The sequence below is a fragment of the Pseudonocardia hydrocarbonoxydans genome (assembly GCF_006539565.1).
Lineage (GTDB): Bacteria > Actinomycetota > Actinomycetes > Mycobacteriales > Pseudonocardiaceae > Pseudonocardia > Pseudonocardia hydrocarbonoxydans.
On sequence record NZ_BJNG01000039.1, the window covers coordinates 1 to 55,291 of the forward strand.

Sequence of the window (55,291 nt, forward strand, 5' to 3'; positions counted from 1 at the left end):
CCTGCGCAACACCGGCAAGTTCACGATGGGCGACGTCCTGGCGTTCCGGATGCGGCAGCGGCCCGTCCGCGCCGCGGCCGCCACGTCGACGCTGGTGGTGTCGTTCTTCTACCTGCTCGCGCAGATGGCCGGGGCGGGCGGGCTGATCGCGCTGCTGCTGCAGATCCCCAACACCGACCGCGTCGGGCAGAGCGTCGTGATCGCTGTCGTCGGCCTGCTGATGATCGTCTACGTCCTGGTGGGCGGCATGAAGGGCACCACCTACGTGCAGATCATCAAGGCGGGGCTGCTGATCGTCGGCGCCGCGGTGATGACGGCGTGGGTGCTCGGCATCGTCGGGTTCAACCTGTCTGACCTGCTCGGCCGGGCCGTCGCCAACAGCCCCGGGCGCGGCGAGGCCCTGCTGACGCCCGGCCTGCAGTACACGAACCCGGTCGACTTCATCTCCCTGGGCCTCGCGCTCGTGCTCGGCACCGCGGGCCTGCCGCACATCCTCATGCGCTTCTACACCGTGCCGACGGCCGTGGAGGCCCGCCGTTCGGTGGTCTGGGCGATCTGGCTGATCGGCGTGTTCTACCTGTTCACGCTCGTGCTGGGCTACGGTGCCGCGGCGCTGGTGGGGCCGGAGGCCATCGCGGCCGCCCCCGGCGGGGGGAACTCCGCGGCGCCGCTGCTGGCCTACCAGCTCGGCGGGGAGATCCTGCTCGGCATCATCTCCGCGGTCGCGTTCGCCACGATCCTCGCGGTCGTCGCCGGCCTGACGATCACGGCGTCGGCGTCGTTCGCGCACGACGTCTACGCGAACGTGATCGAGCGGGGCGAGGCGTCGCCCGACTCCGAGGTGCGCGTCGCCCGGATCACGGCGCTGGTCGTCGGGGTCGTCGCGATCGCGGGCGGGATCCTGGTCAACGGCATCAACATCGCGTTCCTGGTGGCCCTGGCGTTCGCCGTCGCCGCGTCGGCCAACCTGCCCACGATCCTGTACTCGCTGTTCTGGAAGCGGTTCAACACGATGGGCGCGCTGTTCAGCATCTACGGCGGCCTGGTCAGCTGCGTGCTGCTGATCGTCTTCTCGCCGGTGGTGTCGGGGCCGCGCAGCGTGATCCTGCCGAACGGCGGGTTCGCGTTCTTCCCGCTGGAGAACCCGGGCATCGTGTCGATCCCGCTGTCGTTCCTGCTCGGGATCGTCGGCACCTACGTCGGCGGGTCGCGCGACTTCGACCACGCCCGGTACGCCGAGATGGAGGTCCGGTCCCTCACCGGCGCCGGCTCGGAGAAGGCCCTGCTGCGCTGATCCTCACCGGGTCCTGACCGCCGGGCGTGGGAGGATCCGCGCCATGACCGTTCCTTCCGTGCCGGTGGCCCAGGTGCCCGCCGACGCCGCGATGCTCGACGTCCGCGAGCCCGACGAGTGGAACGCGGGCCACGCACCCGGCGCGCGGCACCTCCCGATGTCCCAGCTCACCGCCCGCCTGTCCGAGGTGCCCGCCGACGACCCGCTCTACGTCGTCTGCCGCTCCGGTGGCCGGTCGGCGCAGGTCGTGCAGTACCTCGCCGCGCAGGGTCACCCGGCCGTCAACGTCGAGGGCGGGATGCAGGTCTGGGCCGCGCAGGGCCGCCCGGTCGTCGCCGAGGGCGGCGCCACCCCGGCGATCGTCTGACCCCTCCCGTGCCCCCCGGAACGCAGACCTGCCCCCGGTGCCGTCGCACGTCGTCGCCGGAGGCCGGTCCGTTCTGCCCCTACTGCGGCCGGTACCTGGCCGCGCTGGAGTGGGTGGCGCACCCGCCCGCGCCGGACGAGCCGCCCGCCGTGCCCGCCCCGCGCCGGCCCTACACCGGGCCCCCGCGCTACCGGCTGCGCCCGACCGGCGGCTACCCGGCCCTGCCCTGGGTGCGTACGTCCGGGCCGGACGCGCCCGGCCCCCTGCACGCCGCCCGCTCCGTCGCGGGCACCGTCGTGCCGCTGCTGTGGGCGACGGCGGCGGTCGCGCTGGTCGCGGCCGGGTCGGAGGCCTGGCGCTACGGCCTGCTCCTCGCCAGCCGCTCCGACGCGCTGAGCGCCCAGGTCGTCGCGGCCTCCGACGCGCTGGTGATCTCCGCGGGCACGATCGCGCCGATCCTGACGGTGTTCGCCGGGGCGCTCGTCGTGCTGTGGTCGGTGCGGGCGGCGGCGGCCGCCGCCCACGGCGCGGGCGTCGTGGCGTCCCGGCGCCCCCGTGACGTCGTGCTCGGCTGGGTGGTGCCCGGGGTGAACCTCGCCGTCCCCGGCTCGGTGCTGGCCGAGATCGAGCACACCGCGCTCGGCCGGCCCGCGGGTGAGCGGCCGCGGCCGTCGCGCCTGCTGCTGGTGTGGTGGGCCCTGTGGGCGGCCGGGATCGTCCTGTCGGCCGTGGTGCTGCTGTGGGGCCTGCGCACCGGCGTCCAGGCCCGGGCCGACGGCGTCGTCCTGCACGGGGTGCTCGACCTGCTCGCCGCGGTCGTCGCGGGCGTCACCGCGGTGCTGGTCACCCACCTCACCCGCCTGCTCGCCCCCGCGCGGGCCGACCGTCGCGAGCTGCTGGTCGCCGTCAGGTCGTGACGGGCAGGGTCCGCAGGCCGCGCATCACGAAGCTCGGGCGCCGCTGCGGTTCCGCGGCCAGGGTCAGGCCCCGCATCCGGGTGCGCAGGGCGTCGAGCGCGGCGGCCACCTCGAGGCGGGCCAGCGGGGCGCCCAGGCAGTAGTGCACGCCGAGCCCGAACCCCAGGTGCGGGTTGTGGATGCGGGTGACGTCGAGCTCGTCGGGCCGCTCGAACACCTGGGGGTCGCGGGCGGCCGCGCCGAGCAGGGCCGCGATGCGGGTGCCGGCGGGCACCGGGTGCCCCGCCACCACCGTGTCGACCACGGCCGTGCGCTCGAACAGCTGCAGCGGCGGGTCGTAGCGGATCAGCTCCTCGACGGCGGGCGCGAGCGGTGCCGTGGCCAGCACCGACCACTGGACGGGGTGACGCAGCAGGGCCAGCACCCCGTTGCCGATGACGTTGACGGTGGCCTCGTGCCCGGCCATCAGCAGCAGCGCCGCGGTGCCGACGAGCTCGTCGGAGTCGACCCCGGCGGCGACGAGGTCGCTCACCAGGTCCTCGCCCGGGTGCCGCCTGCGGTGCTCGGCGAGGCCGCGCAGCGCGTCGACGAACTCCGCCGACGCCCGCTCGGCGGCGGCGCGGCGCCCGTCGTCGACGCCCGGCTCGTACATCGCGACGATCGTGTTCGACCAGCCGCGCAGGGCCTCCCGCTCCGGCCCCGCGACGCCGAGCAGCTCGGCGATGACCTCCACCGGCAGCGTGGCGGCGAGCCCGGCGATCAGGTCGGCGCGGCCGTCGGCGGCGACGCCGGCCGCCAGGTCGTCGACGAGACGGCCCGCGAGGCCGCGGACCCACGGCTCCAGCCGGGCGGTGTGCCCGCGGTTGAACGCCCCCGCGACGAGGCCGCGCAGCCGGTGGTGCGGCTCGCCCTCGCGTTCGAGCAGCGAGTTGCGGTGCAGCAGGTTGAACGCGCCGAACTCGGCGGCGGGCTCGGCGTCGGCCCAGATGCGGCCCAGGTCACGGCCCCGCAGCAGCGCCGAGCAGGCCGCGTGCGACACCGCGACGGGCGTGCCCAGCAGGGGGTGGTCGTGCACCGGGGCGAGCGCGCGCAGCAGCGCGAACGCGGGGTAGGGATCGGCGAGGAACGCGCCGTCCGCGGGATCGAACAGGGACAACCGACACCTCTCAACGTGACCGACCGGTTACCTGACGCATCCGGCGTCGTTGGACCTGTCACGGGCCGTGCCCGCATTCTGCCCCGGAAGGACGACGACGTGCTCCTCGCGCAACAGGCCACGGTGGGAAACCCCGTCGTGAACGTGACGATCTTCGGCGCATTCGTGCTGCTGACCCTGGTGGTGGTGTTCCGTGCCGGCCGCGGCAACCGGACCGCGGCCCACTACTACACCGGCGGCAGCAACTTCACGGGTGCGCAGAACGGCGTCGCGCTGGCCGGGGACTACCTCTCCGCCGCGGCGTTCCTCGGCATCGCGGGCGCCGTCGCCGTCTTCGGCTACGACGGCCTGCTGTTCGCCATCGGCTCGTTCGTCGGCTGGCTGGTGGCGCTGCTGCTGGTCGCGGAGTGGCTGCGCAACACCGGCCGCTACACGATGGGCGACGTCCTGAGCTTCCGGCTGCGGCAGCGCCCGGTGCGCAGCGCGGCGGCCACCTCGACGCTGCTGGTGTCGGTGCTCTACCTCGTCGCGCAGGTGGCGGGCGCGGGCGGTCTGATCGCCCTGCTGCTGGGCATCCCCAACTCGAACCGGTTCGCGCAGAGCGTCGTGATCGCCGTCGTCGGGGCCCTGATGATCGTCTACGTGTTGGTGGGCGGCATGAAGGGGACCACGTGGGTGCAGATCGTCAAGGCGAACCTGCTCATCGTCACCGGGCTGGTGCTGGCCGCCTGGCTGCTCGGGCGCTACGGCTTCAACTTCTCGAACCTGCTGGGCTCCGCCGTGGACAACAGCCCCGAGGCGGGTGAGGCGCTGCTCGCGCCCGGCCTGCAGTACGGGCGCACGGAGCTGTCGAAGATCGACTTCATCTCGCTGTCGCTGGCCGCGGTGCTCGGCCCGGCGAGCCTGCCGCACATCCTCATGCGCTTCTACACCGTGCCGAACGCCAAGGAGGCCCGCCGCTCGGTGGTCTGGGCGATCTGGCTGATCGGCGGCTTCTTCCTCTGCATCCTGGTCATCGGCTACGGCGCGACCGCGCTGGTCGGGGCCGACACCATCGCCGCGTCGCCGGGGGCGTCGAACTCCGCGGCCCCGCTGCTCGCCTTCCGCCTCGGCGGGGAGCTGCTGCTCGGCATCGTCGCCGCGGTGGCGTTCGCGACGATCCTGGCCGTCGTCGCCGGGCTGACGATCGCGGCCTCGGCCTCGTTCGCCCACGACGTCTACGCCAACGTCATCCGCAAGGGCAAGGTCGACTCCGCCGAGGAGATCCGCGTCGCGCGGCGCACGGCGCTCGTCGTCGGGCTGCTGGCGATCGGCGGCGGGATCCTGGCCAACGGGCAGAACGTGGCCGTGCTCGTCGCCCTCGCGTTCGCGGTGGCCGCGTCGGCGAACATGGCCTCGCTGGTGTACTCGCTGTTCTGGAAGCGGTTCAACACCACCGGCGCGCTCTACAGCATGTACGGCGGCATGGGCGCGGCCGTGTTCCTGGTGATCGTCTCGCCCGCGGTGTCGGGGCAGCCCACCTCGATGATCCCCGGCGTCGACTTCGCGCTGTTCCCGCTGGCCAACCCGGGCATCGTGTCGATCCCGCTGTCGTTCCTGCTCGGCATCGTCGGCACGTTCATCGGGCCGCGCGACGACGACGCGGACCGACGCTTCGCCGAGATGGAGGTCCGGTCGCTGACCGGGGCCGGTGCGGCCGGCCGGCCGGCCGTCGCGGCGCGGCCGAAGCAGGACTCGTTCGCACCCCGCCCGAATCCGGCGCCGCGGCCCCGCTAGCGTTTCCCGAACCATGGCGAAGAAGACACGTGTTGCGGCCCCGGCGGGCGAGAACCCGCGCCGCCCCTGCCCCTGCGGCTCCGGCAAGCGCTACAAGGCCTGTCACGGCGCGGGTGACGACGTCATCGTCACCCGGCCGTTCGCGGGCCTGGCGGTGGAGTGCGATCTCGTCGCGCTCCGCGAGTTCCTGCCCTCGGCCACCGCGCCGCTGCCCCTGCGGACCCCGGCCGAGCGCTCGGTGACGATCGCGTCGGTGCTGCCGGGGGCGTCGGCCGCGCTGGTCCGCCCGGGCGGCGAGGTCCTGCTGGGCATGCAGGTCCAGACCCGCTCCGGCGACCTGTCGGCCGACCTGGCCCGCGCCCTGGAGTGGGGCCTCGCGGCCGAGCCCGGCACGGCGCTGCCCGTCGTCGGCCCCGGCCTCACCGGCACCGACCGGCTGCAGGACCTCATCGACGTCGACGCCCCCCTCGAGCTCACCGTGCACTCCGACTTCGCCTGGTGGGTGGCCCCCGAGGACGGGACCGAGCCGAGCGCCGAGGTGCTCGCCACCGTCGAGCGGGCCAACGCCGTCATCATGCCGACGGAGGCGGTCGAGGGCGACGGCGTGCGCGCCGCCTACTGGGTCGACACCGGCACGAAGGCGCACCTGCGCTGGGTGCGTCCCGAGCCGGAGGAGCAGATCGTCGCCGCGCTCGCCCGCCTGCAGGCGCGCGGTGAGCTGGGCCTGGGTGAGGGCACCCGGTACGCGGGCTCGTTCCGGGCCCACGGCCTGCTGGTGCCGGTGTGGGACCTCGACCGGGAGCTGCACCCCTCGGAGTGGTCCAAGCCCGTCACCGACTTCGCCGCGGGCCTGGCGGCGGCGCTGGCCGACACCACGCCGCTCACCTCCGAGGAGCGTCGCGCCCGTGACGCCCTCGCGGGCAAGCAGGTCACGCTGCGTTAGCAGCTGGGGCGGCGGACGTCACGCCGGTCCGCGGCGGCAGGTGTTACCGGCGGGTCATATGCTCCGCGCATGGGACTTCTGGATGGCAAGGTCGTCATCGTCACCGGTGCCGGCCGCGGGATCGGTCGCGCCGAGGCGCTGGAGTGCGCAGCGCAGGGTGCCGCGGTCGTCGTCGCCGAGTTCGACCCGAGCACGGGTGAGTCGGTGGCGAAGGAGATCGTCGCCGCCGGCGGGCGGGCGGTGGCCGCGAGCGGTGACGTCGCCGACGCCGCGGTCGCGGACTCGCTCGTCGCCACCGCGGTCGCGGAGTTCGGCCGCCTCGACGGCCTGGTCAACAACGCCGGGATCCTGCGGGACAAGACGCTGGCCAAGCTGTCGGAGGACGACTGGGACGCGGTGATCCGCGTGCACCTGCGCGGCCACTTCCTGCCGACGCGCGCCGCGGTGCGGCACTGGAAGGAGGCGGGGCAGCCCGGCCACGTCGTCCACACGGCGTCGACGTCGGGGATCCTCGGCAACTTCGGCCAGAGCAACTACGGCGCGGCCAAGGCCGGCATCGCCGCGTTCTCCACGATCGTCGCCATGGAGGGCGCGCGCGGCGGCATCACGTCGAACGCGATCGCCCCCACCGCGCTCACGGCCATGACGCTCGACCTCATGCCCCAGGAGTTCCGCGACGACCGCGACGCCGCCATCGCCCGCGGCGAGTTCGACTTCTTCGCCCCGGAGAACGTCGCCCCGCTCGTCGCGTTCCTCTGCTCCGACGCCTCCGCGCACATCAGCGGCAAGGTGTTCGGGGTGCAGGGCGACAGCATCGAGATCTTCCAGCCGTTCACCAGCGTCGCGGAGGTCAAGAACGACGGGAAGCGCTGGGACCCCGAGGACATCGGCGGCCGCATCGACGACCTGTGGACCGCCAGCGGCATCCAGCCGGGCCCGGAGAACATGATGGCCCGCATGCGCTACCAGATCCTGGCGCTCTGACCCCCCGCTCGAATTGCAGGAAGGCCACCTTCACGCAGCTAGATTGCGTGAAGGTGGCCTTCCTGCAATTCAGGGGGCGGGGTCAGGGGAGCCAGCCCACCCGGCCGGCCAGCAGGGCGTAGCCGGCGAAGGCGACCACGTCGATCAGGGCGTGGGCGCCGACCAGCATCCACAGCCGGTTGGTCCGCTGCCACACCCGCCCGAACACCAGCCCCATCACCACGTTGCCGACGAACCCGCCGAGCCCCTGGTAGAGGTGGTAGGCCCCGCGCAGCAGTGCCTGGACCAGCAGTGCGCCGTTCTCCGACCAGCCGAGCTGGCGCAGCCGGGTGATCAGGTAGGCCACCATGACGATCTCCTCGGCCCAGCTGTTCGCCAGGGCGGAGAGGATCAGGACGGGGAGCTGCCACCAGCTCTGGTCGAGCGTCGACGGCGCGATCGTCAGGCTGACGCCGAGCGCGCGCGCCGTGAGGTAGAGCCCGAGCCCGGGGACGCCGATCAGCGCGGCGAGACCGGCGGCGCCCAGGGCGTCGCGGCCGGGGCGGCGGGCGTCCAGGCCGACGGCGCGCAGCGCGATCCCGCCCCGGACCAGCAGGTACGCCCCCAACGCCCCCCAGCCGACGAGCTGCAGCACGCGCACCAGCTGCAGCGCGAGGTCGACGAGGTCGGCCTGCGCGGCGGGGGCGTTGAGGGCCACCTGCTGCTCGCTGAGCGGGACGGTCTGCAGCAGCGAGTCGACCAGGCTCAGCGCGCTGCGCAGCGCCGAGAGCCCGAGCGTGACGGTGAGCACCACCAGCACCTCGGTGCCCAGCGTGCGGCGGGTACGCGGGTCGGTCACCAGGGGTGTGCGCACGTCGCGACGCTACCAACGGCGTAGTCTGGCGGGCGTGTTGCGGCTGGCCCTGTCCCCTCGCTGGATGATGTGGCACCTGCTCACGCTCGGCGCGATGGCCACCTGCGGCTGGCTCGCGGTGTGGCAGTGGCAGCGGGCCGGGTCGGCGTTGGGCAGCGCCCTCAACGTCGGCTACGGCGTGCAGTGGCCGGTGTTCGCGGTGTTCTTCGGGGTCATGTGGTGGCGGCTGCTGCGCATGGAGGCGCAGTCGGCCGTCGAGGAGCCGGCCCCCGCCGAGCCCGCCCCGGTCCCGGTCGAGGCCCCGCCTGCCGACAGCCCGTTCACCGCCCGCCCCCGCGTCGCGGTCCCCGAGCTCGACGACGCCGAGAACCCCCGGCTCGTCGCCTACAACCAGATGCTCCGGCAGCTCGCCGAGCGCGACCCCCGATAGGACGGCCCGTGTCGATCCCGACCGCTCTGCGCAACTACCGCGTCGCCGCGTGGGTCACCGGCATCGGTCTGCTCGTGCTGGTGTTCGTCGCGATGCCGCTGAAGTACTTCTTCGACACGCCGGGCCCGGTCGCGGTCGTCGGTGTGACGCACGGCTTCCTCTACATGCTCTACATCGTCTGCACACTGATTCTGGCCGAGCGGGTGCGGGCGAAGCCGCTGGAGGCGCTGGTGGTGCTGCTCGCCGGCACGGTCCCGATCGCGTCGTTCGTGGCCGAGCGCGCGGTGACCCGCCGGATCCGGGCGCTGCACCCGGCCTGATCCCCGGGCTGCCGGCGGCTCAGCCCGGCCGGTGGAGGCACCCGACCATCCGCTGGAACTGCGTCCGCAGCTCCTCGACGGTCTTGATCGGCGCCTCCCAGGCGAGCCGGACGTCGTGGTCGCGGTCGGGGGTCTCGACGCGCAGGCGCAGGCCGCAGCGGTCGACGCCGAGCGGGCGCACCCGCACGTCCCGGGCGTCGCGCAGCGCGGGGGGCAGGTGCCGCGCCAGCGCGGTGAACACCTCGGGGTGCGCGGCCTCCAGGTGCCCGAGCCAGTGGTGCTCGTAGCGGCAGAACGGGTCGGGCCGGGCCGCCGCGAGGTCGACGGGGGCGAGCGCGGCGGTGCCCTCGGCGTCGGACAGCACGGCCGAGCCCGGCGTCAGGCGCACCAGCACCGCGCCGTGCCCGAGCTCCAGCCAGGCGGGGCTCGGGTGGTGCTCGCTGAGCCCGACCGCGATGCGCCGCGCGCGTCCGGCGTCGACGGCGGTGAGGTGCCCGGTGATCCACAGCAGGCCGCGGACGGGCTCGCGCAGGGCCACCGGCGCGGTGTCGGCGAGCTCCAGCATCACGGCCAGCTCGCCGTCGCGGGCCAGCCGGGCCAGCACCGGCTCGTCGTCGGACAGGAGCAGGACCGCCGAGCCGTCGGCGTAGACGTGCTGGGCCAGGGGGTGCGCGACGGGCGAGCCGGTGCCGACGAGTGCCGCCGCCCCGGCCCCGCGCGCGGTGAGGCTGCGGGCGCGCTCGCCGTCGGTCGGGGCGGGTGGCCGCCGCAGTCGCGTGGTTCCCAAGAGGCACCTCCGAATTAGGTGAGCCTAAGCTAGCTTCTCCGGTGATCGTCGCGCAAGCATCAGGCGCTGCACGACGGCCGTGACCGACCCGTTAGCGTCTGTGGCCGTGACGACGCAGCCGACGGCCGGAACCGGGCCCTGGTCCGTGCCCCCGCTGTTCGCCGGGCTCGTCGACGACACCGGCCTGCTGGGGCCGCGCGAGGGGAGCCCGGTCGAGCAGGTCGTCGCCCGCTACCTCGCCGCCCGCGACGGCGCGTTCAGCGGCCTCGTCGGCCAGCTCGTCTGCCCGGTGTCGCGGCTGCCCGCCCTGGTCAAGGAGCTGGCGCGCGCCGCCCCGGCCCGCCCCGTCGACCTCTCGATCGTCGTCGACACGGGTCTGGGTGCCGTGCCCAAGGCGCTGTCGACGGTGCTGTCGCGCCCGGCCCTGCTCGCCCCCCGCACGGTCGAGACCGCCGCGCCCCCGGACGTCGACGCGGTGTGGCTCGACCGCGTCGCGGAGTTCGTCCCCGAGGACGTCGTCGCCGTCGTCGAGCCGCGCCGCCCGGCCCCCGACGACCCCGCGGGCACCGACGCCTGGCTCGACGCCGTGCGCCGCGTCGCCGACCAGGGCTGCGCGCCGAGGCTGCGCTGCGGCGGGCCGCGGCCGACCGACGCGCCCTCCACCGCCGACGTCGAGCGGTTCGTGCGCGTCGTCGCCGGGACCGGTCGCGGGTTCACGACGCTCGGGCTGCACGAGGCGGTGCGCGTCGAGGGCGGCGGGGGCCGCCGGCACGGCATCGTCAACCTGCTGGTGGCGGTGGCCCGTGCGCTCGGCGGGGGCGACGTCGCCGGCGCGCTGCGCAGCACCGACGGCGCGGCACTCGCCGCGGAGATCGGCGACTGGTCGGAGCGGGCCGTCTCCGGCGTGCGCGGCCTGCTCTCGCGCTGCGGCGCCGACCCGGCCCCCGGCACCGCGCTGGCCGGGCTGGGTCTGTTGTCCCGCTGACGGGCGGGCGTCGAGCGGGCATTAGGGTCCGGGTCGTGGGTCGACTGGCGTTCCTCGGGCCGCACGCCACCTTCACCGAGCAGGCGCTGCGGTCGCTCCCCGAATCCCGTGACGCCGAGCTGGTGCCGTGCGCGGGCAGCCCGGCGGTGCTCGCCGCGGTCCGCTCCGGCGAGGTCGACGCGGGCTGCGTGCCGATCGAGAACAGCGTCGAGGGGGCGGTCGGGGCGGTGCTCGACGGGCTCGTCGACTCGCCGCCGCTGGTGATCGTCCGCGAGGCGCTGGTCGCGGTGCGGTTCGCGGTGATGGTCCGGCCCGGCACCCGCACCGCCGACGTCCGCCGCGTCGGCTCGCACCCGCACGCCGTCGCGCAGACCCGCGGCTGGCTCGCCGCGCACCTGCCCGCCGCGGAGGTGCTGCTCACGACCTCGACGGCGGAGGCCGCGGCGCAGGTCGCGCGCGGCGAGCTCGACGCCGCCGTCGCCGCCCCGCTCGCCGCGGAGCAGCACGGCCTGGAGATCGCCGTCGACGACGTGGCCGACAACCCCGGCGCCGTCACCCGCTTCGTGCTGGTCGCCCCGCCCGGCCCGCCGCCCGCGCCCACCGGCCACGACCGCACGACGTTCGCGGCCACCACGCGCAACCGGCCGGGCTCGCTGCTCGGGCTGCTCACCGAGCTGGCGGTGCGGGGGATCGACCTCACCCGCATCGAGTCGCGCCCGATCAAGGACCGGCACGCGGAGTACTGGTTCCACATCGACTGCACCGGCCACGTCGCCGAGCCCGCGATGGGGGAGGCGCTGGCCGCCCTGCACCGCCGCTGCGACGATGTGCGCTTCCTCGGCTCGTTCCCCCGGGCCGGCAACGGGGCGGCGGCGTCCGGGGGCCCGGACCCGGCGGCCCCGCTGGGCGCGGCCACCGACTCGGCGTTCGCGCGGGCGCAGGCCTGGCTCGACGGCCTGCGCGCGGGGAGCGTCGGCCGGTGACGCGCCTGATCCTTGCGCGGCACGGCCAGACCGACTCCAACGTCGGGCGCGTCCTCGACTCCGCCCCGCCCGGCCCCCCGCTCAACGCGCTCGGCCTGGCCCAGGCGGCGGCGCTGGGGGAGCGGCTGCGCGGCGAGCGGATCGACGCCGTGCACGCCTCGACCGCGACCCGCGCCCAGCAGACGGCCGCCCCGGTCGGGGCGGTGGCTGGGCTCGCCGTCGAGGTCGTCGACGGCGTGCACGAGGTGTTCTGCGGCGACCTGGAGGGCCGCGGCGACGACGAGGCGCGCGAGCGGTTCGACGCCGTCTACGACGCCTGGCTCGCCGGTGACCTGCGTGCCCACCTGCCCGGCGGGGAGTCGGCGCTGGACCTGCGCGCGCGGTTCCTGCCCGCCGTCGAACGGCTCACCGGCGGCGTCGACGGCACGGTGCTGATCGCCAGCCACGGCGCCGCGATCCGGCTGGCGAGCGCCGCGCTGCTCGGCGACACCGCCGAGACGCTCTACGTCCCCAACACCGGCCTGGTGATCCTCACCGGCACCCCCGCCGCCGGGTGGGCGCTGGAGCACTGGGACACCGCGGTCCCGGTCGTCGGCGACGTGACGGCCGGCGGCCCGCCGGACTGACCGGCGTCAGCCCCAGCCGAGCCGGTGCAGGGTGTCCTCGTCGATGCCGAAGTGGTGGGCCACCTCGTGCACCACGGTGACCGCCACCTCGTGCACGACCTCGTCGGCGTCGGCGCAGATCTCCAGGATGGCGTCCTGGTAGACCGAGATGCGGTCGGGCAGCACCCCGCCGTAGGACGACGTGCGCTCGGTCAGGGCGACGCCCTCGTAGAGCCCGAGCAGCTCGGGGTCCTCGTCGTTGCGGTCCTCGACGAGCACCACGACGTTGTCCATCGCCCGGGTGAGCTCGGCCGGGATCGTGTCCAGCGCGTCGGCGACCAGCTCCTCGAAGCGCCGCCGGGTCATCTCCACGACCGGGCCGTCAGGTCCCGTCGAGGGGGACGGGCACCTCGACCGGCACCTCCGGCAGCTCCCCGGCGGGCGGCGCGTCGCTCGGCGGCGGGACGGCGCCGTCGGAGGGTGCGGGGGTCGGCGCCGGGGCGGTGGTCGGCGGGGCGGGCATGCCGGCGTCGGGGGTGTCGGAGGCCGGCGGGGCCGGCTGGTCGCCGATGACGACGTCGCCGGTGACGGGGCCGGTGACCGGCGCGAACCCGGTGCGGTCGGGCAGCAGCGCCGCCACGTTGCAGTTGACCCGGTAGGTGCCCGCGGCCCAGGACGCCTCGCTGACGTTGTTCCAGTAGACCGTCAGCCCCTTGTCCGCGACGACGGTCGGCCCGCCCGCGTAGGCGGCCGCGATCTCGTTGCACTTGGGCTGCAGGTAGGCGTCCTGCGCCTCGACGGCGGGGTAGCCGTCGGGGAAGTCGGCCGCCATGTCGACGATGCCGACGGTCTCCAGCGCGTGCGGCCCGGCGCACGACACGGGGTCGCCGACGCGGGGGCCGTCGATCCCCAGGCACACGCCCGGCTCCTGGACGGCGGCCTGGTCGCCGTCGGCGACGCGCCCGGTCATCGGGTAGAGCGCCCCGGAGCGCGACGCGCTCTGCAGGCCGCAGCGCAGCTCGCGGTCGCCCTGCTCCCACTTCGACGGCGACGGCTTGAGCGCGCCCACGCGGTAGCGGCCGTCGGGGTCGAAGACGTTGTTCAGGTAGGTCATGACGACCGGCCCGCACCGCTCGTCGACGAGCTGGCGCCACGTGGAGTCGTCCGGCAGCGCCACCTGGTCGGCGAGGACGACCGTGCCGGCCTGTTCGAACAGGTGGGGCTCGGCGCAGTCGACCAGCGCGGTGTCGACGGCGTCGGGCCGTGTCCAGGTCAGGCAGGTGCCGGGGATGGCGGGCGGGGCCTGCACCTCGACGACCTCGGGCACGTCGGGCGGCGCGGCCACGGCGGCGAACGTGCCCAGCACGGGCACCTCGGCGCCGGTGAAGGTGTCGAGCGTGGCGGCGCCCAGCATGACCAGGGCACCGACGACGACGCCGGTGACGACACGGCGCACGGGGTGCACGGAGGGGCTGGGTGCGCGTCCACCCGGCGCGGGTGCGGACGACGGGCGCAGCGGGGGAGCGTCGTCGTCACGCACGGGCCGGGGAGCGGTGAGGGTTCGGTCCATGACGACCGTCATCATGCCGTGACCTTCCCGGTCACTCCCCGTCGCGGCCGCCGTGGCGCGGTCATCGGTCGCCCGCGTGCTGCGAACGTCCGTGTCCGGGACGACGGCCGGTCCGGGTACGGTGCGCGCGCGTGCCGATCTGTGAGGGGGCGGTCATGGGCGACGACGAGGAGCGTCCGGAGCCGGGCAGCATGCGGTTCCAGGACGACTCGACCACACCGCGTGAGCCCACGCTCGCGGAGCGTCGCGCCCGGGAGCAGGCGCTGCGGCGGCAGGAGGCGCAGGCGCGGCAGGCGGCCGACGACGCCGAGCGCGGGCAGAAGAAGCGCAGGCGGATCCTCGTCGGGGCCGGTGTCACGGTCGGGGTGGTCGCGCTGATCGCCGTCGGCTACGCGGTGGCGCGGCCGCAGGAGGAGATCCGGGCGCAGTGCGTCGACGAGGAGACCGACGAGATCGTCGACGACTCCAACTGCGTCACGCCGGTGGCGAACAACGGGGGCTACGGCGGCGGCTTCTACCCGATCTTCATCGGCGGCGGCGGGCGGCAGTACCACTACAACTACGGCGGCACCGGCACCGTCGGCACCCGCGTGAGTGGCGGCACCACGAGCGTCCCGGCCGACGGCACGCGGGTCACGACGTCGTCGGGCCGCGACGTCTCCCCGCGCGCGTCGAGCAGCAGCGGCGTGTCCCGCGGTGGGCTGGGCGTCTCCGGCGGCGGATCGTCGAGCGGCTCGTAGGTGGAGCGGCACCGGGGTGAGCCGCGCGCGGGCTGGGAGGACACCGTCCGCAGGCAGGGCATGGTGTTCGGCGCGCCCGGCCGCGGCGCCCGTGGCGCCGCCCGGCCGTACTGGGACGAGTCGGTGCACTACACGTTCTCCATGGACGAGGTGCTGTCGCTGGAGGCCGACGTCGAGGTGCTGCACTCGATGTGCCTGGAGGCCGTCGACCACGTCGTCACGACCGAGCGGTTCCGCGACTTCGCGATCCCGGAGTACGCGTGGGAGGGCGTGGCGGCGTCGTGGCGGCGCAGCGACCCGCACGTCTACGGCCGCTTCGACCTGCGCTACGACGGCTCCGGCCCGGCGCAGCTGCTGGAGTACAACGCCGACACCCCCACCACGCTGCTCGAAGCCAGCCTGCTGCAGTGGTACTGGCTCAAGGACGCCCACCCCGACGACGACCAGTGGAACTCGCTGCACGAGAAGCTCGTCGAGCGCTGGGGCGAGCTCCGGGCGCGGCTGCCCGGCGACGACATCTACTTCACGTGGTCGGGCGCCGACGCCAGCGGCGAGGACCACGTCACCGTCGGCTACCTGCAGGAGACCGCCGCGGAGGCGGGCCTGAACACCGTCGGGCTCGCGATCGAGGACATCGGCTGGGACGCGGTGCTCGACCGCTTCGTCGACCTCGAGGAGGCGCCGATGGCCGCGGTGTTCAAGCTCTACCCGTGGGAGTGGGTCGTCACCGACGACTTCGGCAAGCACGTGCTGCGCAGCCTCCCCGAGACGCTGTGGGTCGAGCCGCTGTGGAAGTCGGTGCTGAGCAACAAGGCGCTGCTCGCGGTGCTGTGGGAGATGTACCCCGGCCACCCCAACCTGCTGCCCGCCTACCTCGACCAGCCCGGCCTGCTCACCGAGTACGTCCGCAAGCCGCGCCTGGGCCGCGAGGGCGCCAACATCTCGATCGTCTCGCCCGGCTCCGAGCACGAGACCGGCGGGATCTACGGCGAGGAGGGCTACGTCTACCAGCTCTTCTCCCCGCTGCCGGAGTTCGACGGCTTCCGGCCCGCGCTGGGCGCGTGGGTCGTCGGCGACACGGCGGCCGGCCTCGGCATCCGCGAGACCGTCGGGCTGGTCACCGACGACGGCGCGGCGTTCGTCCCCCACCGCATCCCCTCCTGAAAGGCTCCCCTCCGAAATGATCAACCCGGGCTTCTTCTCCGTGATCGGCGTCGGGATCGGCGCGATCCTGCTCTACGCCGTCCTCGGCGTCATCCTGATGCTGCTCGGCTTCTACGCCGTCGACCTGACGACGCCGGGCAAGCTCAACGTGATGGTCCGCGAGGGCCTGCCGAACGCCGTGGTGATCACCGCGGCGGGGATGGTCAGCATGGCGCTGATCGTCGTCACGGCGATCTACACCTCCTCGGGCTTCCTCACCGAGGGCCTGATCCAGACCGCGGTCTTCGGCGTCATCGGGATCCTCGCCCAGGTCGGCGCCGTGCGGCTGGTGGAGTGGGTCATGGGCATCGACATCGGGGCCGTGCTGGCCGCCGACCGCGTCGTGCCGCAGAGCTTTCTCATCTCCGCCGCGCACCTGGCGCTCGGGCTCGTGGTGGCCTTCGCGATCATCTAGTGGCCTACGCAACTGCTACGGTCGTAGCATGACCGAGGTCCCCAGTCGTGAGCTGCGCAACGACACCGCGGGCGTCCTGCGCCGGGTCCAGGACGGCGAGCGCGTGACGGTCACCGTCAACGGGCGGCCCGTCGCCGAGCTGGTGCCCGTCCAGCGGGCCCGGCGCGCCTGGATCGGGCGGGCGGAGCTCGCCGCGCGCCTGAGCCGCGCCCAGGCCGACCCCGGCCTGCGTGACGACCTCGCCCGCCTGGCCGGCGACACGACCGACGACCTGGGGCCGATCCGGTGAGGGGGCTGCTCGACACCAGCGTCTTCATCGCGGCGGAGAGCGGGCGTCCGATGCGGACCGACCTGCTCCCGGAGGAGTCGGCGGTCTCGGTCGTCACGCTGGCCGAGCTCCGGGCGGGGGTGCTGGCCGCGGTCGACGTCGAGACCCGCGCCCGGCGGATGCTGACTCTCGACGCCGTGGGTGACGTCGAGCTGCTCGGTATCGACGAGGCGGCCGCGCACACCTGGGCGCTGATGCGTGTCGAGCTCGCCGGAACCGGTCGACGGGCGAACGTGAACGACCTCTGGATCGCCGCGTGTGCCGCGTCCCGGGACCTGCCCGTCGTGACGCAGGACGGCGACTTCGAGGCGATCGAGGGGATCGCCGGGCTGCGGGTCGTCCGGGTCTGAGGGGTTGACCCTCGACCAGGTCGAGGCGGGAGGTTCGACGGCGTGGAGAGCGGGAGCTGGCGCGGCATCGGGGCGATGGCCCGGGAGTCGGGCCTGACGGTGAGCGCGCTGCGCTTCTACGACGGCTCGGGCGTGTTCGGGCCCGCGCACGTCGACCCGCACAGCGGCTACCGGCGCTACGCACCCGACCAGCTCGTCGTCGCGCGCCTGGTGGCGTCGCTGCGGCGGGTCGGGATGCCGCTGGCCGGGATCCGGGAGGTGCTGGAGCACCGGCACGACCCCGATGCCGTCGACGCCCTGCTGGCCGGGCACCTGCACCGGCTGGAACAGGGGGTGGCGGCCGCCCGTCGCGAGCTCTCCACCGTCCGCGACCTGCTCGCCCCGGAGGAGAACCCCATGACCCCCACCGTCGTACGCCTGCCCGCCGCCGACCTGGCCGACGCGCTGCGCGCCGTCCGGTTCGCCGTCGGCTCCGACCCGGAGTTCCCGGCGCTGCACGGCGTGCTGCTCGACGTCGGCGCCGACGCGGCCACGCTGGTGGCCACCGACCGCTACCGGCTCGCGGTGGCCACCGCGGCGACCCGGACGGTCGACGGGCCGCCGCGCGCGGTCGTGGTGCCGGCGGACCTGGCCATCGACGCCGGGGACGCCGACGTCGAGCTCCGGGTGGACGCCGCCACCGTCGCGGTCGACGGCCGGGTGCACGACCTGCTGCCCGGGCCGTTCCCGGACCACCGCCGCCTGCTCCCCGCACCCTCCGACGGCGGGATCCCGGTCGACGCCGCGCAGCTGCGGGCCGCGGTCGCCGCAGGGGGGACGCGCCGCGTCGCGGGCGCCGAGGTCACGGTGCTCTCCGTGGACGCCGCGGGGCGCCTCGTGGCGGGCGCCGGGTCCGACGGGGTCGGGCTGAACGTCGAGTTCCTGCTGGAGGCCGCCGACGCGGGCGGGCCCGGGCAGCTCCGGCTCGAGCTCGACGGCCCGCTGGCCCCCGTGGCCATCCGCTCCGCCGGGTCGTTCTCGCTGCTCATGCCGGTCCGTCTGGACGAGGGGGAGCCGGTCGGGAGGTGAGCGGTCGCCCGGCCCGCCGCCGCGCACTCCGTAGGCTGGGCGGGTGCAGGCTCCCCGATTGGTCGCGTCCGACGTCGACGGCACGCTGCTCGACCCCTTCGACCGCGTCACCCCCCGCACCGCCGCGGCGATCGGCCGGGCGGTGGCGGCGGGGGTGGGGTTCGTGCTGGTCACCGGCCGCCCGCCGCGGTGGGTGCCGCCGGTGGTCGAGGCCGTCGGGGTGGGCCGGTACGCGGTGTGCGCAAACGGCGGGGTGCTCTACGACGCCGTCGAGGACCGGGTGCTCTGGTCGCAGACCCTGGACCCCGACGCGCTGGCCGACCTCGCCCACGCCGTCGCGCAGGTGCTGCCGACCGGCGGGCTGGCCGTCGAGCGCGTCGGCGACGGGGCGCGCGGCGCGGCCGCGTTCGTCGCCGAGCCCGCCTACCGCCACGCCTGGCCCGACTCCGACAACCTGGTCACCGAACGCTCCGACCTGCTCTCCCTGCCCGCGGTGAAGATGCTGGTGCGCTGCTCCGAGCTGAACAGCGACGCGATGATGGCCGCGCTCGCCCCCGTCGTCGGCGACCGGGCCGACCTCACGTTCTCCCACCCCGGCGGGCTGGTGGAGATGTCGGCGCCGGGCGTCACCAAGGCCACCGGGCTGGCGGAGGTGGCCGGGCGGCTCGGCGTCGAGGTGGCCGACGTCGTCGCGTTCGGCGACATGCCCAACGACCTGGAGATGCTGCGCTGGGCGGGGCACGGGGTGGCGATGGGCAACGCGCACCCGGTGCTGCGCGAGGTGGCCGACGAGATCACCGCCAGCAACGCCGACGAGGGACTGGCGCTGGTGCTCGAACGGTGGTTCTGAGCGCGCGCGTAGGATCGCCGTCGCCCAAGCAACCCCTGATCGGCCGGCCCGCTCGACCCCGCCCGGCCCGTGGAGGCCCCCTCGTGGCCCAGTCCGAAGTCCGTGCCGCCGAGCTGCGCGCCCTCAGTGCGGTGCAGCGCACCGTCGGCCCCCCGGCGGTGGTGCGCGTGGCGCGGGGCATGTCCCTGTTCGGTGAGCACGCCGCGGGCTGGCTCGCACTTGGCACCGCAGGCGCCCTGCTCGACCGGCCGCGCCGGCGCGAGTGGCTCGTCGCCACCGCCGGGGTGGCGTTCGCGCACGGCGCCTCGATCGGCGTCAAGCGCGTGGTGCGCCGGCCCCGGCCCGACGACCCGGCCGTCGAGGTGCGGGTGGGCACCCCGTCGACGCTGAGCTTCCCGTCGGCCCACGCCACGTCGACGACCGCGGCCGCCGTGCTGTTCGGCGCGCTGCTGCACCGGCCGCTGGTCGCCGTGCTGGTCCCGCCCATGGCGCTGTCGCGGCTCGTGCTCGGCGTCCACTACCCCAGCGACGTCGTCGCGGGCTCGCTGCTCGGCGCCGCCGTCGCCGCGGGAGCCCGGCGCGTCGCCCGGAGGAGCACCCGATGAGCACCACCGACATCCCGCCCGCCGCCGTCACCCCCGCCCGCACGCCGATGGGTGTCGCGCGGGGGGTGCTCAAGACGATGCGCCCGCGGCAGTGGGTCAAGAACGTGCTCGTGCTCGCCGCCCCGTTCGCGGCGGGTGACCTGCTGCGGCCCGGGATCGGGTTCCAGCTCGCCATCGCGTTCGTGGCGTTCTCGCTGGCCGCGTCGGGGATCTACCTGGTCAACGACGCGAAGGACGTCGAGGCCGACCGCGTGCACCCCACCAAGCGCCACCGGCCGATCGCCGCGGGGATCGTCCCGCCCGGCGTCGCGGTGGCGGTGGCGGTCGTGCTGCTGGCCGCGGCCGTCGCGCTGAGCCTGCTCGCGAGCGTCCAGCTGGTGGCGGTGCTCGCGGTGTACGTCGCCGTGCAGCTGGCCTACTGCTTCTGGCTCAAGCACCAGCCGGTGCTCGACATCTGCATCGTCGCGTCCGGGTTCCTGCTCCGCGCGATCGCGGGCGGCGCGGCCACCGGGATCGCGCTGTCGCAGTGGTTCCTGCTGGTCGCCGGGTTCGGGTCGCTGTTCATGGTCGCCGGCAAGCGCTACGCCGAGATGATGCTGGCGGAGAAGACCGGCGCGAAGATCCGCAAGTCGCTGGAGAGCTACTCGGCGTCCTACCTGCGGTTCGTCTGGGGTCTGTCGGCGACGGTGCTGATCACCACCTACAGCCTGTGGGCGTTCGAGATCCGGGAGACCGAGAACAACCCGATCTGGTCGGCGGTCTCGATCGTCCCGTTCGTGGTGGCGGTCCTGCGGTACGCGGTGGACGTCGACAACGGCAACGGGGGGGAGCCGGAGGAGATCGCGCTGGGCGACCGGGTGCTGCAGGTGCTGGCGCTGGGGTGGCTCGGGGCGCTGACGGTGGCGGTCTACGCGTGAAGGGGATCATCCTCGCGGGCGGGGCCGGTACCCGGCTGCACCCGATCACGCGTGCGGTCTCCAAGCAGCTGCTGCCCGTCTACGACAAGCCGATGATCTACTACCCGCTCTCGGTGCTGATGCTGGCCGGGATCCGCGACATCCTGGTGATCACCACGCCGGAGGAGCAGCCGCTGTTCCGCCGCCTGCTCGGCGACGGCGCGGAGCTGGGCCTGCGGCTGTCCTACGCCGCGCAGCCCGAGCCGAACGGCATCGCGCAGGCGTTCCTCATCGGCGCCGACCACATCGACGGCGAGCCGGCGGCGCTGGTGCTGGGCGACAACATCTTCCACGGGCCCGGCTTCGCCGAGACGCTGCGCGCCTGCATCGCGGGCGTCGAGCGGGGCGACGACGGCGCGGTCCTGTTCGGCTACCCGGTGCGCGACCCCGAGCGCTACGGCGTGGGCGTCGCCGACGCCGACGGCCGGCTGACCGACATCGAGGAGAAGCCGGCGAGGCCGCGCTCCAACCGCGCCATCACCGGGCTCTACCTCTACGATGCCCGGGTCGTCGACGTCGCCCGCGACCTCACGCCGTCGGCGCGCGGCGAGCTGGAGATCACCGACGTCAACCGCGCCTACCTCGACAAGGACGCCGCCCGCCTGGTCGACCTGGGGCGTGGCTTCGCCTGGCTCGACACCGGCACCCACGACTCGCTGCTGGAGGCCGGCCAGTACGTGCAGGTGCTCGAGCACCGGCAGGGTGTGCGGATCGCGTGTTTGGAGGAGATCGCGCTGGAGCGTGGCTGGATCGACGCCGACGCCTGCTACGCGCTGGGCGCGGCACAGGGCAAGTCCGGATACGGGGAGTACGTCATGGCGGTCGCGGAGCGGCACCGGTGAGGGTCCTGGTCACCGGCGGGGCCGGGTTCATCGGGTCGCACTACGTGCGCTCGCTGCTGGCCGGGGAGTACCCGGCCTTCGCCGGGGCCGAGGTGGTGGTGCTCGACCTGCTCACCTACGCCGGTACCCGCACCAACCTCCCCGCCGACGGCCACACGTTCGTCCACGGCGACATCCGCGACCCCGCCGTGGTCGGCGCCGCGATGGCGGGCACCGACGTGGTGGTGCACTTCGCGGCCGAGTCGCACGTCGACCGCTCGATCACCGGCGCGGCCGACTTCGTCTCCACCAACGTCGTCGGCACCCAGGTGCTGCTGCAGGCGGCGCTGGACGCCGGGGTCGGCCGGTTCGTGCACGTCTCCACCGACGAGGTGTACGGCTCGATCGACGAGGGCTCGTGGCCCGAGACGCACCCGCTGGAGCCGAACTCGCCGTACTCGGCGTCGAAGGCGTCGTCGGACCTGCTGGCCCGCTCCTACCACCGCACCCACGGCCTGCCGGTCTGCATCACGCGCTGCTCGAACAACTACGGGCCGCACCAGTTCCCGGAGAAGGTCATCCCGCTGTTCGTCTCCAACCTGCTCGACGGGAAGAAGGTGCCGCTCTACGGCGACGGCCTCAACGTGCGCGACTGGCTGCACGTCGACGACCACTGCCGCGGCATCCAGCTCGTGGCCGAGAAGGGCCGCGACGGCGAGGTCTACAACATCGGCGGCGGCACCGAGCTGACCAACCGCGAGCTCACCCACCGGCTGGTGGCTGCGGTGGGCGCGGACGAGTCGATGATCGAGAAGGTCGCCGACCGGCTGGGGCACGACCGCCGCTACAGCGTCGACTGGAGCAAGATCGCCGACGAGCTGGGCTACGCCCCGCGGGTGCCGTTCGAGCGGGGCCTGGCAGAGACGGTGGAGTGGTACACCGCGAACCGGGACTGGTGGGAGCCGCTCAAGGCGCGGTGATGCCCGGATCAGCGGGGCCGGTAGACATCCGCCCGGTGCTCGACCCGCAACACCGTCACGAGCATGTCGGCGTCGTCGATCGCGTAGATGATCCGGAACGCTCCCCGCCGGGCGGAGTACCTGCCCCGCAGCTCGCGCGCGAGCGGCTTCCCGACGCGGCGCGGGTTGGCGACGAGGCTGCCGGTGACGAACTCGATCACGGCGGCGGCGACGGCCTCCGGAAGCGTGTTCTGGATCGTGCGGGTCGCCGCAGGCGCGAGGCGTAGGTCGTAGGGCTCACCCACGGCGCGGGCGGAGGGCGCGGACGGCGTCGACCCCGCGGATCCCCTCCCCGCGCGCCACCTCGGCCTCGGCTCGCCGTATCTCACCGAGGGCATCGGGGTCGGACAGGATGTCGAGCGTCTCCTCGAGCCCGGCGAGATCGTCGTAGCCGATGAGGACGGCGGCCGGTCGTCCGTTGCGGGTGACCACGACCCGCTCGTGTTCGCGTTCGGCGCGGTCGACGAACTCCGAGAGGTGGTCTCGCACGTTGCGCAGCGGCTCGACGGTCATGGCCACAATTGTGCCCCGGGAGGACCGCGGGTCGCCACACCCCGGACCGAACTCGTCTGGGATCGTCCTCGCGCCGTGACGGTGACGGCCGACGGCTACGCCTGCGCCACGTACTCCGCGAGCCGCTCACGCCAGTCGGGGACGACCACGCCGGCGGCCCGGACGCGGTCGAGGTCGAGCACGCTGTTCAGCGGTCGGGGGGCGGACTCCGGCTTGCCGGCGAAGTACTCCGCGGTGCTGGTGTCGGTGACGCGCAGGTCGCCGCGCCCCGCGAGGGCGTAGACGGCACGGGCGACGTCGGCCCAGGACGCCGGCTCGCCGCCCCCGGTGAGGTGGTAGGTGCCGAACGGGGCGCCGGTCGTCACCAGGTGGACGATCGCGGCGGCGATGTCGGAGGCGAACGTGGGGCGCCCGACCTGGTCGGCGACGACCGTCGGCTCGATCCCGCGGCCCGCGAGCCCGAGCATGGTGCGCACGAAGTTGGTGCCGTCGCCGACGACCCACGTCGGGCGGACGAGGTAGTGCCGATCCACCCCGGCGACGGCGACGTCCCCCGCCGCCTTGGACGCGCCGTACGCGCCCAGCGGGGCCACCGGCGCGTCCTCCGGGATCGGCCCGTCGTGGGCGCCGTCGAAGACGTACTCGCTGGACAGGTGCACCAGCGTGGTGCCGTGGGCCCGGGCCTGTGCGGCGAGGGCGGCCGGCCCGCCCGCGTTGGCCCGCCAGGCGTCGACGCGGCCCTGCGCGGTCTCCGCCGCGTCGACCTTCGTGTACGCGGCGGCGTTGACGACGACGTCGAACGCCGCCCAGTCGACGCCGGTGGGGTCGGCGATGTCGCACTGTGCGCGGGTGAGGCCCACGGCGTCGGGCAGGGCGGCGGTGAGGGCGCGGCCGACCTGGCCGTTCGCGCCGAGCACGAGCACCCGCACCTCAGGCTCCCGCCGTGTCGAGCTCGGCGAGCGCCGGGTGGCCGACGTCCTTGGCGGAGCGGATCGCGTCCTGCGGCCCGATCGGCCAGTCGATGCCCAGCGCCGGGTCGAACGCCTGGATCAGCGTGTACCGCGCGTCCGGCGACCAGTGCTCGTTGACCAGATAGGTGTAGACGACGTCCGGGGTGAGGGTCTGGTAGCTGTTGCCGCAGCCGCGCGGCACGAAGATCGCGTTGCCCGGGTGCAGGTCGAACGTCTCGACGCGACCGAACGACTCCCCGGCCCGCAGGTCGACGATCGCCGCGAACGCCCGGCCGTTGACCAGGGAGATGTACTTGTCCCACGGCTCGGCGTGGATGCCGCGGGTGACGCCCACGTCGGCGTTGTAGGACACGTTGTTCTGCACCGGTTCGAACGGGGGGAAGCCCGCTGCCTCCAGCTTCGCGCGCTGGTAGGACTCCTTGAACCAGCCGCGGTCGTCGGTGTGCAGGACCAGCTCGACGTGCAGCAGACCGGGGATCGACGTCTCCATCACCTTCACGGGGCCAGAGTGTCCCACCGTCACAACGGGTCACCTCACCTGCTGCGCACGGTAGGCGGGTCGGAGCAGGACGTGCGCCTCTGACCGGTACTGTGGCTGGGTGGCAGACGGCGATACCGCGGCGGCGGCCTACACCAAGCGGTTGAAGACCAGGTCCGGTGCCGGGTGGAAGCGTGCGCTCGACGTACAGGCTCCCTATCGGTGGAACCTGAACCGACTGCTCGGCGGTCGTCCGACACTCGACGTTGGCTGCGGTATCGGACGCAACCTTGTGAACCTGCCAGTGGGGAGTGTCGGGGTCGACCACAACCCGACGTCAGTGCAGGTGTGTCGTGACGCGGGTCTGACGGCGTTCACCGTCGAGGAATTTCTCGCCCGTAAGGACCGCGAACGCTACTCCGGGATGCTGGCCGCGCACCTGTTGGAGCATCTACCCGTCGGCGCTGGCGCCGAGGTGCTGCGCGGCTACCTGCCATTCCTTGAGCCTGGCGCAGTCGTTGTCCTGATCTGCCCCCAGGAGCGCGGTTTCGCGTCCGACCCCACCCACACCGTGTTCATGGACCAGTCCGCTTTGGCGGGAATCGTCGATGAGTTGGGCCTAGTGCCACAGCGGCAGTACTCATTCCCCTTGCCTCGTCTGACCGGCCGCGTGTTTACCTACAACGAGTTCGTCACCGTCGCGGTGGTACCGGCGGCATGACAACGGAGAACGTCCAGGGCGCCACCGGTCCCGGTCTGCTCCCGGCGCCTGCCCGTGACCTTCTCGTCGTTCTCCCCGCCCTGAACGAGCAGGAAAGCGTTGCTCGTGTGGTGCACGAGGTGCGCCGGGCGCAGCCCGGCGCCAGCGTCCTCGTAGTCGATGATGGATCCACCGATGCAACGGCGGCCCGCGCCGCCCAGGCCGGGGCTCTCGTGATGAGCCTGCCCTTCAACCTCGGAGTCGGCGGGGCGATGCGAGCGGCATACCGCTACGCACGGGAGTCCGGTTACTGCTACGTCGTCCAGGTCGATGCCGACGGCCAACACGACGCAAGCGAGATCGCGGGGCTGCTGGAAGTCTGTCGGTCGGGCACTGCCGATGTGGTGATCGGCTCACGGTTCGCGGGCCGGGGCGACTACGCGGTGCGCGGGCCCCGACGCTGGGCGATGCGACTTCTTTCGGTGACGTTGTCGGGCATCGTCGGTACCGCGGTCAAGGACCCGACGTCTGGATTTCGCTTGGTGAACCGTCAGGCCATCGCGCTGTTCGCCGAACACTATCCGGAGGAGTACCTCGGTGACACGGTCGAGGCGCTGGTCATCGCGCATCGGGCCGGGTTGTCGATCACTCAGGTTCCAGTGGCTATGCGTGCCCGCGAAACCGGCACAGCGAGTACTAACCCGTTGCGATCGGCGGTGTATCTGATGCGTGTAGTCGTCGCGGTCGGGCTGGCGTTGGTCCGACGTACCCCGCGTAGCCAGGACTTCTAGATGCCCAGCCCGCGCCTGACGATCGTCTCGGTCGTCGTCGCGCTTGCCGCGCTGATCCTTGTCGTCGAACTGCTGCGGCGCAGGCGGCTACGCGAGAAGTACGCCGTGATCTGGGTGGTCATCTCCATCAGCACGGTGATCGTCGCGTTCTTCCCAGGTGTGCTGAGCGGGGTCGCGAACCTAGTCGGCATCCAGACCCCGTCGAATCTGCTGTTCTTCTCCTCCGTCGTGATCCTCTTCGCGGTTTCGCTACAGCTCTCTCGTGAAGTCGGGCTTTTGGAGGAGCAGTCGCGGCGGCTCGCCGAAGAGGTTGGTGCTGCGAAGCTGCGGCTCGACGCTTTGGAGCGCGACCGAGCTGACTACGACGAGTCAGAACCGTCCGAGCAGTCGCCGGGCGGCTGACCAGTACGCCCGGAAAGCCACGTTGGCTACGCGGGTGAGCGGCGCCGGACCGATCGCCGTCGGGTCCAGTGCGGGAGTCAGCCGGGCCATCCACACTGCGTCGGGCACAGTCCGTTCGGCCTGCAGATGCCTACGCCGCGTCTTCAGGTGGTCGCGATGACGCCAAAGCCAGACGTAGCCGCGCAACTTTCCGCCGCCCCACCCGGACGCAATGGCGTACGCGAACAGCAGCATCTCGCAGGCCAACAGCATCGGGGCAAGCAACATCAGCCCCCGAGCCGGCCAGACGGTGGAGAGCAGCATCAGCCGGTTGCGCTCCAGGAGGTGCATCTTCAACCCGTTGCGAGAGAACTCGTAGTGGTGAAACGCCTCCGCCGAAGGAACACAGCGCACGGATAGTCCCGTGCGCCACGACCGCAGAGACAGCTCGGTGTCCTCAAGGTAAGCGAAGTACTCCTCGTCGAACCCGCCGAGCCGATTCCATATGGCGCGCTTGACGAGCAGACAGGCCCCGCTCGCTCCGGTGACGTCGAATGGTTCAGTGCGCTTCTCGGCAGTGCCCATCTCCCCGGCCCAGGACAATCCGACAAGGTGCACAGGATTTCCCGCGCTGTTGATCAGGTGTGGCGGCTCGGCCAGTCGGACGCCCGCCATCACCGGCCCGACGCCAGGACGTTCGGCTTCGGCAACGAGCAACGCCAGTGCATCCGGTGCGACCACGCAGTCTGAGTTCACGAGGGCGACAAATTCTGTGTCTAGAGCGGCGACGCCGAGGTTGCATCCGCCCGCGAAGCCGGTATTGCGGCCCGGTCGAAGGATCGTGACACGCGGATCGTCGGGTACTTTCGCAAGATCTTCGGGTCGACAGTCGTTGTCGACCAGTATCACTTGCAGAGCCAGCCCAGTGCTGTCCAAGACGGCGCGCACGCAGTCGCGCAGGTAGGGCTCGGCATGCCAGGCGAGCACGACTACACCAACGTTTGGCTCGGGGGGCGTCACGGGACTGCGGGGGATCGACGGCGCACGAGGGACAGGAGTACCAGTACGGCTCCGGCGCCGACGAGTTGGCCCAAGGACGCGGCTGCGATCGGAGGTGCGGCCAGTAGCCCGACGGCGATCAGAACGGTCAGCCCCAGGATCCACCCCGAGGCCGCCTCCGCCGCGCGTCCAAGCGCCAGGAGGTGGGTCTGGCCGATCTGTGCCGCGGCACCGGCCACGGTGGACAGCGCCAGCACGACCAGCACCCAGGTGGGTGGAACAGTCGTGGCGGCGAACACCAGGTGAGCCATCGTGGGCACGACAAGGACCGCAATCATGATCCACACCACGCCGCCGCCCGCGATAACGAGGCCGAGCCGCCGCGACGTCGTACGCACAGCGGAGTAGTTCCCGGTGCCTGTCATGGTGGTGAACGCTGGCAGGAGCAGTGCTTGCACCGCGGGAAAGAGCAACACCGGGGCGCGCAGCAGAACCGCAACGTAGAAGAATCCGGTCGCAACCTCAGGGTCGGTGGCCAGCCGTGCGGTGACCAGCACTGGCGCGAGGTTCCACAGACCCTGACCTGCCAGCAGCAGAGCCGCTGACCACAGCACCGTCGTCCGTCGACGGCCAGGATCAGCGCTCAAGGAGCCGCCGCCGCGAACCCCGGGCCGCACCAGCACGGCGGCGGAGACCAGTGGCGCGAGTGCGAGTACTGCGATCCAGGCAGAGGAGGAGGTGCTGTTCAGCAGCACAAGCGCGCCCGCCGCGGCCAGGCCCACGCCCGCCTCGATCCAGAATGTCGCGGCATACCGGCTGTAGCGACCTGCGCCGGCGAGTGGGCCGCGCAGAAGGTAAGAGGCGGCCATGGCCACCGCGCCGACCGCGAGGAGTGCGACCGTCGCGGTCCCAGAGCCGGTGACCGCGAGCAGCAGTGGCGAGCTCACCCCGAGCAGTATCAGCGCGCCAGCCAACAGCAGCCCGGTGTCGGAGAGCGCAGCCGACCGCGCCGCGCCGTCGTCGCGACCCGCGGCAAGTGCGGCAGCCACGGCCCGGGTGGTCTCGAGCTCGACGGCGGCAAACAGACCCCGGCCGACCGTATTGATCAACAGATAGTAGGAGCTGAGCACGGCAACGCCGGCTGCGTCGAGGTGGCGGGCAGCAATGGCCAGCACCAAGTAGTTCGACGCGGCTAGGGCGATCTGGCTACCCGCCACCTGCACCGCCGTCTTGCTGTGGCGCCGCGGGCCTGATGACGGGTTCGGACGACGTCCGACTTGACCAGTCACCCGCGGACCACCGCCGTCAGATCTTCCCAACGGATGCGATAGATGCGTGCGTCAGGATTATCGTAGACGAGTTCCAGCGCCCGAACGTCCTCCAGCCCGAGCATCCCCGGCGCGTGGTCGCCAGCGGGTGCGATCAGACCTTCCCCGAGGACGACGTATTCGATGCCGAAGTCGGCCGCCGCGCGCTGCACCCCGAGGTTGACGTCGATCTGGTTAAAGGAGGTGAAGAGGGTGCGCCGCTCAGGGTCCATGGTCGGCAGCTCCTGCAGTGCAATCACTGGCGAGGCGAACACGGGACGCACGTCGTCAAGTGCCCACATCATCGCAGAGCCGTCGTAGGGGTCATTCATCACGAACGTCCCGGGCGTCACGATCTGAGCCAGCTCGTCGTAGGCCTGCTCCTCGAGCGTGCTGACTGTAGGTCCGTCCGTGAATCCCTGCGCCAGGCGGTCGGTGTTGCGGCTCATGTACAGACCGTCGCTGAGGCCGGCGACCAGTGCGAGCACCGCGGCGAGCACTGTCGAGGAAAGGAGCAGGCCGACCTTGCCCTCGTTCACACGTGGTGAGACACGCTCGAGCAGGGCCCACATCCCGTCGCGGACGGCGACCATGCCGCTTGCAGCGAGCAGGATCGCAGGGAGGGTCCAGAGCGCGGCAAACCGCCATCGGTCGTTCCACCACGGCCTTGTGAGGAGCGCTACGACGTCATTCTCGTAGGCAGCGGTCATGACGAACAGGGCAGCGAACAATGCGCCCGCAGCGACGAACCACAGGAATGGGCGTATAGCCCGACGAGCTAGCAGGCCGATGACCAGCAGTCCGATCAGCCAGTACTGCGGAAAGGGTTGGTCGTGGGAGAGGAAGAAGAGCTGGCCAGCTGCATTCGCGGGGGTCAGGTTCGCCGGCCAGTCAAACGGTGGTCCAGATGCGGCTCGGGCTGAGGCGAGGAGGAGGGGGGTGCCGAGCACGACGGCGGCGATGGCAGTTAAACCGAGCGAACGCAGCTCGCCCAGGCCCGGCCGCTGCGCGAGCCAGCGTTGTACGAGCATTGCTATCGACATCAGCGCGGCTGCCACTGCGCCGCTGGGGTGCAGTGCCAGCAGCCCAATCCCGCCGACCCCCAGAACTATAGGCATGGCGATCGCGATGCCGTCGCGCCACGACAGCATCGCGGCCAGCACCGCGAGGAAGGCTGGTAGCAGTGCGACGGCGGTGATGAACGGAAGCAACGTGCCCCACGGCAGTAGGTCGTATGGGAACGCTGTGAAAGCGCAGGACAGCAGCGCGGCCGAGGCGGCCAGCGCTGGCCTGCCGCCTCCGTACCGAACCAGCGCGACCATGCCGACTGCCAGTATCCCCGGGAATAGGGCGACGGAGAGGTCCACCACCATCGGCACCGGAACGCTGGTGATCATTACGACAGTCGCGGCAACCACGTGGAAAGCGTTCGGGTAGTAGTAGGACGTCGTTACGGGATCGTTCAGGTTGCGCAGCGCAGCCGGATCGGATTCGCCGCTGTCCGCGATGTATCGGATCGCGTTGGAGTGGAATACCGAGTCCCAGACCTGCGGCACCGCCGCGAAGTCGCGGGTTGCTGTTGCCGCCACTGCGATGCCTACCCCGGCCGCAGTCGCAGCGCATAGAGCTGTCCCGAGATGCGGGACTACCCCCCATGCGGTTAGTGCCGGGGCGCCTTCGCTCCGGACACGCCCGGAGCGGCTTGCTGCCACCCGAACAACGAGCACCACGGCTGCACCAGCGGCTGTCACGATGAGAAAGACCATAGGTGTCCACAGCACGCCCGCTAGGGGAAGCGTCGAGCCTGCAGCGCCGACGAGGCCATACGTCAGCAGTGGCGCCGCGGCGACCAGCAGCCATCCGCGTAGGCCGAGCGCCAACGCCAGCACCGCCCCCGGGACCATGATCAAGCTGGCGTAGAGCGCCAGCACAGTGACCGGCATGTACGGCTCCACTCGCTCATCGGATGGGGGCGTCGCCAGGTTAGCGACGGAGCTGGGCGAACTTGCGTCGGGACCTTGGCCGTGTCCCTTTCCGAAGAACGAACCCATCCCGGACCGCCGACGTGACGGTGGGCATCGAGTGGTCGGTCGCCTTCGGCAGCTTTCTTGCCGCCTCGATCTGTGACTGACGAACGGCCCTCCCGATTCGGGCCGGACTCTCTCAAACGCAGGCACCGCGCTTCGTGCTCACCTTGCCGCGTTATCAAGCCTGCTCGGCGTGAAGCCGCTGGACCTCGTTCCCCCCGCGCCTCGTGCGCTCACTGACGACGCCGCTACCGTGGCCGCCGTGAGCTACACGGACTACGACCTCGTGATCGTCGGCTCGGGCTTCTTCGGCCTCACCATCGCCGAGCGGGTGGCGACCGAGCTGGACAAGCGGGTGCTGGTGCTGGAGCGGCGCTCCCACCTGGGCGGCAACGCCTACTCCGAGCGCGAGCCGGAGACCGGGATCGAGGTCCACCGCTACGGCGCGCACCTGTTCCACACGTCCAACGCGCGGGTGTGGGAGTACTGCAACCGCTTCACCGCCTTCACCGGCTACCAGCACCGCGTGTTCGCGAAGGTGGCCGACCAGGTCTACGCGTTCCCGATGAACCTGGCTCTGATCAACCAGTTCTTCGGGAAGTCGCACAGCCCCACCGAGGCGCGGGCGCTGATCGCCGAGCAGGCGGGCGAGATCGACACGAAGGACGCGAAGAATCTCGAGGAGAAGGGGATCTCGCTGGTCGGGCGCCCGCTCTACGAGGCGTTCGTCAAGGGCTACACCGCCAAGCAGTGGCAGACCGACCCCACGCAGCTCGACGCGTCGATCATCTCCCGGCTGCCGGTGCGCTACACCTTCGACAACCGCTACTTCAACGACACCTTCGAGGGCCTGCCCGTCGACGGCTACACCGCCTGGCTGACGAGGATGGCCGACCACCCGAACATCGAGGTGCGCACCGACGTCGACTACTTCGACGTCCGCGACGAGATCCCGGCCGGCACCCCGACCGTCTACACCGGCCCGCTCGACGCCTACTTCGGCAACTCCGAGGGCGCCCTGTCCTGGCGCACGCTGGACTTCGAGCAGGAGGTCCTCGACGACTGCGGCGACTTCCAGGGCACGACCGTCGTCAACTACAACGACGAGGAGGTGCCCTACACCCGCATCCTGGAGTTCCGGCACTTCCACCCCGAGCGCGACTACCCCACCGACAAGACGGTGATCGTCCGCGAGTTCTCGCGCTTCGCCGAGCCGGGCGACGAGCCGTACTACCCGGTGAACACCCCCGACGACCGCGCCAAGCTGCTGCGCTACCGCGAGCTGGCCCGCAAGGAGACCGCGAACGCCAACGTGCTGTTCGGCGGGCGTCTGGGCACCTACAAGTACCTCGACATGCACATGGCCATCGGTTCGGCGCTGAGCATGTTCGACAACCGCATCGCCCCGTACTTCACCGACGGCAAGGCACTGGCCGGCACGGAGTCTGCCGAGGACTGATCAGGGCGCGGGGTCGGCGCGCCAGAGCGTGCCCACCGGGACGGCCCAGAGCCGGTCGCCCAACGGCAGCACGCGCTGACCCGCGTGCAGCACGATGCCCACCGTGAAGCGGTCCGGGTGGACGTCCCGGAATGTGGCGAGTGTGCGGGCGTGCCGGGCCGTCGGGGTCGACGTCAGCTTGATCTCCACACCGGCGAACTGCCCGGTCCGGCGGTCGGCGACGATCAGGTCGATCTCGGCGCCGTCCCGGTCGCGGAAGTGGTGCAGATCCACCGCCCGCTCGCTCCAGCCGGCCTGCTTGCACACCTCGGTGATCACGAAGGTCTCGAACAGGGCGTCCGCGATCCGACCGTCGGCCGTGGCGGCGAAGTCGGCTTCGCCCGCCCCGACCAGGTCGGCGGCGAGCCCGCTGTCGACGAGCACGGACTTGCTCCGGCGCTTGGCCCGAGTCGTGTGGTTCGTCGACCAGGCCGGCAGCGAGGTGACGAGATAGAGCGCCTGCAGGAGCCCGACGTAGGTGGAGGTCGTCGCCCGGTTCAGGTCGGCTTCCTGCGCCAACCCGGAGACGACGAGCTCGCCCGACGTCCGGGCCGCCAGCAGGCGCAGTACGGTGCGCAGCTCGTTCTCCAGCCGGACCTCGGCCATGGGCCGGAGCGCCTCGCGGGCACGACGTCCTGCACGTATCCGTCGAACCAGGCCCGTCGGGACCGCCCGCGGAGGTCCTGGGTGACGACCTCCGGATAGCCGCCCGCCAGGATCATCTCGACGAGCTCCGAGCGTCCGACCGGCTCGGGTGTGGGTGGGGGCCAGCCCGCCGTGTGCAGCAGGTGGTCGACGAAGGTCTCGCGCACCCCGCGGCGCTCGCCGGTCGACAACGGCCACAGCACCAGCCGGCCGACCCGTCCGGCCAGGGTCTCCGACACCGAGCGGTCGGCCAGGTAGTTCGCCGATCCGGTGAGCAGGAGCTGTCCGCGGCGGTCGTCGAGGTCGGCCGCCTGCTTCACGGCGAGCAGGAGCCCCGCGCCGCCACGCTGGAACTCGTCGATGGCCGCCGGTCGGGGCAGTGCCTCGAGGAGGCCGGTCGGATCGTCCAGGGCCCGGCGCAACGTCGCCGGGTCGTCGAGGCTGAGCCGCGCGGTGGCGGGCAGGCCGAGCAACTCGCGGACCAGCGTCGTCTTCCCGGTCTGGCGGGCGCCGCCGAGCAGCACGAGCCGGAACGTGGACAGCAGATCCGACACCGAGGTCGCGGCGCTCCTCGTGACCACCATGCGGCAAGCCTAATAAGCAGAATGCGACGTTGCCAGTGCGCATGATGCGCACGCATGGGCCGGTCAGCGTTGTTCGAGCAGCGCGATGATGCGGTCGAGCTTGGTGCCGTGGTCGGCGAGTGTCGCGGTGTGGTCGGCGAGTGCTGCGGTGTGTCCGGCCAACACGTCGGTGTGTCCGGCCAACACGTCGGTGTGGCTGGCGAGGACCTCGGAGTGCCCGTCCTGGGTCGCGGCGATCTCCTCGAGCCGGTTGTGCTGGCGCTTCTGGGTGGCCTGGATGTCGGCCAGCATCTCGTAGATCGCCTGGACGTCGTTGTCGAGCTGCTGGACCTTGCGGGCCATGCCCCCGGACGTCGTCATGGCCGCGACGCTACCGGGTGGACGGGGCGGGCGGAGGCGTTTCGGGAGGACCCGTCTCCCGGCTGCCGGGGGCCGTCGACGGGCGGCCACGGGCAGGTCGGGGTGACCCGGGCCACGCCGCTACCCTCGGTCGCAGGCCGCGCACGCCCCCGACCCGCGAGGAACCCGCTTTGACGACCACCGCCGCCCCGTCCGCCGCCGCAGCCCCGGAGGGGGCCACCGCGCCCGGCGGGCTGTTGCAGCGGGTGATCCTGCCGCGTTCCGGTGACCCGATCGCCGTCCGCTCGCTCTACCTCGACGAGCGCACCGGCCTGCGCCTGACGACGCCGCCGCCGCTGCCGGGGATGCCGCTGCGCGAGGTCACGCTGGTCGGCACGGCCGCCACGGCCCGGCGTCTGCGGGTCCTCTCGCGCACCTCGGCGCTGGTCCCCGAGCAGAGCGAGGTGTCCTTCGGCGCCTACTTCAACGCGTTCGCGGCGGGTTACTGGCGGCACTGGTCGAGCCTCACCGAGGTGCACCTGCGCCTGACGCTGACGGGCTCGGGCCGCGTCGACGTCTACCGCACCAAGGCCGACGGCTCGCAGATCTTCGTGGGCGGGCAGGTCGTCGACGGCCGGCTCGACCTGGACATGGAACTGGACCTGCGCCCGTTCGAGGACGGCGGCTGGTACTGGTTCGACCTCACCACCGACTCCGGCGAGCTCACGCTGCAGTCGGGCGGCTGGTACGCCGCGCAGGAGTCCGCGACGCCCGCGGCCGTCACGATCGGGATGCCGACGTTCAACCGGCCCGCCGACTGCGTGGCCACCCTCAACGCGATCGCCGAGGACCCCGCGGTGCTCGACGCCGTCGTCGCGGTGATCATCCCCGACCAGGGCACGAAGAAGGTCCGCGACGAGGCCGGGTTCGACGCCGTCGCCGCGAAGCTCGGCGACAAGCTGCGGATCATCGACCAGCCCAACCTCGGCGGCTCCGGCGGCTACGCGCGGATCATGTACGAGGCGCTCGGGTCCACCGACTGCGAGCAGATCCTCTACATGGACGACGACATCCTGCTCGAGCCCGACTCGGTGCTCCGCGCCGTCGCGTTCTCCCGCTACAGCCGCGAGCCGATGCTCGTCGGCGGGCAGATGCTGTCGCTGCAGGCGCGCAGCCAGCTCTCGACGATGGGCGAGGTCGTCGACCGCAACGCCTTCCTGTGGCGCAACGCCCCGGGCACCGAGCCGCACCACGACCTCGCCGAGAAGACGCTGCGCCAGACGCCGTGGCTGCACCGGCGCACCGACGTCGACTACAACGCCTGGTGGATGTGCCTGATCCCGCGCGCCGTCGCCGAGGACCTGGGCCTGCCGCTGCCGCTGTTCATCAAGTGGGACGACGCCGAGTACGGCCTGCGCGCCCGCGCGAAGGGCTACCGGACGGCGACCGTGCCGGGCATCGCGATCTGGCACATGTCGTTCCTGGAGAAGGACGACACCAGCGACTGGCAGGCCTACTTCCACTACCGCAACCGGTTCGTCGCCGCCGCGCTGCACGGTCCCGACAACCCGCGCGCGATGCTGATCGACACCGTCAAGCGGTCGCTGCGGCACCTCATGCTCATGGAGTACTCGGCCATGGCGCTGCAGGAGATGGCGCTGCGCGACTTCCTCGCCGGGCCGGAGCAGCTGTTCCCGAAGCTGCCGGTGATCCTCGGGGAGATCCGGGCCAGGCGCGCCGAGTTCGACGACGGGCGCCCCCTCGACTCGGCCACCGAGGTGCCGCTCTCCGAGCTCGACGCCCTGGCCGCCCAGGCCTTCCCCGAGCCGCCGACGCAGAAGATCGCGATCGCGAAGGGCCTGGTCAAGAGCGTGCTGCACAACCTGCGCCCGGTGAACCCGGCGCACCGGGTGGTGCCGCAGCGCAACGTCCCGTCGAAGCAGGCGCAGTGGTTCGTGCTCTCGCGCCTGGACTCGGCCACCGTCTCCACCCCCGACGGCCGCGGCGTCACCTTCCGCCGCCGCGACCCGGCGCTGTTCCGGGCGATGATGAGGCAGTCGGTGGCGCAGGTGCGCGAGGTCGCGCGGGTGTGGCCGGAGCTGCGGCAGCGCTACCGCGACGCCCTGCCCGAGCTGACCAGTCGTGAGGCCTGGGGACGCAACGTCTTCGAGAAGTGACCCGCCTGGTCATCGCCCTGGCTCTGCTCACCGGTCTGCTGGGGATCGGGGCCGTCCTCGCCCCGGTCGACGCCGACGACCCCGTCCTCACCTGGCCGCGCGCCGGGGAGGCGCCGGTGTCGACGGTCGTGCCGCTCTCGCCGTACCGGCCCCTGGAGCTGCGGGCCGACGTCCCGTGCGGGCAGGGCGAGATCCTGCGGACCCTGCCCGCCGACGTCGACGCCACGCTCGGCTCCGGGCTGGTCGTGGCCTCGGCGGACGGGCGGGTCACGATCGACTCGTCGGGACAGCGGCTGCTCGACGCTCCGGTGGCGGCCGGCTGCGCCTACACCGTCGAGGCCGACGCCGCGGGCACCCGGGTGCTGCGCGACGGTGCGGTGGTCGCCGACCGGCCCGGCCTGCTCCCGCCACAGGTGGCGGTGCTGGAGACGTCGGCGACCGGGGACGGGCTCGCGGTGGAGATCCACACCGACGCCCGCTACCAGTCGTCGCCGACGCCGCTCAAGACCGCGCTGCTGGTGGCGCACGGGCTCGCGCTGCTGGCCCTGCTGGTCGTCGCGTGGCGGGCGTGGCCCGGCCGCGGTCCGGGCCTGCGTCGGCCGAGCCCGTCCCCGGCCGACGCCGTGGTGCTGGTCGTGTCGGCCGCGTGGGCGGTGCTCGGCCCCGTCAACATCGACGACTCCTGGTACGCGCTGATGGCCCGCGCGGCAGGGGCATCGGGGTACGTCGGGAACTACATCTACCAGTTCAACGTCACCGAGAACCCGTTCGTGCTCTCGCAGTACGCGATGCAGGCGTGGGGGCAGCTGGGTGGCTGGAACCTGCTGTGGCTGCGCATGCTGCCGCTGGCCTACGGGCTCGCGACCTACGTGCTGCTGCGCGTGCTGCTGGCCACGGTCCTGCCGCGGGTCCGGGCGGTGCCGTGGGCGCTGGCCGGGGCGCACCTGCTGTGGTTCTGCGCCTACGGCATCACGCTGCGCCCGGAGACCGCGATCGTCGTGCTCAGCGCCGCGGTGCTGCTGCTCGTCGAGCTGGCCCGGCGGCGGGAGTCGATCGGGGCGCTCGCCGCGGCCACCGCGCTCGCCGCGCTGGCGATGACGGTGTCGCCGACCGCGCTCGTCGCCGTCGCGCCGCTGGTGGTCGCGCTGCCCTGGCTGTGGCGGTGGCTGCGTGGCGCGTCCGTCGTGGAGCGGACGGCCGCCGGGCTGCTCGCGCTCGCGTCCGCCTCGGTCGTGGTGCCCGTCGGGTTCGCCGACGCGACCCTCGGCGACGTGCTGGAGTCGGTCTCCGTGCACCGCTGGTACTACCGCCAGCACCCCTGGTACGACGAGTTCGTCCACTACGCCGCACTGCTCGGGCAGACCGACCAGGGCGCCTGGGGCAAGCGGCTGCCGGTGCTGTTCACGCTCGCGGTGCTCGTCCTGGGGCTGCTCGCCGTCGGGCGCACCCGCGGGGCCGGCGGGCCGAGCGCCCGGCTGCTGGCCTCGTCGTCGCTGGTCACGGTGCTGGCGCTGGCATCGATGGCGCTCACCCCCACCAAGTGGGTCAACCACTTCGGCGCCGTCGCCGCCCCGGCCACCGTGCTGCTCGCCGTCGCGCTGCTGCGCACCCCGATCCCGCGCCGGGCCGGGACCGGACCCACCGCGATCGCGGCACTCGCCGCGGTGGGTGCCGCCGCGGTGAGCTTCGCCGGGCCCAACCTGTGGCGCCCCTTCGCCGACTGGGGCCAGCCCTTCGGCAACCACGCCGACCTCTCCACCCCGGTCGCGATCAGCGCGACGACGCCCGGCATCGGCCCGCTGGAGCTGCGCAACCCGCTGCTGTGGCTCGCCGTCGCCGGGGTGGCGCTGTACGTCGCCCGCCGCGGGCTCACCCCGGACCGCGCGGTGCTCGGCGTCGCCGTGGCGGGTGGGGTGGCGCTGCTGCTGGCCGCGTTCACACTCGCGCCGCTGCGGCAGGCGCCCGGCGCGTCGGTGGCGAGCACCAACCTGGCGGGCGGCTGCGGGTTCGCCGACGCCGTCACCGTCCTGGACGACACCGGCGTCACGCTCGGCGCCCCGTCCGGTACCGCCGACCTCACCGGCGACGCCGTGGCGGGCACGCCGCCCGAACGCGCCGCCGTCGACGGGGGGAGCTGGCACACCGACGTCGCCGACGGGACGGGCACCGGCTCGGTCGCCACGCCCTGGTACCCGGTGCCCGCCGGCGGGCCCGACGACGCGGTGGTCGTCGCGTCCACCGGCGACCTGCGCGCGGGCCAGGAGATCGCGCTGGAGTTCCGCCTCGACGGCGACGTCACCCCGGTCGTGCTCGACCCGGCCGGGCTGCAGCCCGACTGGGTCGACCGCACCGTCGCACTGGGGGAGCTGCCCGCGCGGCCGGCCGAGGTGCGGGCCGTCGCCCGCGACACCCTCGCCGGTGACGACACCTGGCTCGGCGTCTCCGCCCCCCGCCTCGCCGTGTCCCGCCCCGCCGCCGAGCTGACGGCCGGTGCACCGGTCTTCGCCGACCAGGTCTCCGCGGTGTTCTGGCCGTGCGCCGACCAGATCGAGGTCCGCGACGGCCTCGCCGAGCCCCCCGCCTACCGCCTGCGCGCGGGCGACGGGCTGGAGGAGGCGATCGAGGACAACGCCTTCTTCGCCCCCAACGGCGGCACCCTGGTGGGGATCGACCGCACCGCCCGGTTCGTCGAGCTGCCCTCCGAGCTGCCCGGCGGCGTCGCCACGCTCGGCTGGGGGCACGTCGACCGCGTGGTCTACGACCACCCGACCGGCCGGTTCGACCTCACCGTCGGCACCGAGCGGCGCAACGGCTGGACCCGCCTGCCCACGCTGGTGGGGGAGGCCTACACCGGCCGCGGGTTCATCGGCTGAGGGTCAGTTGCCGTAGTGGTAGCGGCAGGCCGCGATCCGGACCTCGTCCTCGACGATCTTGTAAACCAGCCGGTGCTCGTCGGTGATGCGCCGGGACCAGTAGCCGTGGAACCCGTGCTGGAGCGGCTCCGGCTTGCCGATGCCCTCGTTGCCGTTGCGGTCGATGTCCTGGAGCAGGGTGTTGATGCGCTTCAGAACCTTGCGGTCCTGCGCCTGCCACCAGACGTAGTCCGTCCACGCGTTCTCGTCCCAGACGAGCTTCATCCCTCGCCCGGGTCGACGAGATCGCGGGGGGTGCCGCCACCGTTCTCCAGGCGGTCGATGGCCGCCAGCAGCCGTCGGGCGTTCTCGGGGCTGCGCAACAGGTAGGCGGCTTCCTTGAGCGACTGGTAGTCGTCGAGCGCGACGATGACGACCGGGTCGTGGCCGGCCCGGGTGATGACGACCTCCTCCCGATCCTCGATGACGGAGTTGAGGGTCTCGGCGTAGTGCGCACGGGACTCGGAGTAGGTCATGGTCTTCATCAGCGCCTCCAGGTACAGGAAACTGTACGCCGCTCGATGAGGTGCTGCTACTGCCGCCGCGTTCGTCCGTGGATGTCGTCGAGCCGGGCGCCGTCCTCGCGGGTGGCGACGACCTGTCGGAGCATGACGCCTCCGAGCCGGCCGGCCGCCGGCCCTCTACTTCTCGACGTCGTAGAGGCGGGCCCAGTTCTCGCGGCTGGTGAGCTGCGGCTCGGCGTCGCGGTAGCGCTGGGCCACCGCCGGGCCCTCGGCGGCGACGCGGCGCAGCAGCCGGGCGCCGCGCTTCGTCAGCTCCAGGACCTTGGCCCGGTCGCGGGTGCGGATGCGGTAGCCGTGCTCGCCCATGTCGGCGACGATCGCGCGCTCGAACAGCGACACGTGCCACCAGTGCGCGTCACCGGCCGGGACGAACCCGGTGCGGTGCGGGGCACGGTTCGCCGCCAGGTACGCCACCCGCTTGAGCCAGGTCAGCCGGTGCCGGGTCGGCTCGCCCGGGCTGCGGACGACCTGGACGTCGCGGAAGTCGGGGGCGTCGCGCGGCAGGTCGGTGATCGGGTGCACCACCGTCTCCGGGTACGCCGACCGGATCCGCCGGATCTCCGCGGCGGCCGCGGCCGACCCGTCGGCCAGGATGTCGGGCCCGTCCAGGAAGTCCTCGACGGCCGTCAGCAGCGTGACGGCGAGGCCGTAGTGCATCGCCACCAGGTTCTGCGCCAGGATCTGGCCGAGCCGCCGCACGATCCGCTTCGTCGTGAACGGGGTGTGCAGGGCGGCGGTGATCAGCCCGTTGCGCAGGTTGAAGTACCGGTGCCACTCGTCCCAGTCCTTCCATCCGAAGTCGGCGTGCCACACGCCGGCGCCGGGCAGCGCGACCGTCGGGAAGCCGTGGGCGCGGGCGCGGTAGCCGAACTCGATGTCGTCCCACTGGAAGAACAGCGGCAGCGGGTAGCCGATCTCGCGGACGATCGCCGCCGGGATCAGGCACGACCACCACCCGTTGTACTCGGTGTCGACGCGCCGCTCCTGGTTGATCGGCAGGTCGCGGTCGTCGAGGCCGAGCAGGTTGGCCTCGCGCAGGGCGCCCTGCACCGGCAGGCCGACGGTGAGGATCTCCGGGTCGGCGTACTCCGCGGAGATGTGCAGGTGGGTGGGGTGCAGCAGGTTGAGCATCTGCCCGCCGACGATCGTCGGGTGCGTCGTGGACGCCGCGAACGCGGTGAGCCGCACCAGGATCTCCGGCTCCAGCAGCACGTCGTCGTCCATCAGCAGGACGTCGGAGTGCTCCTCGGGGGCGCCCGCGGTGGCGTCGAACAGGCCGCGGGTGAAGCCTCCCGCGCCGCCCAGGTTGGGCTGGCGGACGTAGCGCAGCTGCGCGCCCAGCGCCGCGGAGACCGCGGCGAACCGCTCCCGCGACTCCAGCGGGTCGGTGCCCTGGTCGACGACCTGGACGACGCCGACGGTGGCGAGCGCGCGGGGGTCGTCGGCGAGGGCCGTCAAGGTGTTGAGGCAGTCCTCGACGCGGTTGAACGTGCAGATCGTGACGTCGGTGCGCGGCATCCGCTCCGGTGCGGGCACGGTCCACTCGACGTCCGACACCGTCATCTCGCCGGTCTCGGTGGACAGCTGCAGGTAGAGGCCGCCGCCGTCGAGGAAGCGGTCGACGCTCGCGGCGAGCGTGACGACCTCCTCGCGCGCGCCGTCGACGTCGTGCACCGCGACGATGCGCCACACCTTGTTGGTGTCCGACGCCAGCACCCGCACGCGGCCGGTGCCGGAGACCGTCAGCGACACCTGCATCTCGGTGACGGCCGTCCAGCGCTGCCAGTACGTGGCGTGCACGCGGCCGAAGTAGGTGTTGGTGCTGACGCGGGTGGCCGGGGCCAGGTGCACACGGTCGCGCTCGCGCCGGGCCGCGCCGAGCTCGACGACGGAGTAGAGGTCCTCGGGCACCAGGCCCGACGGCCCGAAGAACAGCCCGCGCTGGGCGAGCAGGCGGGTGGGCACCGGGACGGCCGCCGGTTCCGCCGTTCCGGCTGCCGAGGGGTCGGTCGGCGCGTCGGTGGATGCCTGCAGCATGAGAGGGATCGTCCTCCGGTCGGGTCGGCGGTTCACCGATCATTGTCCCGGGCCACCGGGACCGGGCGTCAGCGGCCCACGCCCGCTCGCCCGGGTGGCGGATCGCCCTGCGGTCCTGAGGACTCCCAGCCCCACCGCGTGAGGGTGCCGCGCACGGCGTCCGGCTCGCCCGCGCCGGGCTCGTACAGCTCGACGCGGTGCAGCTCGCCCCAGTCGCGGCGCGGTTCGCCGTCGAGCCGGGCCGGCACCTCCACCTGCTCGCCGAGCAGCTCCAGCCAGGCCAGCGGGCCACCCGCCGGGCCCGCCGACCACACGTCGCCCAGCTCGCGCAGCTGCTCGTCGGCCAGCAGCCGGTAGGCGGGCACCTCCGCCACCCCGTCGACGACGGCGAACGGGCGCAGGCACGGGTGCGGGAAGGCCACCGGCCAGTCCAGCAGCACCGGCGCGTCGCCGACGGTGTCGGTGAGCGACGCCCCGCGCACGCGCACCCGGTCGGACAGCCCGCACCCCGCGCCGCCGCGGGCCAGCACGTCACCGCCGACGGAGTAGCTCGTGCGCTGGGCGTGCACGGCCTTGGCCAGCGACCCGACGTCGAACAGCACCACCGCCCCGCAGACGACGACCAGCGGCGCCGACGCCAGCCGCAGCGCCCGGCCGGAGGACACGTGCGGCCCGCGCAGGTGCGACCAGCCCGCCGCGGCCAGGCACGCGGCCGCGGCGAACAGCAGCACCTCGTTGAGCTCGACGCCGCCGACCACCGGGGCGCGGTCGAACCACGGGACCCCCCAGTTCGACACGTACATCCACGCGTTGGGCCCGGTCGCCGCCCACGCCGCCACGCCGAGCGGAACAGCGTGCGGTTGCGCCCCGAGCGCAGCACGGCCGCACTCGTCGCCAGCGCGGCCAGCGCCCCGATGCCGCCGCCGACCGCGGCGAACGCGCCGAAGTGGTGCGTCCACTTCGTGGGGGTCAGCGCCAGGACCGCGAAACCCAGCACGGTGACGGCGATGAGCCGCCTGCTCGGGCCCAGCGCCGCCCCCGGCACGGAGCCGCGGCGCAGGATCACCACTGCGCACACGGCCACGCAGAGCAGGAGCAGCAGCACCGGGAAGCGGCGGGCGAGCGAGCCGTCCTGGTTGGCGGCGAACAGGTCGACGTAGCGGGCCAGCTCGTTGTACCAGGGCACGTTCGGCCCGATCTCGGTGCGGACGCGGGTGGCCTCCAGCACCGTCGACATCGTCTGGTCGCCGAACACCGCCACCAGCACGATCAGGCCCGACCCGAGCACGGGGGCGAGGACGGCGGCCCAGCCGTCGGCGTCCGCCCGGGCGCGGAACAGCACCAGCAGCGGGCGCGCCGCGGCGACGAACGGGCCGACGGCGAGCAGCCCGGTGGGCGTGGCCGCCACCGCGAAGGCCGCCGCGACGAGTCCGACCGCCACCGGCAGCAGCCGGCGCACCACCAGCGCCCGTTCCACCGCCACGTACGCCACGAGCGACCCGAGCACGACGACCGGTTCGGGGCGCAGGCCCGAGTCGTAGGGCAGCCAGAAGCACAGGAACACCGCGCCCGCGGCCCAGCCGGCCGCACTGCTGTCGCGCACCTGCCGCCCCAGCCGCGGCAGCAGCCCTCGGCTGAGCAGCAGCCACGACAGCACCCCCATCACCAGCGACGGCAGGCGCAGCCACAGCGGGGAGTCGTCGACGGCGGCCCACAGCGCGTACAGCTCGTAGAACCAGCCGAACGGGGCCTCGGGGACGTCGAACCAGCGGTAGTAGTTGCCGACGTAGCCGGTGTCGGCCGCGGCGCGCACCATCGTCAGGATGTAGCCGTCGTCGGCGGTGACGGCGCCGATCACCAGCCACACCGCCAGCGTGCCGATCACGACCGCGTCGCGCAGCGGGGCGGCGCCCGGCGCCCGCACGTGCAGCCGGGGCAGGTGCCGCCCGCGCCGGTGGTCGATGCCGCGCAGCGCGACGAGCGCGCCGACCAGCGCGAGCACCGCGCCCACCCCGGCCGCGGTCTTGAGCAGGCCCGGCGTCGAGTCGTAGCGGTTGTCGACGGTGACGGACACGGCGAGCCCCGCCGGGTCGGTCAGCGTCGAGTAGACGCCGACCACCTCGGGCCGCAGGTCGGCCGCCTCGTCGAGCAGCACCCGCCCGTCGAGCACGACGGTGGTGCGCGCGGCGTCGGAGGCGATGGACAGGGCGCAGCCGGGCCCGCCGGGCAGCACGGCGTCGGCCAGCCCGGTCCCGCCCGAGGTCACCGTGACCGTCCCGTCCGCGACGGCGACGGCCAGCCCGACGCCGTCACCGGCCTCGGACGGCGCCGTGGACAGCACGGTCCCGGGGCCCGCGGCGGCGATCGCGGCGCACGGCAGCTCCACGGCGAGCCGTTCCGGGCGGACGGCGACCAGCGGCGAGGTGACGGGGGCGGTGCCGCCGGACGCGGTGGGCCAGCGCAGCTCGAGGGTGTCCTGGTGGACCGGCAGGAAGGGGAACGCGACGGCGAGCACGGCGGCCAGGGCCCCCAGCACGGCGGCGGCCCGGGTGTGGGGCGAACGCATCGCGGCCGACGGTAGTCACCGGCATGATCGGGTCCATGACCCTCCCTCTGGCCCCCGACGAGCTGCTGTCCACCACCCGCTCGGTCCGCAAGCGTCTCGACCTCGACCGCCCCGTCCCGCTGGAGCTGGTCCGGGAGAGCCTGGAGATCGCGCTGCAGGCACCGTCGGGCAGCAACGCCCAGGGCTGGCACTGGATGGTCGTCACCGATCCAGAGCTGCGCGCCGGGGTCGGCCGGTACTACGCCCAGGCCTTCGACGCCTACCGCAACTCGCCCCTCTACGCCGGGCGCGCGGGCACCGGGCACAGTCCGGAGCGGCACGCCGTCCAGGAGCGGGTGACGTCGTCGGCCGAGCACCTCGCGGAGGTGATGGGGCGCGTCCCGGTGCACGTCATCGCCTGTATCACCGTGGGGGAGGAGCTGCCCCACGGCAACCAGGCGGGCCTGTGGGGTTCGCTGCTGCCCGCGGCCTGGAGCTTCCAGATCGCCGCCCGCGCCCGGGGCCTGGGCAGCGCGTGGACGACGCTGCACCTGCGCTACGAGAAGGAGATCGCCGCGCTGCTCGGCATCCCCGCCGACGTTCGCCAGGGCGTGTTGCTCCCGACGGCCTACTACACGGGCGAGACGTTCCGCCCCGCGGCGCGCGAGCCGCTCGACCGGGTGCTGCACCTCGATCGCTGGTAGCTGATCGTGACCGCGCACGCGGCCGGCGATGCCGCCCCGGCCGCGCGACGATCACCCGGTCGCCCCACCGGGTGTGAGCGGAGAGTGAGCGGGTTCGGCATCCAGGTACACACCGGGTGTCACCCGCACCGCTGGTCCGAATGCCACCGTTACTGCAATCGTGACGATCGCTGCCCCGCGGACCACCCCATCCGGGACTCAAGCCGACTCCTCCGGTGAGATCCGCGGTCTCACGGGTCTCCGCATCGTCGCGGCCGTCTGGGTGGTGGCCTTCCACTTCCACTTCACGGCCATGACCGGGGTGACGGAGGTGGTCGGCGTGCTGGGACCGCTGATCACCTCCGGGGCCCTGGGCGTCGACCTGTTCTTCGTCCTCAGCGGGTTCGTGATCGCCCACACCTACCTCGCGACGCTGGGGCCGGCACTGCACGCCGGCCCCACGGCGCGGTTCGTCTGGGCCCGCTTCTGCCGGATGTGGCCGGTCTACGCGCTGGTCTTCCACCTGTTCGGCCTGTGGCTGCTCGCCCGGCTCCTGCTCGGCTCCGACTCCGACATCGCCTTCCAGGGCGTGCAGCCGGTGATGAGCGTCGAGCAGTGGGTGCAGCAGCTGCTGATGGTGCAGATGTGGGACGACGAGTTCCTCGACGGCGCGTCCTGGGTCGGCCCCACCTGGTCGATCAGCGCCGAGTGGCTCGCCTACCTGCTGTTCCCGGTGGCCGCGCTGGTGTTCCACCGCCTGCGCCACCTGCCGCTGCCCGTCCTCGGGGCCGGCGCCGTCGCGCTGATGCTGCCGATCGCCTCGGCCTACGCCACGACCGGCAACCCGTACTACGAGTGGAGCTGGGTCGTCCGGATCCTCTGCGGGTTCGGCGCGGGTGTCCTCGTCCACCTGGTGGTGGCCCGGCTGCGGCGCACCGAGGCGGTCCGCCGGGCGGCGTCGACGACGGCGTGGGTGCTGCCGCTGCTGATGGCCGCCGGGCTCTACGGCGGGCAGTTCGTCGCCCCCGGGTTCGGTGGCGTCGTCATCGTCGGGTTCCCGGTGCTGGTCGGCGCGCTCGCGCTGGCCGACCGCGGCCCCGCGACGGTGCTCGCCCGCCCCGCGCTCGTCCAGGGCGGGAAGGTGTCCTACAGCCTCTACCTCGTCCACATCCCGATGTTCGAGATCCTCTGGCTGGCCCAGGCCTACGTCCCGGCGCTGCGCGGCGGGGTCGTCGGGCACCTGGTGGCGCTGCTGGTGATCGGGGCGACCTACCCGGTGGCGGCCGCGGCGTTCCGGTTCGTCGAGGAGCCGGCCCGGCGCCGGCTGCGCCGCCTCGGGGCCCCGCGTCCCGTCGTCGCCGCGCCCCTGGCCGTCGACCACGGCGACGCGGATCTGCCCGCCCCGGCCCGGCCCGCCGGAGCGGCGCGCGACCGGGCGCCCGCCGCGGCGGCCCACGGCCCGCGGACGGCGCTGCCCACCCCGCGCCACGCCGCCTCGCCCACCCGCCGGCCCACGCTCGCCGCGGAGCTGCTCGCGGTGCAGCGCCGCAGGCCCACCCACCGCGCCGACACCTGGGGCGCGTTCGAGCGCGCCGGCCTGGTGCGCGCCACGATCCTGCACGCGGGGAGCGAGTAGGGAGCACTGCCCCGCCCCTTCCGCCCGGTGGTTCCTCCACCGTCGGGCGGGAGGGGCGGACGGTGCCCCACGCTCACGAGATCGCGGCGGCCGGGTCAGACCGGCAGGCGGCGGAACAGCGGGCGGGGGACGTGGCGCAGGGCGCTCATCACGTACCGCAGCGGGCCGGGGGCCCAGACCAGCTCGCGCCGGTTGCGCACCGCGTCGACGACGATCGCGGCGACGGCCTCGGGCGTGGTCGACAGCGGCGCGGGGGACAGGCCCTCGGTCATCCGGGTGTGCACGAAGCCGGGCCGCACCACCGTGACGTGCACGCCCGCGGGCCGCAGCGCCTCGGTCAGCCCCGAGTAGAACGCGTCCATCCCGGCCTTGGTGGAGCCGTAGACGAAATTGGAGCGGCGCGCCCGCTCCCCGGCCACCGAGGACAGCGCGACGATCGAGCCGTGGCCCTGCTCGGTCATCCGCTTGCCCAGCGCGACCCCGACCGACACCGCGGCGGTGTAGTTGACCTGCGCGAGCTGCACGGCGGCGTCGACGTCGGTCCAGGCCACCTCGTTGTCGCCGAGCAGCCCGAACGCGACGAGCGCGACGTCGATGTCGCCCCCGGCGAACGCGGCGCGCACCACCTCGGTGTGCGTCTCGGGAGCGGCCGCGTCGAACTCGACGGTCTCGACCGCGCAGCCGAGCTTCTCCAGCCGGGCCTGCGCGGCGTCGAGCCGGTCGGACCGCCGGGCGGCGAGCACGACCCGCAGCGGCCGGTCGGAGGCGAAGGCCTCGACGACGGCGAGGCCGATCTCGCTGGTCCCGCCCAGCACCAGGACGGACTGCGGGTTGCCCACGGCGTCGATCATCAGTGCGTCAGCTCCAGGCGTCGGGACATGTCGGACGTGAACACGCCCGTGGGGTCGGCGGCGTCGCGGACCTTGCGCCACTCGTCCAGGCGCGGGTAGCCGCGGCGGATCGCCTCGGGCGTGGTGCGGGACTCCTTGGCCAGGTAGTGCCGGCCGCCCGCGTCGAGGACGAGCTGGTCGAGCTCGTCGCACAAGGCGCCCAGGCCGTCGTTGACCGGGATGTCGACGCACAGCGTCCACCCCGGCCTCGGGAACGACAGCGGCGCCCGGTTGCCCTCGCCGAAGCGCTTGAGCACGTTGAGCGCGGAGACCTGGCCGTGCGCGTGCATCCGCTCCAGCACGCCCCGCACGACGTCGCCGCGCTCCAGCGGCACCACGAACTGGTACTGCAGGAACCCGCGCGGGCCGTAGCCGCGGTTCCACTCGCCCAGGATGTCGAGCGGGTGCAGGAACTGGGTGATGTTCTGGATCGCGCCGTGCCGGGTGGGCGACTTGCGGTACCAGAGCTCGCTGAACAGCCGGCCCGTGAGCTTGTTGAGCAGGCCGGGCGGGAACACGTCGGGCACGGTGAGCAGCTGCGGGGCGTCGAAGCGCAGCGGGTCGCGGCGCAGCTTGGGCGGCAGCTCGTCGAGCGTGGCGTGGTTGGCGCGCATGAGCAGCCCGCGGCCGAAGCGCGCGCCGGTGCTCACGGCGTCGAACCAGGACACCGTCTCGGCGTACTTGTCGTCGTCGACGGACTGCGCGGCCATCAGCTCGTCGAGGGAGCCGATCTGCTCGGTGTCGACCGTGAAGTAGGCCGTCTCGACGTGGTGCAGCACCAGCGTGGCCCGCACGACCACGCCGGTGAGGCCCATGCCGCCGACGGTGGCCCAGAACAGGTCGTCGGCGGGGGTGAGGGTGTGCGCGCGGCCGTCGGCGGTGACCAGCTCCAGCGACTCGACGTGGTTGCCGAAGCTGCCGACGACGTGGTGGGCCTTGCCGTGGATGTCGGCGCCGATCGCGCCGCCGATCGTGACCTGGCGGGTGCCGGGCAGCACCGGCAGCCACAGCCCGAACGGCAGCGCGGCCCGCATCAGCGTGTCCAGGCTGACGCCGGCGTCGACGACCACGCGGCCCGAGTCGGCGTCGACGGAGTGGATGCGGTTCAGACCGGTCATGTCCAGGACGGTGCCGCCCGCGTTCTGCGCCGGGTCGCCGTAGGAGCGGCCCAGCCCGCGGGCGATGACGCCGCGGGGCCCGGCGGCGGCCAGAGCGGCGGTGAGGTCGGCGGCGGAGCGCACCGGGACGACGTTCGCGAGGGTGGGCGCGGTGCGACCCCATCCCCACAGGCTCGTGTTGGGCATCGCGGGCCAGGCTACGCGCGCCCGGAGCGACGGCCCGCGCCGCACTATCCTCGACGGGGTGACCGTCCAGCCGCCCGACAAGCCCGGCTTCCGGATCTCCGACGCCGACCGGGAGCGCGCCGCGACGCGCCTGCACCACGCGCTGGCCGAGGGCCGGATCACGGTGTCCGAGCTGGAGGAACGGCTCACCGTCGTCTACGCCGCCCGCTACGAGGCCGACCTGGTGCCCCCGCTGGCCGACCTCCCCGGACCCGAGGTCGCGCCCGTCGCCGCGGTGCCCTCCACGCCGTCCGGCCCGCCGGTGGTGCTGCGCGCGGGGATGTCGACGATCAAGCGCACCGGCGACTGGGACGTGCCCGCGCGGCTGCGGCTGCAGTCCAGCATGGGCACGATCGTGCTCGACTTCTGCGACGCCACGATCCACCACCCGGTCGTCGAGGTCGAGGTGGACGTGGGCGCGGGCAGCGTCCGGCTGCTGGTGCCCGACGACGCCACCGCCAACGTCGACGACGTGGCGTCGAGCATGGGGACGGTCCGGAGCAAGGTGCCCTCCCGCCCGCGTCCCGGGGCGGTGCACTTCGTGGTGCACGGGCGCACCGGGATGGGATCGGTGACGGTGCGGCGGCGCTACCAGGTGGGCGGCCTGAAGTTCTGATCAGCGTTTGTGCGCACCGTTGCCCCGTGTCACCCTCCGGCGTCGGGGGTGATCGGTGGACTTCTTCCGCTACCTGGGTTCGCGCTGGGACAACATCCTGGAGCTCGCGGTCGAGCACGCCGTGGTCACGGCGCTCGCCGTCGCCCTGGCCACCCTGATCGGCGTCGGCCTGGGCATGGCCACCTACGACCGCCCGCGCTGGCGCCAGGCGGTGGTCACCGTCGCGTCGGTGTTCCTCACGATCCCGTCGCTGGCCCTGTTCGGGCTGTTCATCAGCGTCCTGGGGCTCGGCACGACCCCGGTCGTCGTCGCGCTGGTCATGTACTCGCTGCTGCCGATCGTCGCGAACACGATCGTCGGGCTGCGTGAGGTCGACCCGGCGGTCGTCGAGTCGGCGCAGGGCATGGGGATGGGCCGGGTGCAGCGGCTGCTGCGCATCGAGCTGCCGCTGGCCTGGCCGGTGATCCTCACCGGCATCCGCGTGTCGACGCTGGTGGCGCTGGGGATCGTGGCGCTGGGTGCCTACATCCTCGGCCCGGGCCTGGGCAACGACATCTTCGCCGGGCTGTCCCGGATCAGCAGCCCCAACGCGCTCAACCTCGTTCTGGGCGGCGTGCTCGGCGTCGTCCTGCTGGCGGTCCTGTTCGACCTGTTCTACGTCCTGCTCAACCGGGTGACGACCTCGCGGGGGATCCGATGACCGCCACCAAGATCCGCCTCGACGCGCTCACGAAGCGCTTCCCCGGGCAGGCGCGCCCGGCCGTGCAGGAGCTGTCGCTGGACATCCCCGAGGGCGAGATCGTGATCTTCGTGGGCCCCTCGGGGTGCGGCAAGACCACCACCATGAAGATGATCAACCGGTTGATCGAGCCGACGTCCGGGCGCATCTTCCTCGACGACGAGGACGTCACCCGGGTCGACGCCGACCGGCTGCGGCGGCGCATCGGCTACGTCATCCAGCAGATCGGGCTGTTCCCGCACCAGACGATCGCGCAGAACATCGCGACCGTGCCGAAGCTGCTGGGCTGGGACCGCAAGCGGATCGCCGAGCGCGTCGACGAGCTGATCACCACGGTGGGCATGGACCCGGCGGCCTACCGCGACCGCTACCCCAAGCAGCTCTCCGGCGGCCAGCGCCAGCGCATCGGGGTGGCCCGCGCGATGAGCGCGGACCCCGACGTGATGCTGATGGACGAGCCGTTCGGCGCGATCGACCCGATCACCCGCGACCGCCTGCAGAACGAGTTCCTGCGGCTGCAGGCCGAGATCCGCAAGACGATCGTGTTCGTCACGCACGACATCGACGAGGCGATCAAGATGGGCGACCGGATCGCCATCCTGCGCGAGGGCTCGGAGATCGCCCAGTACGACACCCCGGAACGGATCCTGGTCGACCCGGCCGACGAGTTCGTCGCCGACTTCATCGGCCGCGGTGCCTCGCTCAAGCGGCTGAGCCTGAGCCGGGTGCGCGACATCCCGCTCGGCGACTGGCCCACCGTGGCCGACGGCACCGATCCGGAGCAGGCCCACCGCATGCTCGCGGCGAGCGGCCGGAGCAGCCTGCTGGTGCTCGACGCGCAGCGCCGCCCGCGCAGCTGGGTCACCGCGGAGCACCTGCGCCGCGCCGACGGCCGCCCGCTCGCCGAGGTCGGCCTGCCGCTGGCCACGGTCGGCCCCGCCGCCACGTTGAGCGACACGCTCAACGAGATGCTCACCGCCCGCTACAGCACGGCCGTGGTCGTCGACGACGCCGGCGGCTACGGCGGGGTCGTCGACATCGACACGATCAACGGGGCCATCCGCGGGATGCGCACCGCGGAGCACGAGCGCCCGCGCGGCGACCTGGAGCCGCCGTCGTGACCGTCGCGATGGCCGAGGAGGTCGACGCCGGCCGCCGGCGGTCGGCCCTGGGCTGGCTGGTCACCCCCGCGGTGCTGGCGCTCGTGCTGCTGGCGCTGTTCGCCTACGTCGGCAGCCGCCCGCTCGACAGCATCGAGGAGCGCCGGGTCAACCCGGACTTCATCCTCCGGGCCGCGGTCGAGCACGTCACGCTGACGGTGGTGTCCACGGCGCTGGTCCTGCTCATCGCGATCCCGGTCGGCATCGCGCTGACCCGCCCGGGGCTGCGGCGGGTGACCGGCCCGGCGGTCGCGGTGTTCAACATCGGGCAGGCGGTGCCCTCGATCGGCGTGCTGGTGCTGCTCGCCATCGTCTGGGGCGTCGGGTTCTGGCCCGCCGTCGTCGCGCTCGTCGCGTACTCCGCGCTGCCGGTGCTGCGCAACACGATGATCGGGCTCACCCAGGTCGACGAGGCGGTCGTCGAGTCCGGCCGCGGGATGGGGATGAGCCGGCTCGGTGTGCTCACCCGCATCGAGCTGCCGCTCGCGGTGCCCGTCATCCTCACCGGGCTGCGCACCGCGCTGGTGATCAACGTCGGCACGGCCACGCTCGCCTCGCTGACCAACGCCGGCGGGTTCGGCGACATCATCATCACCGGCCTGGTGCAGAACCGGCCGCTCGTCACCGTCGTCGGCAGCGTGCTCACCGCCGTGCTGGCGCTGTCCATCGACTACCTCGGCCGGGTCGCCGAGGCCGTTCTGCGCCCGCGGGGGCTCTGAGGAGAAGGGGGCGCGATGCGCCACACGAGACTGGCCACGGCACTGGCCGCGGCCGCACTGCTGGCCGCGGGCTGCGGGGGAGGCGGCGCGTCCGGGGTCGGCGACGGCTCCGGGGAGGGCACGCTGGCGGCGGTCGACCTGAGCGGGGCGACGTTCCGCGTCGGGTCCAAGGAGTTCACCGAACAGGTGGTGCTCGGTGAGATCGCCGTGCAGGCCCTGGAGGCCGCCGGCGCCGATCCCGGACAGCTCGCCACGATCACCGGCTCGACCAACGTGCGCACCGCGCTCACCTCGGGCGAGCTGGACATGTACTGGGAGTACACCGGCACCGGCTGGAGCACCCACCTGCAGAACGAGATCGCCGCCGCGCCGCGTGACGAGGCCGAGCTCTACACCGCGGTCCGGGAGGCCGACGCGGCCAACGGCGTCGCCTGGCTCGCCGCCGCCCCGCTGAACAACGCCTACGCCATCGCGATCGGCCGGGCGACCGGCGAGCGGCTCGGCATCGCCACGCTGTCCGACTACGCCGCGCTCGTGAACAGCGACCCCGCGAACGCGACGATGTGCGCCGCCGCGGAGTTCCTCACCCGCGACGACGGCCTGCCCGGGGTCGCCGGCACCTACGGCTTCCCGCTGCCGCCCGTCGCGGAGCTGGAGCTGTCGCTGATCCCGGCGGAGACGGCCGGGGGCACGACCTGCACCGTCGGCGAGGTGACCGTCACCGACGGCGCGGTCTCCGCCAACGACCTCGTGATCCTCGAGGACGACCGGGACGCCTTCGTCGACTACAACGCCGCGATGACGGTCCGCCAGGAGGTTCTGGACGCGAACCCACGGCTGGCCGAGGTGTTCGACCCGATCGCCGCCGCGCTGACCTCGGACGTGATGCGCGGGCTCAACGAGCGCGTCGACGTCGGCGGGGAGCTGCCCGACGAGGTGGCCGAGCAGTGGCTGGCCGAGAACGGGTTCACGGCATGAGGCGCCTGGCACCGGCCCTCGTCGCGGCCGCGCTGGCGCTGGCCGCGTGCGGCGGCACCGGCGGCGCCCCGGCGGGCGGCGCGGACCTGTCCGGGGCCTCGTTCACCGTCGGGTCCAAGGAGTTCACCGAGAACGTCGTGCTCGGGGAGATCACCGTGCAGGCGCTGGAGGCCGCCGGTGCCGACGTGGCCCCGCTGGCCACGATCACCGGCACCACGAACGTGCGCACGGCGCTGACCTCGGGGCAGCTCGACATGTACTGGGAGTACACCGGCACCGGCTGGTCGGCGCACCTGCAGCGCGAGGTGAGCGAGGCCCCGCGCGACCCGGCGGAGCTCTACGAGGTGGTCCGGCGCGACGACGCGGCCAACGGCGTCGCCTGGCTCGACGCCGCCCCGCTCAACAACGCCTACGCGGTCGCGCTCCCGCGGGAGCGCCAGGAGCAGCTCGGCGTGCGGACGCTGAGCGAGTTCGCGGCGCTGGTCGCGAGCGACCCGGCGCAGGCCCGGCTGTGCGCCGCGGCGGAGTTCCTGACCCGCGACGACGGCCTGCCCGGCCTGCAGCGCGCCTACGGCTTCGAGCTGGCGCCCGCCGCGATCTCCGAGCTGGAGCTCTCGCTCATCCCGGGCGAGGTGGTGCGCGGCGAGGCGTGCACCTTCGGCGAGGTCTTCGTGACCGACGGGGCGGTGGCGGCCAACGACCTCGTGCTGCTGGAGGACGACCGGGCCGCGATCACCCCGTTCAACGCGGCGCTGACCGTCCGGCAGGAGGTGCTGGACGCGAACCCGCGCCTGGCCGAGGTGTTCGCGCCGATCACCGCGGCGCTGACCTCGGACGTCATGCGCGGGCTCAACGAGCGCGTCGACGTCGGCGGGGAGCTGCCCGACGAGGTGGCCGAGCAGTGGCTGGCCGAGAACGGCTTCGCCGGCTGACCCCGCTACCCTCGCCGGTGTGACGACGACGGACGCCCCGATGGGGCTGCGCGGGCAGCTCGCCCGGTTCGTCGCCGTCGGGGCGGTGTCGGCGCTGGTCGACTTCGGCTTCTACCACCTGCTGCTGCAGGTCGGCGCCGTCCCGCCGCTGGCCAAGGGGATCTCCTTCGTCCTGGGCACCACCACGGCCTACCTGCTCAACCGCCGGTTCACCTTCACCGCCTCCGGCGGCGGGACGGGCCGGTTCGCCGGGTTCGTGCTGCTCTACGGGACGACGTTCGCGCTCAACGTCGGCGTCAACTCCCTGGCGCTGGCGTTCCTGCCGGCGATGCCGCTGCGCACCAGCACCGCGTGGGTGCTGGCGCAGGGCGTGGCGACGGTCGTCAACTTCGTCATGCTGCGCACGGTGGTCTTCCGCACCTGAGCCGGCCGCTCGCGCACGCGGCGCGGTCCGTCGCACAGGTCGAGTCCTGTGCGCGAGCCCGAACGGTGTGCGAGCGCGGGCGTCAGGCCCGGTGGAAGTGTTCCGCGCGGCCCTGGCGGATGAGGCGCAGCCACGTCGCGAACTCCCGCGGGCTGCGCCGGGTGACCAGGAAGTACCAGGCGAAGCGGGGCAGCTCCAGCAGCCCGACGCGGCGCATCCCGGGCTGGGAGATCAGGTAACCGCGGTTGCGGTAGGTGTAGTAGCGCTTGACCTCGTCCTCGGGGTCGCGCGCGTGCAGCCGCCCGCCGAGCATGGGCTTGTCCTCGTGGCGGGCGGCCGGGTGCAGGTAGGCCGCGTGCAGCGCGGTGCCGAACGGCAGGCCGGAGCGGACGAGGCGCCGGTGCATCTCCACCTCGTCGCCGCGGACGAACAGCCGCAGGTCCGGCACGCCCACCACGTCGAGGGTCGAGGCCCGGAACAGCGCCCCGTTGAACAGCGCCGCGATGCCGGGCAGCAGCTCCGGGTCGGCACCGTCGGCGGTGGCCAGTGCCGCGCGGGAGCTGTGCCAGGTGAGGCCGCGGCGCACCGGGAAGGCGAGGCGGTCGGGGTCGTCGAGGTCGGCGACGGTGGGGGAGACCGCGGCCAGCCCGCGACGCTGCGCGAGGTCGAGCAGGGTGGCCAGGACGGTGTCGTCGGCGGCGCGCCCGTCGTCGTCGGCCAGCCAGACCCAGCCCGCGCCCAGCGCCAGCGCGTGCAGCATCCCGAGGGCGAACCCGCCCGCCCCGCCCAGGTTGTTCCACGAGGGCAGGTAGGTGGCCGGGATGCCGCAGCCCTCCACCACGTCACGGGCCGGGCGGTCGGGACCGTTGTCGACGACGACCAGGTGGTCGACGGGCCGGGTCTGCTTCGCCAGCACGGCGAGGGCCTCGGTGAGGAGCTCGGCGCGGTGACGGGTGACAACGACGGCGACCACGGAGTCGGGGCCGAGGGGGGAGTCGGGGCCGACGGCGTCGCGGGGGCCGGTCGCGGGGGTGGACGGGCCGGTCGGGGGCATGATCACCGTCCGGGAACCGGCGCGCACCCGGTTCCGAGACGTCGACCATGGAGCGGGGCGGTCACCGCGCTTCGATCTCCGCCAGGACGTCGCGACCCTTGTAGTGGTGCAGGACCTCGCGCAGCGGGCCGTGCTCGCGGATCGTGCCGTGCTCCATCCAGATCGCGGTGCTGCACAGGTCGGCGAGGAACTCGTCGGAGTGCGAGGCGAACACCAGCATCCCGGAGCGCTCCACCAGCTCCTTGAGCCGGTCGCGGGCCTTGGCCAGGAACTCCGCGTCGACGGCGCCGATGCCCTCGTCGAGGAGCAGGATCTCCGGGTCGACGCTGGTGACGACGCCGAGCGCGAGGCGCACCCGCATGCC

60 protein-coding genes and 1 pseudogene (1 of these 61 cut by a window edge) are annotated in these 55,291 nt (G+C 73.2%); 37 read left to right on the top strand and 24 right to left on the bottom strand.

Features of this window, described 5'->3' with window-relative positions; translation table 11 throughout:
* The 3 genes from PHY01_RS21290 to PHY01_RS21295 form a co-directional block, all read left to right on the top strand.
* The coding region (locus PHY01_RS21290; protein ID WP_141281153.1) for a monocarboxylic acid transporter at positions 1-1,294 on the top strand (1,294 nt) is incomplete at its 5' end.
* Positions 1,295-1,337: 43 nt separating this feature from the next.
* Entirely contained in the window at positions 1,338-1,661 is a 324-nt protein-coding gene (locus PHY01_RS26675) for a rhodanese-like domain-containing protein (protein WP_170183917.1), read from the top strand.
* A gap of 8 nt (positions 1,662-1,669) precedes the next feature.
* The gene (locus PHY01_RS21295) at positions 1,670-2,578 is read left to right on the top strand and encodes a DUF4328 domain-containing protein (protein WP_170183918.1); all 909 of its coding nucleotides are present in this window, start codon (positions 1,670-1,672) and stop codon (positions 2,576-2,578) included.
* On the opposite strand, the gene PHY01_RS21300 is transcribed toward PHY01_RS21295, so the two are convergent.
* A complete protein-coding gene (locus PHY01_RS21300) occupies positions 2,568-3,728 on the bottom strand; it encodes a cytochrome P450 (RefSeq protein ID WP_141281341.1) in 1,161 nt (386 codons plus the stop codon). The genes PHY01_RS21295 and PHY01_RS21300 overlap by 11 nt on opposite strands.
* A 105-nt stretch (positions 3,729-3,833) precedes the next feature.
* Here PHY01_RS21300 and PHY01_RS21305 point away from each other — a divergent pair, with 105 nt between their 5' ends.
* The 3 genes from PHY01_RS21305 (at position 3,834) to PHY01_RS21315 (ending at position 7,437) form a co-directional block, all read left to right on the top strand.
* On the top strand, positions 3,834-5,510 hold the full coding sequence (locus tag PHY01_RS21305; RefSeq protein ID WP_141281157.1) for a monocarboxylic acid transporter: 1,677 nt from the start codon (positions 3,834-3,836) through the stop codon (positions 5,508-5,510).
* Positions 5,511-5,523: 13 nt separating this feature from the next.
* Entirely contained in the window at positions 5,524-6,453 is a 930-nt protein-coding gene (locus PHY01_RS21310; RefSeq protein WP_141281160.1) for a DUF5926 family protein, read from the top strand.
* A gap of 69 nt (positions 6,454-6,522) precedes the next feature.
* Complete coding sequence (locus tag PHY01_RS21315; RefSeq protein ID WP_141281162.1) at positions 6,523-7,437, top strand: SDR family NAD(P)-dependent oxidoreductase; 915 nt, start codon at positions 6,523-6,525, stop codon at positions 7,435-7,437.
* 82 nt (positions 7,438-7,519) lie between these two features.
* Here PHY01_RS21315 and PHY01_RS21320 read toward each other — a convergent pair whose 3' ends face one another.
* Entirely contained in the window at positions 7,520-8,290 is a 771-nt protein-coding gene (locus PHY01_RS21320; RefSeq protein WP_246086049.1) for a CPBP family intramembrane glutamic endopeptidase, read from the bottom strand.
* 34 nt (positions 8,291-8,324) lie between these two features.
* Here PHY01_RS21320 and PHY01_RS21325 point away from each other — a divergent pair, with 34 nt between their 5' ends.
* Both PHY01_RS21325 and PHY01_RS21330 read left to right on the top strand, forming a co-directional pair.
* Positions 8,325-8,720: a hypothetical protein gene (locus tag PHY01_RS21325; protein ID WP_141281164.1), complete on the top strand. Its 396-nt coding sequence runs from the start codon at positions 8,325-8,327 to the stop codon at positions 8,718-8,720.
* A gap of 8 nt (positions 8,721-8,728) precedes the next feature.
* Complete coding sequence (locus PHY01_RS21330) at positions 8,729-9,040, top strand: DUF3817 domain-containing protein (RefSeq protein ID WP_141281166.1); 312 nt, start codon at positions 8,729-8,731, stop codon at positions 9,038-9,040.
* A gap of 19 nt (positions 9,041-9,059) precedes the next feature.
* Here PHY01_RS21330 and PHY01_RS21335 read toward each other — a convergent pair whose 3' ends face one another.
* Positions 9,060-9,827 (bottom strand): DUF2470 domain-containing protein, encoded by a 768-nt coding sequence (locus PHY01_RS21335; protein WP_141281168.1) that lies wholly within the window; start codon positions 9,825-9,827, stop codon positions 9,060-9,062.
* Positions 9,828-9,933: 106 nt separating this feature from the next.
* On the opposite strand from PHY01_RS21335, the gene PHY01_RS21340 reads away from it, so the two are divergent.
* From PHY01_RS21340 to PHY01_RS21350, 3 genes are read left to right on the top strand one after another with little or no spacing between them, the layout of a single operon-like run.
* Positions 9,934-10,812, top strand: coding sequence for a hypothetical protein (locus PHY01_RS21340; protein WP_141281170.1), 879 nt, complete (start codon positions 9,934-9,936; stop codon positions 10,810-10,812).
* Between the two features lie 35 nt (positions 10,813-10,847).
* The gene (pheA, locus tag PHY01_RS21345) at positions 10,848-11,795 is read left to right on the top strand and encodes a prephenate dehydratase (RefSeq protein ID WP_141281172.1); all 948 of its coding nucleotides are present in this window, start codon (positions 10,848-10,850) and stop codon (positions 11,793-11,795) included.
* A complete protein-coding gene (locus PHY01_RS21350; protein ID WP_141281174.1) occupies positions 11,792-12,421 on the top strand; it encodes a histidine phosphatase family protein in 630 nt (209 codons plus the stop codon). Before pheA ends, PHY01_RS21350 begins: the two co-directional genes overlap by 4 nt.
* A gap of 6 nt (positions 12,422-12,427) precedes the next feature.
* Here PHY01_RS21350 and PHY01_RS21355 read toward each other — a convergent pair whose 3' ends face one another.
* On the bottom strand, positions 12,428-12,766 hold the full coding sequence (locus PHY01_RS21355) for a metallopeptidase family protein (protein ID WP_141281176.1): 339 nt from the start codon (positions 12,764-12,766) through the stop codon (positions 12,428-12,430).
* Positions 12,767-12,782: 16 nt separating this feature from the next.
* On the bottom strand, positions 12,783-13,985 hold the full coding sequence (locus PHY01_RS21360; protein WP_141281178.1) for a septum formation family protein: 1,203 nt from the start codon (positions 13,983-13,985) through the stop codon (positions 12,783-12,785).
* Between the two features lie 116 nt (positions 13,986-14,101).
* On the opposite strand from PHY01_RS21360, the gene PHY01_RS21365 reads away from it, so the two are divergent.
* The 11 genes from PHY01_RS21365 to rfbB all read left to right on the top strand — a co-directional run bounded on the left by PHY01_RS21365 (position 14,102) and on the right by rfbB (position 22,286).
* Complete coding sequence (locus tag PHY01_RS21365; protein ID WP_246086050.1) at positions 14,102-14,710, top strand: hypothetical protein; 609 nt, start codon at positions 14,102-14,104, stop codon at positions 14,708-14,710.
* Positions 14,711-15,874: a glutathionylspermidine synthase family protein gene (locus tag PHY01_RS21370; RefSeq protein WP_141281180.1), complete on the top strand. Its 1,164-nt coding sequence runs from the start codon at positions 14,711-14,713 to the stop codon at positions 15,872-15,874.
* A gap of 16 nt (positions 15,875-15,890) precedes the next feature.
* Positions 15,891-16,328, top strand: coding sequence for a DUF350 domain-containing protein (locus PHY01_RS21375; RefSeq protein ID WP_141281182.1), 438 nt, complete (start codon positions 15,891-15,893; stop codon positions 16,326-16,328).
* Positions 16,329-16,356: 28 nt separating this feature from the next.
* A complete protein-coding gene (locus PHY01_RS21380) occupies positions 16,357-16,617 on the top strand; it encodes a type II toxin-antitoxin system Phd/YefM family antitoxin (RefSeq protein ID WP_141281184.1) in 261 nt (86 codons plus the stop codon).
* Complete coding sequence (locus tag PHY01_RS21385) at positions 16,614-17,006, top strand: type II toxin-antitoxin system VapC family toxin (RefSeq protein ID WP_218030270.1); 393 nt, start codon at positions 16,614-16,616, stop codon at positions 17,004-17,006. Before PHY01_RS21380 ends, PHY01_RS21385 begins: the two co-directional genes overlap by 4 nt.
* Before the next feature lie 42 nt (positions 17,007-17,048).
* Entirely contained in the window at positions 17,049-18,074 is a 1,026-nt protein-coding gene (locus PHY01_RS21390) for a DNA polymerase III subunit beta family protein (RefSeq protein WP_218030271.1), read from the top strand.
* 43 nt (positions 18,075-18,117) lie between these two features.
* Positions 18,118-18,924: an HAD family hydrolase gene (locus PHY01_RS21395; protein ID WP_141281186.1), complete on the top strand. Its 807-nt coding sequence runs from the start codon at positions 18,118-18,120 to the stop codon at positions 18,922-18,924.
* Between the two features lie 83 nt (positions 18,925-19,007).
* Positions 19,008-19,529, top strand: coding sequence for a phosphatase PAP2 family protein (locus PHY01_RS21400; protein WP_370467333.1), 522 nt, complete (start codon positions 19,008-19,010; stop codon positions 19,527-19,529).
* On the top strand, positions 19,526-20,446 hold the full coding sequence (locus tag PHY01_RS21405) for a decaprenyl-phosphate phosphoribosyltransferase (RefSeq protein WP_141281188.1): 921 nt from the start codon (positions 19,526-19,528) through the stop codon (positions 20,444-20,446). Before PHY01_RS21400 ends, PHY01_RS21405 begins: the two co-directional genes overlap by 4 nt.
* The gene (gene rfbA, locus PHY01_RS21410) at positions 20,443-21,327 is read left to right on the top strand and encodes a glucose-1-phosphate thymidylyltransferase RfbA (RefSeq protein ID WP_141281190.1); all 885 of its coding nucleotides are present in this window, start codon (positions 20,443-20,445) and stop codon (positions 21,325-21,327) included. The genes PHY01_RS21405 and rfbA overlap by 4 nt, the downstream gene beginning before the upstream one ends.
* Complete coding sequence (rfbB, locus tag PHY01_RS21415) at positions 21,324-22,286, top strand: dTDP-glucose 4,6-dehydratase (RefSeq protein ID WP_141281192.1); 963 nt, start codon at positions 21,324-21,326, stop codon at positions 22,284-22,286. The genes rfbA and rfbB overlap by 4 nt, the downstream gene beginning before the upstream one ends.
* Positions 22,287-22,294: 8 nt before the next feature.
* On the opposite strand, the gene PHY01_RS21420 is transcribed toward rfbB, so the two are convergent.
* The 4 genes from PHY01_RS21420 to PHY01_RS27780 all read right to left on the bottom strand — a co-directional run bounded on the left by PHY01_RS21420 (position 22,295) and on the right by PHY01_RS27780 (position 24,299).
* Positions 22,295-22,570 carry a type II toxin-antitoxin system RelE family toxin gene (locus PHY01_RS21420; protein WP_246086051.1) on the bottom strand — a complete coding sequence of 92 codons (276 nt, stop codon included), beginning with the start codon at positions 22,568-22,570 and terminating at the stop codon, positions 22,295-22,297.
* The gene (locus PHY01_RS21425; protein ID WP_141281196.1) at positions 22,563-22,838 is read right to left on the bottom strand and encodes a type II toxin-antitoxin system Phd/YefM family antitoxin; all 276 of its coding nucleotides are present in this window, start codon (positions 22,836-22,838) and stop codon (positions 22,563-22,565) included. The genes PHY01_RS21420 and PHY01_RS21425 overlap by 8 nt, the downstream gene beginning before the upstream one ends.
* A 95-nt stretch (positions 22,839-22,933) precedes the next feature.
* Complete coding sequence (locus tag PHY01_RS27775; protein ID WP_246086052.1) at positions 22,934-23,767, bottom strand: SDR family oxidoreductase; 834 nt, start codon at positions 23,765-23,767, stop codon at positions 22,934-22,936.
* A gap of 1 nt (position 23,768) precedes the next feature.
* A complete protein-coding gene (locus tag PHY01_RS27780) occupies positions 23,769-24,299 on the bottom strand; it encodes a dTDP-4-dehydrorhamnose 3,5-epimerase family protein (RefSeq protein ID WP_246086060.1) in 531 nt (176 codons plus the stop codon).
* A 109-nt stretch (positions 24,300-24,408) separates the two neighbouring features.
* On the opposite strand from PHY01_RS27780, the gene PHY01_RS21435 reads away from it, so the two are divergent.
* Genes PHY01_RS21435 through PHY01_RS21445 form a run of 3 tightly spaced genes read left to right on the top strand, consistent with a single transcriptional unit; the run spans position 24,409 to position 26,180 of the window.
* Entirely contained in the window at positions 24,409-25,008 is a 600-nt protein-coding gene (locus PHY01_RS21435; RefSeq protein ID WP_141281198.1) for a class I SAM-dependent methyltransferase, read from the top strand.
* Entirely contained in the window at positions 25,005-25,778 is a 774-nt protein-coding gene (locus PHY01_RS21440) for a glycosyltransferase family 2 protein (RefSeq protein ID WP_141281200.1), read from the top strand. Before PHY01_RS21435 ends, PHY01_RS21440 begins: the two co-directional genes overlap by 4 nt.
* Complete coding sequence (locus tag PHY01_RS21445) at positions 25,779-26,180, top strand: DUF2304 domain-containing protein (RefSeq protein ID WP_141281202.1); 402 nt, start codon at positions 25,779-25,781, stop codon at positions 26,178-26,180.
* Here PHY01_RS21445 and PHY01_RS21450 read toward each other — a convergent pair.
* The 3 genes from PHY01_RS21450 to PHY01_RS21455 form a co-directional block, all read right to left on the bottom strand.
* The gene (locus PHY01_RS21450) at positions 26,148-27,179 is read right to left on the bottom strand and encodes a glycosyltransferase family 2 protein (protein WP_281283688.1); all 1,032 of its coding nucleotides are present in this window, start codon (positions 27,177-27,179) and stop codon (positions 26,148-26,150) included. The two genes, PHY01_RS21445 and PHY01_RS21450, sit on opposite strands and share 33 nt — an antisense overlap.
* Positions 27,176-28,381 carry a hypothetical protein gene (locus PHY01_RS26680; RefSeq protein ID WP_170183920.1) on the bottom strand — a complete coding sequence of 402 codons (1,206 nt, stop codon included), beginning with the start codon at positions 28,379-28,381 and terminating at the stop codon, positions 27,176-27,178. The genes PHY01_RS21450 and PHY01_RS26680 overlap by 4 nt, the downstream gene beginning before the upstream one ends.
* Before the next feature lie 62 nt (positions 28,382-28,443).
* A complete protein-coding gene (locus PHY01_RS21455) occupies positions 28,444-30,420 on the bottom strand; it encodes a DUF6541 family protein (RefSeq protein WP_141281206.1) in 1,977 nt (658 codons plus the stop codon).
* Positions 30,421-30,754: 334 nt separating this feature from the next.
* On the opposite strand from PHY01_RS21455, the gene glf reads away from it, so the two are divergent.
* Entirely contained in the window at positions 30,755-31,951 is a 1,197-nt protein-coding gene (gene glf / locus PHY01_RS21460; protein ID WP_174824147.1) for a UDP-galactopyranose mutase, read from the top strand.
* Here glf and PHY01_RS21465 read toward each other — a convergent pair whose 3' ends face one another.
* From PHY01_RS21465 to PHY01_RS21475, 3 genes are all read right to left on the bottom strand, one after another.
* Complete coding sequence (locus PHY01_RS21465) at positions 31,952-32,596, bottom strand: ATP-binding protein (protein WP_141281208.1); 645 nt, start codon at positions 32,594-32,596, stop codon at positions 31,952-31,954.
* Positions 32,488-33,219: an ATP-binding protein gene (locus PHY01_RS21470; RefSeq protein ID WP_141281210.1), complete on the bottom strand. Its 732-nt coding sequence runs from the start codon at positions 33,217-33,219 to the stop codon at positions 32,488-32,490. Before PHY01_RS21470 ends, PHY01_RS21465 begins: the two co-directional genes overlap by 109 nt.
* A gap of 63 nt (positions 33,220-33,282) precedes the next feature.
* Positions 33,283-33,579 (bottom strand): hypothetical protein, encoded by a 297-nt coding sequence (locus PHY01_RS21475; RefSeq protein WP_246086053.1) that lies wholly within the window; start codon positions 33,577-33,579, stop codon positions 33,283-33,285.
* Positions 33,580-33,749: 170 nt separating this feature from the next.
* Here PHY01_RS21475 and PHY01_RS21480 point away from each other — a divergent pair, with 170 nt between their 5' ends.
* Both PHY01_RS21480 and PHY01_RS21485 read left to right on the top strand, forming a co-directional pair.
* Positions 33,750-35,735 (top strand): glycosyltransferase, encoded by a 1,986-nt coding sequence (locus PHY01_RS21480; protein WP_141281212.1) that lies wholly within the window; start codon positions 33,750-33,752, stop codon positions 35,733-35,735.
* A complete protein-coding gene (locus tag PHY01_RS21485) occupies positions 35,732-38,608 on the top strand; it encodes an arabinosyltransferase domain-containing protein (RefSeq protein WP_141281214.1) in 2,877 nt (958 codons plus the stop codon). Before PHY01_RS21480 ends, PHY01_RS21485 begins: the two co-directional genes overlap by 4 nt.
* Before the next feature lie 3 nt (positions 38,609-38,611).
* Here the strand turns inward: PHY01_RS21485 and PHY01_RS21490 are convergent, their stop codons facing one another.
* The 5 genes and pseudogenes from PHY01_RS21490 to PHY01_RS27220 form a co-directional block, all read right to left on the bottom strand.
* Positions 38,612-38,872: a Txe/YoeB family addiction module toxin gene (locus PHY01_RS21490; RefSeq protein WP_141281217.1), complete on the bottom strand. Its 261-nt coding sequence runs from the start codon at positions 38,870-38,872 to the stop codon at positions 38,612-38,614.
* Entirely contained in the window at positions 38,869-39,132 is a 264-nt protein-coding gene (locus PHY01_RS21495) for a type II toxin-antitoxin system Phd/YefM family antitoxin (RefSeq protein ID WP_141281219.1), read from the bottom strand. Before PHY01_RS21495 ends, PHY01_RS21490 begins: the two co-directional genes overlap by 4 nt.
* A gap of 156 nt (positions 39,133-39,288) precedes the next feature.
* Positions 39,289-41,208 carry a glycosyltransferase gene (locus PHY01_RS21500; RefSeq protein WP_141281221.1) on the bottom strand — a complete coding sequence of 640 codons (1,920 nt, stop codon included), beginning with the start codon at positions 41,206-41,208 and terminating at the stop codon, positions 39,289-39,291.
* Between the two features lie 68 nt (positions 41,209-41,276).
* Complete coding sequence (locus tag PHY01_RS21505) at positions 41,277-41,966, bottom strand: arabinosyltransferase C-terminal domain-containing protein (protein WP_246086061.1); 690 nt, start codon at positions 41,964-41,966, stop codon at positions 41,277-41,279.
* A pseudogene (locus PHY01_RS27220) lies at positions 41,943-43,774 on the bottom strand (arabinosyltransferase domain-containing protein); the annotation flags it as partial. The pseudogene PHY01_RS27220 and the gene PHY01_RS21505, both read right to left, overlap by 24 nt.
* A 35-nt stretch (positions 43,775-43,809) precedes the next feature.
* Between PHY01_RS27220 and PHY01_RS21515 the strand changes: the two are divergent.
* Positions 43,810-44,457, top strand: a complete 648-nt coding sequence (locus tag PHY01_RS21515) for a nitroreductase family protein (RefSeq protein WP_218030273.1) — start codon at positions 43,810-43,812, stop codon at positions 44,455-44,457.
* Between the two features lie 160 nt (positions 44,458-44,617).
* Complete coding sequence (locus PHY01_RS21520; RefSeq protein WP_281283689.1) at positions 44,618-46,072, top strand: acyltransferase family protein; 1,455 nt, start codon at positions 44,618-44,620, stop codon at positions 46,070-46,072.
* 95 nt (positions 46,073-46,167) lie between these two features.
* Here the strand turns inward: PHY01_RS21520 and dprE2 are convergent, their stop codons facing one another.
* A complete protein-coding gene (gene dprE2, locus PHY01_RS21525; protein ID WP_141281229.1) occupies positions 46,168-46,923 on the bottom strand; it encodes a decaprenylphospho-beta-D-erythro-pentofuranosid-2-ulose 2-reductase in 756 nt (251 codons plus the stop codon).
* A complete protein-coding gene (dprE1, locus tag PHY01_RS21530) occupies positions 46,923-48,266 on the bottom strand; it encodes a decaprenylphosphoryl-beta-D-ribose oxidase (protein ID WP_141281231.1) in 1,344 nt (447 codons plus the stop codon). The genes dprE2 and dprE1 overlap by 1 nt, the downstream gene beginning before the upstream one ends.
* A gap of 58 nt (positions 48,267-48,324) precedes the next feature.
* Here dprE1 and PHY01_RS21535 point away from each other — a divergent pair, with 58 nt between their 5' ends.
* Genes PHY01_RS21535 through PHY01_RS21565 form a run of 7 tightly spaced genes read left to right on the top strand, consistent with a single transcriptional unit; the run spans position 48,325 to position 53,873 of the window.
* Complete coding sequence (locus tag PHY01_RS21535) at positions 48,325-48,921, top strand: DUF1707 SHOCT-like domain-containing protein (RefSeq protein WP_141281233.1); 597 nt, start codon at positions 48,325-48,327, stop codon at positions 48,919-48,921.
* Between the two features lie 55 nt (positions 48,922-48,976).
* A complete protein-coding gene (locus PHY01_RS21540) occupies positions 48,977-49,621 on the top strand; it encodes an ABC transporter permease (RefSeq protein WP_141281234.1) in 645 nt (214 codons plus the stop codon).
* Positions 49,618-50,781, top strand: coding sequence for an ABC transporter ATP-binding protein (locus PHY01_RS21545; RefSeq protein WP_141281236.1), 1,164 nt, complete (start codon positions 49,618-49,620; stop codon positions 50,779-50,781). The genes PHY01_RS21540 and PHY01_RS21545 overlap by 4 nt, the downstream gene beginning before the upstream one ends.
* Positions 50,778-51,539, top strand: a complete 762-nt coding sequence (locus PHY01_RS21550; protein ID WP_218030275.1) for an ABC transporter permease — start codon at positions 50,778-50,780, stop codon at positions 51,537-51,539. Before PHY01_RS21545 ends, PHY01_RS21550 begins: the two co-directional genes overlap by 4 nt.
* 15 nt (positions 51,540-51,554) lie before the next feature.
* Positions 51,555-52,517 (top strand): glycine betaine ABC transporter substrate-binding protein, encoded by a 963-nt coding sequence (locus PHY01_RS21555; RefSeq protein WP_141281238.1) that lies wholly within the window; start codon positions 51,555-51,557, stop codon positions 52,515-52,517.
* Entirely contained in the window at positions 52,514-53,449 is a 936-nt protein-coding gene (locus PHY01_RS21560; RefSeq protein ID WP_141281240.1) for a glycine betaine ABC transporter substrate-binding protein, read from the top strand. Before PHY01_RS21555 ends, PHY01_RS21560 begins: the two co-directional genes overlap by 4 nt.
* A gap of 40 nt (positions 53,450-53,489) precedes the next feature.
* The gene (locus PHY01_RS21565; RefSeq protein ID WP_141281358.1) at positions 53,490-53,873 is read left to right on the top strand and encodes a GtrA family protein; all 384 of its coding nucleotides are present in this window, start codon (positions 53,490-53,492) and stop codon (positions 53,871-53,873) included.
* An 82-nt stretch (positions 53,874-53,955) separates the two neighbouring features.
* Here PHY01_RS21565 and glfT1 read toward each other — a convergent pair whose 3' ends face one another.
* Complete coding sequence (gene glfT1 / locus PHY01_RS21570) at positions 53,956-54,927, bottom strand: galactofuranosyltransferase GlfT1 (protein WP_141281242.1); 972 nt, start codon at positions 54,925-54,927, stop codon at positions 53,956-53,958.
* A gap of 61 nt (positions 54,928-54,988) precedes the next feature.
* Positions 54,989-55,291, bottom strand: the final stretch of a protein-coding gene (gene wzt, locus PHY01_RS21575; RefSeq protein ID WP_141281244.1) for a galactan export ABC transporter ATP-binding subunit Wzt/RfbE. The gene runs 462 nt beyond the window's last position; 303 of the gene's 765 nt are visible here — the last part of the coding sequence; its start codon lies off the right edge, out of view — the gene reads right to left on this strand; its stop codon occupies positions 54,989-54,991.

What these genes read in the sequence shown, in the direction of transcription:
- PHY01_RS26675 (WP_170183917.1), top strand. Translation starts at nt 1,338, where the DNA reads ATGACCGTTCCTTCCGTGCCGGTGGCCCAGGTGCCCGCCGACGCCGCG.
- PHY01_RS21310 (WP_141281160.1), top strand. Translation starts at nt 5,524, where the DNA reads ATGGCGAAGAAGACACGTGTTGCGGCCCCGGCGGGCGAGAACCCGCGC.
- PHY01_RS21315 (WP_141281162.1), top strand. Translation starts at nt 6,523, where the DNA reads ATGGGACTTCTGGATGGCAAGGTCGTCATCGTCACCGGTGCCGGCCGC.
- PHY01_RS21355 (WP_141281176.1), bottom strand. Translation starts at nt 12,766, where the DNA reads ATGACCCGGCGGCGCTTCGAGGAGCTGGTCGCCGACGCGCTGGACACG.
- PHY01_RS21360 (WP_141281178.1), bottom strand. Translation starts at nt 13,985, where the DNA reads ATGATGACGGTCGTCATGGACCGAACCCTCACCGCTCCCCGGCCCGTG.
- PHY01_RS21375 (WP_141281182.1), top strand. Translation starts at nt 15,891, where the DNA reads ATGATCAACCCGGGCTTCTTCTCCGTGATCGGCGTCGGGATCGGCGCG.
- PHY01_RS21380 (WP_141281184.1), top strand. Translation starts at nt 16,357, where the DNA reads ATGACCGAGGTCCCCAGTCGTGAGCTGCGCAACGACACCGCGGGCGTC.
- PHY01_RS21405 (WP_141281188.1), top strand. Translation starts at nt 19,526, where the DNA reads ATGAGCACCACCGACATCCCGCCCGCCGCCGTCACCCCCGCCCGCACG.
- PHY01_RS21425 (WP_141281196.1), bottom strand. Translation starts at nt 22,838, where the DNA reads ATGACCGTCGAGCCGCTGCGCAACGTGCGAGACCACCTCTCGGAGTTC.
- PHY01_RS27780 (WP_246086060.1), bottom strand. Translation starts at nt 24,299, where the DNA reads ATGGAGACGTCGATCCCCGGTCTGCTGCACGTCGAGCTGGTCCTGCAC.
- PHY01_RS21440 (WP_141281200.1), top strand. Translation starts at nt 25,005, where the DNA reads ATGACAACGGAGAACGTCCAGGGCGCCACCGGTCCCGGTCTGCTCCCG.
- PHY01_RS21445 (WP_141281202.1), top strand. Translation starts at nt 25,779, where the DNA reads ATGCCCAGCCCGCGCCTGACGATCGTCTCGGTCGTCGTCGCGCTTGCC.
- PHY01_RS21465 (WP_141281208.1), bottom strand. Translation starts at nt 32,596, where the DNA reads ATGGCCGAGGTCCGGCTGGAGAACGAGCTGCGCACCGTACTGCGCCTG.
- PHY01_RS21470 (WP_141281210.1), bottom strand. Translation starts at nt 33,219, where the DNA reads ATGGTGGTCACGAGGAGCGCCGCGACCTCGGTGTCGGATCTGCTGTCC.
- PHY01_RS21475 (WP_246086053.1), bottom strand. Translation starts at nt 33,579, where the DNA reads ATGACGACGTCCGGGGGCATGGCCCGCAAGGTCCAGCAGCTCGACAAC.
- PHY01_RS21490 (WP_141281217.1), bottom strand. Translation starts at nt 38,872, where the DNA reads ATGAAGCTCGTCTGGGACGAGAACGCGTGGACGGACTACGTCTGGTGG.
- PHY01_RS21495 (WP_141281219.1), bottom strand. Translation starts at nt 39,132, where the DNA reads ATGAAGACCATGACCTACTCCGAGTCCCGTGCGCACTACGCCGAGACC.
- PHY01_RS21500 (WP_141281221.1), bottom strand. Translation starts at nt 41,208, where the DNA reads ATGCTGCAGGCATCCACCGACGCGCCGACCGACCCCTCGGCAGCCGGA.
- PHY01_RS21515 (WP_218030273.1), top strand. Translation starts at nt 43,810, where the DNA reads ATGACCCTCCCTCTGGCCCCCGACGAGCTGCTGTCCACCACCCGCTCG.
- dprE2 (WP_141281229.1), bottom strand. Translation starts at nt 46,923, where the DNA reads ATGATCGACGCCGTGGGCAACCCGCAGTCCGTCCTGGTGCTGGGCGGG.
- dprE1 (WP_141281231.1), bottom strand. Translation starts at nt 48,266, where the DNA reads ATGCCCAACACGAGCCTGTGGGGATGGGGTCGCACCGCGCCCACCCTC.
- PHY01_RS21545 (WP_141281236.1), top strand. Translation starts at nt 49,618, where the DNA reads ATGACCGCCACCAAGATCCGCCTCGACGCGCTCACGAAGCGCTTCCCC.
- PHY01_RS21555 (WP_141281238.1), top strand. Translation starts at nt 51,555, where the DNA reads ATGCGCCACACGAGACTGGCCACGGCACTGGCCGCGGCCGCACTGCTG.
- PHY01_RS21560 (WP_141281240.1), top strand. Translation starts at nt 52,514, where the DNA reads ATGAGGCGCCTGGCACCGGCCCTCGTCGCGGCCGCGCTGGCGCTGGCC.
- PHY01_RS21565 (WP_141281358.1), top strand. Translation starts at nt 53,490, where the DNA reads ATGGGGCTGCGCGGGCAGCTCGCCCGGTTCGTCGCCGTCGGGGCGGTG.
- glfT1 (WP_141281242.1), bottom strand. Translation starts at nt 54,927, where the DNA reads ATGCCCCCGACCGGCCCGTCCACCCCCGCGACCGGCCCCCGCGACGCC.